A 56566-nucleotide genomic window follows, 5' to 3' on the forward strand; every position below is an offset into this window, starting at 1 on the left:
TCGCCGCCTTGGGCACCTCGGCCTTGAGCAGCCGGGAGGCCGCGGGCCCCGGCGTGGCCACGATCACCGCGTCCGCCTCGATGACCTCGGGCCTCGGGACCGGGCCGGTGACGAGTTGCCAGCCGTCGCCGGTCCTGCGCAGCTCGCGTACGGTGACGCCGGTCCTGATGTCCGCGCCCGACGCCTTGGCGACCGTCTCCGCCAGGCTGCCGACGCCGTTCTTGAGCGTCGTGAAGACCGGCCCCGCGTCCTTCGGCGCCTCCTCGACGAGCTGCCTGGCCCCCGTCAGCAGCGAGCGCTCGGACCGTGCCACCGCCGCCACGCGCGGCATCGTGGCCTCCAGCGACAGCATGTCGGAACGGCCCGCGTAGACGCCGCCGAGCAGCGGCTCGACCAGCCGTTCCACGACCTCGGCGCCCATCCTGGCCCGGATGTACGCGGCCACGGACACGTCGGTGCGGACGAGCGTCGCCGGCAGGATCTGGTCGAGCGGCACGCGCAGCAGGCCGCCGGGCGAGACGATGCCGGACTTGGCCAGCTCGGTCAGGTCGGCGGGCACCCCCATGACCTGGCCCTTCGGCATCGGCCGCAGCGTGCCCCTGCTGTAGATGGCCGAGCCGGCACTGCCGGGGAAGACCAGGTCGTCGCCGAGCCCCACCGCCCCGGCCAGCTCCTTGCCCTCGGGCCGCCTGGCCAGCATGGCCTCCGCGCCCGCGTCCACGCTCACCCCGGCGACCTCCGAGGCGTACAGCTTGCCGCCGATGCGCGAGGCGCCCTCCAGCACGGTCACCTTGACCCGCTCGCCCGCGCTCTGGCGGAGATACCACGCGGCGGCGAGACCGGAGATCCCTCCGCCGATGACGACCACGTGGGCCCGATTCCCTTCCACGCCTCCTGACGCTACCGCCTCAACGCCCTGCCCACCCCCCCGGGTGCGAGGGAGCGCCGTTGCCTGGACTGAGGAGCGTAGGGAGCGCAGCGACCGGAGCGACGAGGGAAGGCGACGGCTTGAAGCGACCGAGCCGCCTTCGCGGAGCGGAGGCCATAAACACGCAACGGCTTGAAGCGACCCAGCCGTCTACACGGAGTGGAGACCGTGAGCGCAGTGACCTTAACGTGATTCATCGCGTCAAACCGGGGCTATCCAGCGCCCGTCTTATGGGCATGAGGAGAATCCGGTACGGAATCGCACTCGCGACCGCCTGCTCGGCCCTGCTTTTAGCCGGCTGCGGCGGCGGCAGCAGCACGAACGCCCTCACCAGCGACTCGGGCAGCGGGGCGGCCGCACCGGCCGTTGCCCCAGCGTCACCGGCCCAGGAGCAGGCCGTCGGCAAGCAGCCGAGGCCCCAGCGCCAGGACAACGGCGGGCCGGTCTCGAACGTCAAGCTCATCCAGCAGGACCGCCAGGTCATCTACACCGGCAGCATGACCGTGCGGGCCAAGCAGGTCACCACCGCCGTGCAGCAGGCCAAGCAGATCGTGACGTCGGCGGGCGGCTACCTGTCCAAGGAGGAGACCAGCTCGGCCAGCGACACCGAGGACTCGGCCATGCTGGAGTTCAAGGTCCCGCCCGACAAGTACGCCGAGGTGCTCGCCCGGCTCGGCAAGGACCTGGGCAAGCAGCTGTCCATGAACCAGGGCACCCAGGACGTCACCATGCAGATGGCCGACGTCAACAGCCGGCTCAAGTCGGCGCAGCAGTCGCTGGACTCGCTGCGCACGCTGCTGAAGAAGGCCGACACGATCGGGCAGGTGCTGCAGGTGGAGCGGGAGATCTCCACGCGCGAGGCGGACCTGGAGTCACTGCAGGCGCAGCAGAAGGAGCTGGCCACGCAGGTCGCCATGGCCACGCTGACGCTCCGGCTGGTCGGGCCGGTCACCGAGGTCAAGGATCCCGAGGAGGAGCCCGCGGGCTTCCTGGGCGGGCTCAAGGCGGGCTGGGCGGCGCTGGTGTCGTTCACGAAGGTCGCGCTGACGGTGCTCGGCGCGCTGCTGCCGTGGCTGATCGCCTCGCTGCCGCTGATCGTGCTGGTGATCTACCTGGCGCGGCGCAATCGCGTCAGGCGCCCGCCCGTCACCACGCCCCCGCCGGGCCCCGGCCCCGACCCCGAGGCGGCCTGACCGCCCCGAGACCGGGTACGCCGTCCGGGCCGGCCCGGCGTGGGCCGACCCGGACGTCGATCATCAGACCAGGTCGAACCGGTCGAGGTTCATGACCTTGTCCCACGCCGCGACGAAGTCCTTCACGAACTTCTCCTTCGCGTCGTCGCTCGCGTAGACCTCCGCGACCGCGCGCAGCTCGGAGTTGGACCCGAAGACGAGGTCGGCCCGGCTGCCGGTCCACTTGACCTCGCCGGTGACGTCGTCCTTGGCTTCGAACGTGTTCGCGTCCTCGGACGTCGCCGTCCACGTCGTGCCCAGGTCGAGCAGGTTGACGAAGAAGTCGTTGGTCAGCACCCCCGGGGTGTCGGTGAGGACGCCGAGCTGCGACTGCTGGTAGTTCGCGCCCAGGACGCGCAGGCCACCGACGAGGACCGTCATCTCGGGAGCGCTCAGGGTCAGCAGGTTGGCCCGGTCGATGAGCAGGTACTCGGCCGGCAGCCGGTTGCCCTTCCCGAGGTAGTTGCGGAACCCGTCGGCGACCGGCTCGAGCGCGGCGAACGACTCGACGTCGGTCTGCTCCTGCGCGGCGTCCACGCGGCCCGGCGTGAAGGGCACCTGGACGTCGAAGCCGGCGTCCTTGGCGGCCTTCTCGACGCCCGCGGCGCCGGCCAGCACGATCACGTCGGCGAGCGAGATCTGCTTGCCGCCGGTCTGGGCTCCGTTGAACGCCTTCTGGATCCCCTCAAGGGTGCCCAGCACCGTCGCCAGCCGGTCGGGGTCGTTGACCTCCCACCCGCTCTGCGGCTGCAGTCGGATGCGCGCGCCGTTGGCGCCGCCGCGCTTGTCGCTGCCGCGGAAGGACGAGGCCGACGCCCACGCGGTGGAGACGAGCTGCGACACCGTCAGGCCCGAGGCCAGGATCTGGCCCTTGAGGGCGGCGATGTCGTCGGCGTCGACGAGCTCGTGCGTCACCGCGGGCAGCGGGTCCTGCCACAGCAGCGTCTCGGAGGGGACCTCCGGGCCGAGGTAGCGCGCGACCGGGCCCATGTCGCGGTGGGTCAGCTTGAACCACGCGCGGGCGAAGGCGTCCGCGAACTCGGCGGGGTTCTCCAGGAAGCGCCGCGAGATCTGCTCGTAGACCGGGTCGAACCGGAGCGAGAGGTCGGTGGTCAGCATCGTCGGAGCGTGGCTCTTCGACGCGTCGTGAGCGTCGGGGACGGTGCCCGCGCCCGCGCCGTCCTTCGGCCGCCACTGGTTGGCGCCGGCGGGGCTCTGGAACAGCTCCCACTCGTAGCCGAACAGGATCTCGAAGAAGCTGTTGTCCCAGGTGATCGGGGTGTTGGTCCAGATGCCCTCGAGACCGCTGGTGATCGTGTCGCCACCCTTGCCGGTGCCGAAGCTGTTCTTCCAGCCGAAGCCCTGCGCCTCGATCGGGGCGGCCTCGGGGTCGGCGCCGACGTTGTCGGCCGGGCCGGCGCCGTGGGTCTTGCCGAAGGTGTGACCGCCGGCGATCAGGGCGACCGTCTCCTCGTCGTTCATCGCCATCCGGCGGAACGTCTCACGGATGTCGCGGGCCGCGGCCAGCGGGTCGGGGTTACCGTTCGGGCCCTCGGGGTTGACGTAGATGAGGCCCATCTGGACCGCGCCCAGCGGGCTCTCCAGCTCGCGGTCGCCGGTGTAGCGCTCGTCGCCGAGCCAGGTGGTCTCGGGGCCCCAGTAGACGTCCTCGTCGGGCTCCCAGACGTCCGCGCGGCCGCCGGCGAAGCCGAAGGTCTCGAAGCCCATCGACTCCAGGGCGACGTTGCCGGCGAGGATCATGAGGTCGGCCCACGAGAGCTTCTGGCCGTACTTCTTCTTGACCGGCCAGAGCAGGCGGCGGGCCTTGTCGAGGTTTCCGTTGTCGGGCCAGCTGTTGAGCGGGGCGAAGCGCTGCTGCCCGGCCCCGGCGCCGCCGCGGCCGTCACTGATCCGGTACGTGCCCGCGCTGTGCCAGGCCATCCGGATGATGAACGGGCCATAGTGGCCGAAGTCGGCCGGCCACCAGTCCTGCGAGGTCGTCAGCACCTCCGCGATGTCCCGCTTGACGGCCGGCAGGTCCAGGCTCTTGAACGCCTCGGCGTAGTCGAACTCCTGGCCGAGGGGGTTGGTCTCGGCGGGGTTCTTGGCGAGGATCCTCAGGTTGAGCCGCTCCGGCCACCACTGGCGGTTTCCGCCGCCCTGAGTCGGATGTGGGGCGCGCTGGTGCGCGACCGGGCAACCGCCACCTTCCGCCTTCGCGTCTGTGACGATTGCATCATGGTTCTCGGACATGGGAATCCTTCCGGACTAGATCAGGATGCTCAGGAACCGCTGGCGGTGGAACAGTCGGGGCACAGGCCCCAGTAGATGACCTCGGCCTCGTCGATCGTGAAGCCATGGGCGTCGGACGCGGTCAGGCAGGGCACCTCGCCCACCGCGCAGTCGACGTCGGCGACGACACCGCACGAGCGGCACACGACGTGGTGGTGGTTGTCGCCGATGCGTCCCTCGAACCGGGCCGGGCTGCCGGCCGGTTCGAGACGACGTACGAGCCCCGCTGCGGTGAGCGCGTGCAGGGCCTCGTACACGGCTTGGAGAGAGACGTGGCCGACACGGTCGCGCACCCCGGAGGCGATCGCCTCGACATCGAGGTGATCGCCCTCCCGGACGGTCTCGAGCAGCGCGACGCGGGCGGCCGTCACCCTCAGGCCTACACCGCGCAGCTCCTCGGCGGTGGTCTTCATAAACACGAATCATACAAGATAATGAATGATCCAAGTCTAGTGACGCGCGGGGAAACCTTCCATGGACATGCGAAAAGGCCTGCCCCACACGGTTGCGGGACAGGCCTCGGGTCTGCGGCCGGGCGTCAGCCGGTGACGCTCGCCTCGTGCACCAGGTCGGTGAGGCGCTTGAGCTGGTCGGGGTCGGTCGAGGGCAGCACGCCGTGCCCCAGGTTGAACACGTGGCCCTCCGCCGCCCGGCCCTGGCGCAGCACCTCGCGGGCCTTGCGCTCGACGACCTCCCACGGCGCCAGGAGCACGGCCGGGTCGAGGTTGCCCTGGAGCGCCCGGCCGGGGCCGACCCGGCGGGCCGCCTCGTCGAGCGGCACCCGCCAGTCCACGCCCACCACGTCGGCCCCCGCCTCGCCGAGCACGCCGAGCAGCTCGCCCGTGCCGACGCCGAAGTGGATGCGCGGCACGCCCGCCACGCCCTCGAAGATCCGCCGGGTGTGCGGCAGGATGAACTCGCGGTAGTCGGCCGGCGCCACCGCCCCCACCCAGGAGTCGAAGAGCTGCACCGCCGAGGCCCCGGCCGCGATCTGGATGCGCAGGTGCTCCAGGACGATCGTGGACAGCCGCTCCATGAGCGCGTGCCACAGCTGCGGCTCGCCGTACATCATGGCCTTGGTGCGGTCGTGGTTCTTGGACGGGCCGCCCTCGATGAGGTAGGAGCCGAGCGTGAACGGCGCCCCGGCGAAGCCGATCAGTGGCGTGCCGCCCAGCTCGCCGGTCAGCGCGCGGATGGCCTCGGTGACGTACGGCACGTCGTCCGGCTCCAGCGGGCGCAGCGCCTCGACGCCCTCGGCGTCGCGGATCGGGTCGGCCACGACGGGGCCGACGCCCGGCTTGATGTCGAGATCGACGCCGATGGCCTTGAGCGGGACGACGATGTCGCTGAAGAAGATGGCCGCGTCCACGCCGTAGCGGCGGACGGGCTGCATGGTGATCTCGACGATCAGGTCGGGCGTCGCGCAGGCGGTGAGCATCGGCACGCCCTCGCGGACCTTCAGGTATTCCGGCAGCGACCGCCCTGCCTGGCGCATGTACCAGACCGGGGTGTGCGGGACGGGCTGGCGGTGGCAGGCACGCAGGAACGCTGAGTCGGCGAGATTCACCCCACAAGGGTGCCACGTCCGGGCGACGGTCCCGACACTGGTGCGAGGTGTCGGAAAAACATCGATCGAACACCCCAAGTCATGATCAGATAGCCAGATGAAGGTTTACCGGTCTGCTCGGCATCGGCATCGCACGAGGGTCGAACACACCCCATGCCCGGCCAGAGTGCCGGTCTCGACTGGGCCAAATGTTCGCCAACCCCCCGCGCGGCATCGATTCAGAGACCACTTTCGGGACACGCCGAGCGCGTTGCGGGGAAATGTCAGCGGCTCGTGCCAACGTCGGAGCCACGACCCGAAGAAAGGCCCCGGTTCGATGACTCGTGCGACTACCGCGTTGTGGACTTCCCCAGAGCGCCGCAATGAGCGCTGCCTGTCCTGTGCCGGTGAGCGGCTGTTCGAGCAACCGCCGTGCCTCGACGGGCACGAGCCCGGCCACTGCCCGGAGTGGGCCTGCATCGAGTGCGGTCACGCGATCATCATCGGCACCGCCGAGTCCGTCCGACAGGTTCGCCAGCTGGTTACGGCAGCGGCTTGATCACGAAGGATGAGCACCCCAGTGGTCCCCTTCCGTCCGACTTCGACCTACGCTTCCGCTATGACACTCAGTGACCAGCCTCCTCCCCCCGCGGCGTTCACGCGCGCGGCGGAGAGCATGCGGTTGACCGAGGTCAGGCCGGAGATCGAGCTGGAGGAGCTGCCCGCGCCGCAGCGGCTGGCCCCCTACTCGTCGGCCATCGGCGCGTCGGTCTACCGCGACGACGAAGAGCTCGCGGTGGGCAGGCTGATCCTGCTCTACGACCCTGACGGCCAGCGCGGGTGGGAAGGCCCGTTCCGGCTGGTGGCCTACGTCAGGGCCGACATGGAGCCGGAGATCACCTCCGACCCGCTGCTCGGGCCGGTCGTCTGGAGCTGGCTGACCGAGGCTCTGGAGGCCCACCAAGCCGACTACTCCGCCGCTGGCGGTACCGTGACAAGAGCCGTGTCAGAGGGGTTCGGCAACAAAGCCGAAGACCCGGTCACGACCGAGCTCGAGCTGCGGGCGTCCTGGTCACCCGCGCAGGAGGATCTCTCCGGCCACGTCGCCGCCTGGTGCGACCTGATGTGCCTGGCGGCGGGGATCCCGCCGCTCCCGCCCGACGTGGCCGCCCTTCCCCGCCGCCGTGATGATCCGGAGAGTGACCGTACGAAGTGAGGGCACCAGTCAAGACAGCACCAGCGTCATGAGGTCGGTGAACTCGTGACAGAAGAACGTACCGTCGTGCCGCTCCTGGAGCCGCGCGAGGGCATTCCAGCGGTCATCGCGGACGCCGACGCGCTGACTGAAATCGTTTCGCGTTTCGCGGCCGGCAAAGGTCCCGTGGCGGTCGACGCCGAACGCGCCTCGGGCTATCGCTACGGCAACCGCGCCTACCTCGTACAGCTGCGCCGGGCCGGGGCGGGCACCGCGTTGATCGACCCGATCGCCTGCCCCGACCTGTCCGCGCTCGACGCGGCCGTGGCCGACGCGGAAATCGTGCTGCACGCCGCCTCCCAGGACCTGCCGTGCCTCCTGGAGGTGGGGTTCAGGCCGCGGGAGATGTTCGACACCGAGCTGGCGGGGCGGCTGCTCGGCTACGAGCGGGTGGGGCTCGGCACGATGGTCGAGACCGTGCTCGGGCTGCGGCTGGAGAAGGGACACTCGGCCGCCGACTGGTCCACCAGGCCGCTGCCGGAAGACTGGCTGCGGTACGCGGCCCTCGACGTGGAAGTGCTGGTCGAGCTCCGTGACGTGCTCTACCAGGAGCTGGTGGACAGCGGGAAGCTGGAGTGGGCGCGCGAGGAGTTCGCCGCCGTGCTCAACACGCCGCCGCCCGTGCCGCGCTCCGATCCCTGGCGGCGTACGTCGGGCATCCACAAGGTCCGGAACGTACGCGCGCTGGCGATCGTGCGGGAGTTGTGGACCATGCGCGACAGGATCGCCCGGGAGGCCGACCTGGCGCCCGGGCGGGTGTTGCCCGACGCGGCCATCGTCACCGCCGCGCTGGAGGGACCCCGCACCAAGAAGGCCTTGACCGAAATATCAGCATTCACCGGGCGTAGCGCACGCCGCCACATGAGCGACTGGCTCGCCGCCGTCACCCGGGCCCGCGGACTGCCGGACAACCAGCTCCCGCAGCCGAGCACCCCGGGCGACGGACCGCCACCGCCCAACCGCTGGGCCGACCGCGACCCGGCCGCCGCCAAACGCCTCGCCGCCGCGCGAGCGGTGGTGGCGGGACTGGCCGAGCAGCACCACATGCCGACCGAGAACCTGCTGCAACCGGACGCGGTGCGGCGGCTCACCTGGGAGCCGCCGGAGGAGATCACCGAGGAGACGGTGACAGGGCGGCTGCGCGAGCTCGGAGCCCGCGAGTGGCAGCTCTCCCTGACGGTCCACCCCATCACCAAGGCCCTGGCCCGCCTGGAAACCCGCGGCGACCTCTAGCACCCCGCCCTTCACTCCCAACGCGCCCTCACCCACCCAAACCCGGGAGGGTGGGGGCGCGTTGCGCATCCCGCGGGACGGTGCCGCGCAGGTCCCCGCCAACGGCCCACGACGCCGGCACACGCGCCACACCCGGACGCCGACCCGGGCACGGCGTCCGAACGCCAACCCAAGGGTCGCCCTCGAACGCCGAGCCGGACACCGCACCCGACCGACGGGCCGGGCACCGGGCGCGTCCCCTGTGCGCCGATGGGCCCCGACGGGTGGGTTTTCGGGTGTGTGGGGGTTGGGGCTACTTGACGGGGTTGGTGGGGCGGCCGTACCGTTCGGGAAAGCGCTTTCCCCATGTTTGTCCTGAAGGGATCCTCAATGAGCGTGCGCACCATCGGCGTCGTGATGAACGGCGTCACCGGGCGGATGGGCTACCGTCAGCACCTGGTCCGTTCCGTCCTGGCCATCAACGAGCAGGGCGGGGTCACGCTCTCGGACGGCGGCAGGGTGAAGATCAAGCCAGTACTTGTCGGCCGAAACGCCGATAAATTGGCAGATATCGCGGCAAAGCATGGGATTTCGGATTTCACTACGGAGCTCGACTCCGCCCTCGCCGACGACGACAACCTGATCTACTTCGACGCCCAGGTCACCAGCGCCCGCGTCAAGGCCGTCTTGAAGGCCATCGAGGCAGGTAAGCACATCTACGCCGAGAAGCCCACCGCCGAGTCGACGCAGGAGGCCGTGGCGCTCGCCGAGGCCGCCGCGGCCAAGGGGATCAAGAACGGCGTCGTGCAGGACAAGCTCTTCCTGCCCGGCCTGCTCAAGCTGAAGCGGCTGATCGACGGCGGCTTCTTCGGCCGGATCCTGTCGGTGCGCGGGGAGTTCGGCTACTGGGTGTTCGAGGGCGACTGGCAGGAGGCGCAGCGCCCGTCGTGGAACTACCGGGCCGAGGACGGCGGCGGCATCGTGCTCGACATGTTCCCGCACTGGCACTACGTGATGGAGAACCTGTTCGGCCGCGTCCAGTCCGTCTACGCCCGCGCCGTGACGCACGTCCCCGCCCGGGTGGACGAGCAGGGCAACACCTACCAGGCCACCGCGGACGACGCCGCGTACGGCATCTTCGAGCTCGAAGGCGGCATCGTCGCGCAGATCAACTCGTCCTGGACCGTTCGCGTGAACCGCGACGAGCTGGTCGAGTTCCAGGTGGACGGCACGCACGGCAGCGCCGTGGCCGGCCTGCGCAACTGCCGCGTGCAGCACCGCTCCGCCACCCCCAAGCCCGTCTGGAACCCCGACCTGCCCGCCACCGCCCGTTTCCGCGACGGCTGGCAGGAGGTGCCGGACAACGCCGAGTTCGACAACGGGTTCAAGGTGCAGTGGGAGGCGTTCATCAAGCACGTGCTGGAGGACGCGCCCTTCCCGAACGACTTCGCCTCCGGCGCCCGCGGCGTGCAGCTCGCCGAGCTGGGCCTGCGTTCGTCCGCCGAGGGCCGCAGGATCGAGGTGCCGCAGCTGTGACGACGATCGACCTGCCCGGGATCGGCGCCTACACCCTGCGCGAGCCCGTCACGTGGGAGGTGCCCGGCGGGCCGCCCGCCGGCCGCGTCGTGTACGCGGCGGCGCACGTGGTGGCCGACCCGCTCGGCGACAACACGCCCGGCTCCCCCGCCGCCGTGGACTGGGACGCGACCCTGCGCTTCCGCCGCCACCTGTGGTCGCACGGCCTGCGCGTCGCGGACGCCATGGACACCGCCCAGCGCAACATGGGCCTGGACTGGGCGGCCACCAAGGAGCTCATCCGGCGCAGCGCCGCCGAGGCCCGCTCGTACGGCGACCCGGCGACGCTGGTCGCCTGCGGCGCGGGCACCGACCACGCGCCCCAAGCCGCCGACCTCAACACGATCACCGCCGCGTACGCCGAGCAGATCGAGACCGTCCAGTCGGCCGGCGCCGGGGTGATCGTCATGGCCTCCCGCCAGCTCGCCAGGGTGGCGTCGGGTCCGCAGGACTACCACCAGGTGTACGGCAAGCTGTTCGGCCTGGCGGACCGGCCGGTGATCCTGCACTGGCTGGGCGAGATGTTCGACCCGCAGCTGGCCGGCTACTGGGGTTCGGGCGACGTGGCGGCGGCCACCGAGTCGTTCCTGGAGCTGATCCACGCGCACGCCGCGATGGTCGACGGCGTCAAGGTGTCGCTGCTGGACGAGGAGCACGAGGTGGGGCTGCGCGCCGCGCTCCCCGAGGGCGTCCGGCTGTACACGGGGGACGACTTCAACTATCCCTCGCTGATCAAGTCGGGCTCGCACGCGCTGCTGGGCATCTTCGACGCCATCGCCCCGGCGGCGACGGCGGCGCTCCAGGCCCTGGACGCGGCCGGGGCGGCGCAGGACGCGGACGAGGCAGCCCGGCAGCTCGCCCGCTACGACGAGATCTTCGCCCCGACCGTCCCCCTGTCCAGGAAGATCTTCGAGACGCCGACGTACAACTACAAAACCGGCATCGTCTTCCTGGCCTGGCTGAACGGCCACCAGGACGCGTTCGCCATGGTGAACGGCGCCCAGTCGGCCCGCTCGCTGCGGCACCTGGCGGAGGTGTTCCGCCTCGCCGACCAGGCCGGGCTCCTGTCCGACCAGGAGCTGGCCGTGGGCCGGATGAAGGCGCTGCTGGCGGTGAACGGGCTATGAGCTTGGCGCTGAACCAGTGGACGACCAGGCGGTGGTCCGTGGCCGAGGCCGTGGACGGGTGCGTGCGGCACGGCCTGGAGGCGGTCGGGCTGTGGCGTGAGAAAGTCGCCGAGCAGGGCCTCGCGGAGAGCGTGAAGCTGGTGCGCGAGGCCGGCCTGCGGGTGTCGTCCCTGTGCCGGGGCGGCTTCCTCACGGCGGGCGGGCTGCCCGGCGAGGAGGGCCGGCGGGCCTTCGCGCAGGCGCTGGACGACAACCGGCGGGCCATCGACGAGGCGGCCGAGCTGTCGGCGGCCTGCCTGGTGATGGTGGTCGGCGGCCTGCCCGGGGTGAAGCCGGGCGAGGCCCTGCCGCCGAGCGGGTTCTCGCGGGACGTGGCCGGGGCGCGCGAGCGCGTGGCGGAGGCGCTGGCGGAGCTGGCGCCGTACGCCGGGGAGCGCGGGGTCAAGCTGGCCCTGGAGCCGCTGCACCCGATCTACTGCCCCGACCGCGCCGTCCTGTCGACCCTGGGCCAGGCGCTGGACCTGAGCCTGGCCCACCCGGAGGAGCAGGTCGGCGTGGTGGTCGACACGTTCCACGTGTGGTGGGACCCGAGGGTGTTCGAGGACATCGCGCGGGCCGGCCGCAGGATCGCCTCCTATCAGGTGTGCGACTACCTGCACCCGCTGCCGCAGGACATCCTGCTCGGGCGGGGCATGATGGGCGACGGCGTGATCGACTTCCGGCCGATCACGCAGGCCGTCCTGGACGCCGGTTACGCGGGTGACGTCGAGGTGGAGATCTTCAACGCCGACGTCTGGGCCGCCGACCCTGACGAGGTGGTGGCCACGATGAAGGCCCGCTACGAGGACGTGGTGCTCCCCGTACGGTGACGCCCGGCGCTACCTCGGTCCTCCCTGACCGGCAGGTGGCGCCGCAGCCGGTCACAATGGCGTCACGGTCCCCGCGGCGCCGTTCACCTCTATCTCCTGCCCCGTGGTGATGCGGTGGGTGGCGTCGGGCACGCCGACGACGGCCGGGATGCCGTACTCCCTGGCCACCACGGCGCCGTGCGACATCGCGCCGCCCATCTCCATCACCAGCCCGCCCGCCGTCAGGAACAGCGGCGTCCAGCCGGGATCGGTCGAGGGGCAGACCAGGATCTCGCCCGGCTCCAGGTGCGCGCCGACGGGGTCGAGCACCACTCTGGCCACGCCCGTGACGGTGCCGGCCGAGGCGGCGGTGCCCGTCAGCGCGCCGTCCGCAGCACCGTCCGCAGCACCCATCGCGAGCGCCTCGGGCTCGGTCCCGTCGGACAGCAGGATCCTCGGGACGTGCCTGCGGCGCGACTCCCGCTCGTACGTCTCCCGCCGCTCCGCCACGACCGCGCGCAGGTCGCCCCCGTCCAGGGCGGCCCTGGCCTCGTCGAAGCCGAGGAAGTACACGTCCTGCGCCGAGTCCAGGACACCGAGGCCCACGAGGTGCTCCCCGACCGCGAGCATGCTCTGCCGCACCCCGGCCAGGGTCTTGACCAGATAGAACTTGGGCAGCTCGCGCAGTCCCGCGAACTCCCTGGTCCGCCGGAGCCCGAAACGCACGACCGCGGCCCGCCAGCGGCCCTTGCGGCCGGCCTCGGAGGCCACGTGGGCGATGGCGGAGCGCGCCGCCTCGGCCCCCTTGGCGAACAGCGCGGAGGGCGCGAGGTCGGCGACGCCGTCCATGCGCAGGTAGTTGGCCAGCACGCCGAGGATGTGCGCGGGCTCCTCCGACCAGCGGGGCACGCCCAGGTCGATCTCGGCGACGCCGCGGTGACCGTACTTGTCCAGGAACGCGGTGATCTCGCGCTGGGCGACCGGCGGGAGCTTCCCGGCCTCGAAGAGGCGGACCAGCTCGGCCACCGGCTCCTTCCTGAACGGCTCCGGCTCGATGCGGGTGGCCAGGTGCCACAGCTCCAGGTCCATCTCCGTGGTCGGGTTGTGCGGGACGCTGCGCAGGACGTCCTGCATGTCGGCGATGGGCACGCCGGACAGCTTGGAGGCCAGTGCGAACAGGCCGTAGCCGGTGAGCACCATGGGCATGATCGACAGGATCGCCGGGAAGGCGGCGGCGAGCAGGCCTTCGGCGTGGTCCAGGCGCTGGGCGGGAGTGGCCGGCTCGGGGAGCCGCAGGCGCCGGTCCAGCTGCTCGCCGAGGCGGGCGGCGTACGCGAGGCCCTCCTTCGGCCGCGTGAGGGCGAGGAGGATCCGGGAGGGGGCGTGGATGCGGCGGGCGAACCTGCGCAGGCCGCGCAGGACCGGGCGGGGGGACGTGTGCACCACCGAGAGACTCGGGTCCTGCGCCAGCCGCTCGAAGACGGGGACGGTGCGCGCCTCGCCCAGCGCGAGCATGCGCGGCAGGACCGCGCGGCCGAAGCGGCTGCGTACGGCCGTGGTCAGGTCCAGCCACATGCGCTGGCCCGACACGGACATGAACGGCGCGCCGTCGAGCGGGTCGGCCGGCCCGTAGCCGGGCAGCCCCGCCGCTCCGGCGGAGATCAGCCGGAACGCCGACAGCCCCATCGGGGTGAGCGGCCCCATGACCCCCTGTGCGACGTTGACCGAGAAGTACACCCGCAGGCCCGGCCTGGTCTGCTCGGGCAGCGGGTAGAGGGTGGTGATCGGTCTGGCCTGGGTGAGCCAGAGCCGGCCGTCCTCGTCGATGGCCCACTCGGTGTCCTGGGGCGCGCCGTAGTGGTCCTCGACGCGGGCGCCCAGCTCGGCCAGCGCGCGCACCTGGCCGTCGGTCAGGCAGAGACCGTCGTGCGCGGTCTCGACGCGTTCCGTGCCGCCGCCGGGCACGGAGCGGATGGTCAGGCGCTTGTCGCCGGCGTGGCGTTCGAGGATCTCGCCGTCGTGCACGATGAACCGGTCGGGGTTGACGGCGCCGGAGACGACGGCCTCGCCGAGCCCGGGGTTGGCGTCGATGACGGCCTCGCGCCGCCGCCCGGTCACCGGGTTGGCGGTGAACATCACGCCCGCCACCCGCGCGTCCACCATCTCCTGCACGACCACCGCGAGCCGGACGGCGGCGTGGTCGATGCCGTTGGACTCGCGGTAGTGGACCGCGCGGTCGGTCCAGAGCGAGGCCCAGCAGCGGCGTACGGCCTCCACCACCGCCTCGGCGCCGACGACGTTGAGGTAGGTGTCCTGCTGCCCGGCGAAGCTGGCGAACGGCAGGTCCTCGGCCGTGGCGGACGAGCGCACCGCCACGGGCACGTCGTCGCCGAGAGCGGCGTAGGAGGTCACGATCGTCTCGCGCACGTCATCCGGCACCGGCGCCTCCAGCAGGTGCCGCCTGGCCCGCTCGGCGAGCCCGTCGCCGCTCGTCTCCAGGCCCTCCGCCACCCGCCGGTACGCCTCCGTGGTCAGCACCCATCCCGGCGGGACGGGCAGGCCGGCCCGGGCCAGCTCGCCGAGGTTCGCGGCCTTGCCACCCACCTCGGCGAGCATCCCGGCGTCGATCTCGGAGAAGGCCAGTGCCGTCTTCATCGTCTGCTCCCCTGACGTTCGGCGTCCTGTCACTCAGTCTGGCTCGTCCGGGGCAGAAATTCAACAGTTGATGAAAAGATCCGCACCGTCCAGATCCCAGGCGGGATCGAGCCTGACGCCCAGGACGGCCAGCGCCGTCGGCCCCACGTCGACCAGCCGCGGCTCGCCGAGCGAGCGGCCGCCCAGGTCCTCCTCCAGCCGGTTCGCGATCACGAACACCGTGCGCTCCTCGTCCGACGTCCCGCCGTGGCCGCCCTCGTCCACGTGCCCGTGGTCGGTCGTGATCAGCACCGTCCATCGCTCGTCGCGGTACGAGGAGCGCCCCCGGACCGTGTCGAGCAGCCGCCCCAGGTAGGCGTCCTGAGCCTGGAGCGCGTCGAAGTACTCGGGGCAATGGGGGCCGAGGTCGTGGGCCACCTCGTCGGTGTCGCCCAGGTAGACGAAGACGGCGTCGGGGTCGGTCGCCGCCAGGTGCCGCTCGGCGGCCTCGGCGATCCGCCTGTCGGCCTCGGCCCAGGAGCCGAACCCGTAGCCGTCCAGCACGAACCGGTGATCGATGGCCGGGCTGAACGCGCCGTGCTCATCCAGCGCCGCCCAGGAGAAGAACGCGGCGGTGCTCAGCTCCGGCCGGGCATGCTTCGCCCGAGTCAAGAAGTCCGGATATTTCATGAAACGGGGGCTGGCGAAGCCGTTGTCCACCACGCCGTGCTTGTCCGGCCAGACGCCGGTGGCGATCGACGACCAGCCGGGGCCCGAGTCGGTCCGCGACGCGATGACGCGCCCGCCCGGCTCGGGGGACTTGGGGACGACCTGGCCGGGCGACTCCGTACGCGGCGTCCCCGCCTCGCCGTAGGGGAGCTTGCTGGTGCCGTACGCGCCGGAGGACATGAGCGAGCCCAGCACGGGCGCGCCCAGAGCCTGGAGGCGGTCGAACCGCAGGCCGTCCATCCCGACGACCAGCACCTTGTTCCGCTTAGATAGGGGCATCCCCCTATCTAAGCGGCGAAAGGTATCTAAAGGGCGAAACGCCGCACCCAGTCAGCCGCGCCCGGGAGGATCTCCTCGACCGGGGCGACCTGCGGATACCAGGTGCGCTCCCACTCCAGCGACACCCATCCGTCATAACCGGCCGCGCGCAGCAGCTCGCCCGACTCCTCCAGCGGCACCGATCCGGTCCACATGGGCACCGGCGTGGTGTCCTCGGCCGAGACCGCGTCCTTGACCTGGACGTAGGACAGGTACGGGCCCAGCGCGGCCAGCGTTTCGGCCGGGGGCTCGCCGTGGCGCCACGGGTGCAGCAGGTCCCAGATCGCGCCGCTGCTCTCGGGACAGCCCGCCTCGGCCAGCAGCCCGGCCACGGCGGCACCGGTGGCCATGTGGTCGTGCGTCTCGACGAGAACGCGGACACCGAGCGCGGCGGCCGTACCGGAGACCGCCTTGAGCCGGCGGGCGCCGACGGCGGGATCGTCGCCGCCCGGGAACACCCGCACCGCGGGAGCGCCCAGGTCGGCGGCGAGCCGGAGGTCGGCGAGGAGCGGCTCGATGACCGGTTCGTCCGGCCCAGGCCCACAAACCTTGACATATCCGGCGAGTGCCGCGATCTCCAGGCCCGCCCGCTCGACCCGTTCCCGCACCGAGCGCCGCTCCGCGGCGTCGAGGCCCTTGTGGACCCCGGTGTCCGGGTGCAGGCGCAGCTCGAGGCCCTGGCAGCCACCGCCGGCCGCGATCCCGATCGCCCTGTCCAGCCCTTCACCGGGCATGCCCAGGGTGCTCACGGCCAGTCTCACGCCATCCTCCGTACGCTCTCTCGCAGCACGACCTCGCCCGCGACCTGCTCGACCACGACCGCCTCCGTCTCGCCCAGCGCGAGCTCCAGCGCCCGCGCGCCCATGTCCGTCAGGGGCAGCCGCACGGTCGTCAGCGCGGGCACGTGGTCCCGCAAGGTCACGATGTCGTCGAACCCGGCGACCGAGACGTCCTCCGGCACCCGGACCCCGCGCTCCCTGTAGGCCGCGAGCGCTCCGACCGCCATCACGTCGTTGACCGCGAACACGCAGGTCGCGTCCTTGACCTGCTGGGCGGCCGCGTAGCCGCCGTCGCGGTCGAACGGCCCGTGGATGACGTGCGGCGCGGGCAGCCCGAGCTCCTCCAGCGCCCCGGCGAACCCGGCGCACCGGTCGGCCGCCGTCACCAGGTGCGGCGGCCCGGCCAGCACCGCGAACCGCGTGTGCCCGAGCCCGGCCAGCGCGCGGGCCAGCTCGGCCGCGCCCTGCCTGTTGGCGGGCGCGACGGTGTCGACGCCGAGGAGGTCCTGGCCCACGCAGGCGGCGCGGCCGCCGCCCGACTGGTAGCGGGCGAGCTCGTCACGCAGGCGCCCCGTGACGGCGGGGTCGGCGACGCGCGAGCCGACCAGCAACACCGCCCGCACGCGCTGGGCGTGCAGCGTCGCCACGTAGGCGATCTCCTGCTCGGGGTCGCGATGCGTGGTGCCGACCATGACCAGCAGGCCCTCGGTGGCGGCGGCCCGCATCGCCCCGTCGGCCAGGGCCGCGAAGTAGGGGTCGGTCAGGTCGTGGACGACGATGCCGATGACGTTGCTGGCCCCGCGGGCGAGCGTCTGGGCGGCGATGTTGGCGCGGTAGCCCAGCTCGTCCGCGGCCTGCTCGACGCGCGCCCGCAAAGTGGCGCCCACCTGGCGGGTGCTGCCGTTGAGCACCCGCGAGGCTGTCGCGAGCGAGACGCCCGCCTGCTTGGCGACGTCTTCAAGCGTGACCACGAGACCTCCCCGGAAAGCGGTTTCCAAGTCTGCCAGATCAGCACCTGGATCCGCATCCTCGCACGTCTCAGGCCCAGGGGAACAGGATGTCCAGAATTCCCTTGCTCTCCTTGGTGGGCGTGGGCACCGGCGCCTGGGTCGGCGGCGCCTGCGTGGACGGAGCCTGGGTGGACTTCGACTCCGGCGCCTTGGTCGACACCGTGTTGTCCGTGTCGTTCGACGTCTTCGGGCTGTCGTCGGTGTCGTTCGTCTGGTTCTGCGGGGCGCGGGTGGGCCTGGTGCTCGCCTTCGCCGTCGGCTGGCCGATGCGCGTGTTCGTCGGACGGGCCGAAGGCTCGCGCGTGGGCCGGGCCGCCCGAGTGGGCGCGGTCGTCGTCGGGGTATCGGTCTCGGTGTCGGTCGGCTCCGGGGTGTCCGTATCCTCGGTCTCGGGAGCCTCCTCCTCCGAGGTCGTGTCCTCGGGGGCCGCGGTCTCCGAGGGGCGCGTCACCTCGCCCGCGCTGGCGCACTGGCCGCCCTTGCAGGGGTCGTCGGAGGAGTTGCCCGTGAGCATGAAGCCGGCGCCCACGCCGACCAGCACCACCGCGGCCGCGACCACCAGCAGCTTCCTGGTACGCCGGCGCACCTCGCCGTCCTCGCCGCTGCCGCCGCCGGAACGGCCGCCCGAGCGCCTGTCCTCCGGGCGCTTGTCGTCCGAGTCCTCCGTCCAGCCCGAGCCGAGGAAGCCGCGCTTGGGCTTGTCGTCGTCGTGGTCGTCGTCGAGCCCGGCGTCGTAGCTGCGGTCGAGCGGGAGGTACGGGTTGTCATCGTCGACGCGGTGGGGGCCGCTGGGCCCGCCCAGGTCGTTGGCGTCCAGGACGGTATGGGGACCGCTGGCGCCGCCGTACACGTCGCGGTGGCTCCCGTCGAGCGGGTCGCCCGCCACATACACGTCACGCTGGCTCCCGTCGAGCGGGTCGCCCGCCACATACGCGTCACGCTGGCCCCCCACGTCGAGCGGGTCGCCGTACACGTCGCGCTGACCCGCGTCGAGCGGGTCGTTCTGACCGCCGAGGACATCGTGCGGGCCGTCGTCGAGCAGGTCACGGCCCCCGATGAGCTGGGGCTCGCTCTTGTCGAGGGGGAGGATGTAGGTCTCGTTGCCGACGACCTGGATGGCGGGCTGCTCGTCGGTGTCATCGGTGCTCCACCGTGGGGAAAGCACGTCGCCCGTCAGCTCCGGGTTTAACGACCTCCCCTGCCCATCCTCATAAGGCCTGTCGTTCTCGTCGCGCGCCACGATGAACCTCTCTAGTACGAATTCGGACCGCGCCCTTCTTAACAGACCCGACCATCACTTGTCCGGAAATTTCACATGTTTCCCTAAAAACACTCTCTGTAACTTTCGTCACTCTAGGAGATCGGGAGCACGCTGTTGGTGAGCCGATCGGCCCTCCGACACCCCCTTTGACCACGGAATTCACCCGCGCGGGCACGCTCCGGGGTCGCGCGCCACGAGACGCCACCGGCCGCCCGAAAACCAGGTCCGGGCGGCCGGTCAAGGGGCACAGTCAGGGATCACAGGCAGGGGTTGGTGGTGGAGTCGACGACCTTGTCCTTGAGCGAGTCGGGGATCGCCGACACGACGCGCACGCCGGGCCAGTCCGCCCCGATGACGAGCTGGACGATCGGCCCGCCGGGGACCTCGACGCCGGCCTTGGACTTGTACGGCTGCGTGGTGACCGGCCTGACCTTGCCGGCCACGGGCGTCCTCTTCTCCTTCGACAGCCGCACCGCCACCGCGTCCCCGTAGGCGGGCCCGTCGGCGGCGTCCTTCTTGGCATACCGGAGGGCGGTCTTCGGGGTCGTGGCGACGTTGCCGACCTCCGTGATCACGAACCCCTGGGCGGCCAGCTCGTCGGCCACCCTGAGCGCCTTGCCCTGCTCCCCCGTGCCGTTGAGCACCTGGACGCGCACCTGCTTGTTCTCGATCTTGGGCCCGGCGGACTTGCCGGGCGTGGGGGCGGCGGTGACCTCGACGTCGTTGCGCACGCTCTCGAAGAAGTCGCGCGCGGCCGGCTGGCTGAACTGGACCCGGTTCTTGTCGGCCGGGTAGGGCTCGGTGGGCACCGTGATGCCCTTGAGCTCCTTGGTCGTCAGGCCCTTGACGCTGAAGGCGATCTCCACCATGCGGTCGAGCGTGAGCTGGTCGTCCAGGGTGACGGCCTTGGTGGCGGCCAGCAGGAAGGAGTTCAGCTTGCCCGGGTCGGTGAGCAGGCCGCCGTCGGTGACCGCCTGCAGCACCTTGGTGAGGAAGACCTGCTGGCGCTGGATCCTGCTCAGGTCGCTGCCGTCGCCCAGCGCGTAGCGGGTGCGCACGTACCCCAGCGCCTGCTCGCCGTTGACGACGTGCCGGCCCGCGCTGAGCACCAGCTTCGCCTTGGGGTCGTTGACGGCCTTGGGCAGGCAGATCTCGATGCCGCCGATGGCGTCGATGATGCCCTTGAAGCCGGTGAAGTCCACCTTCACGAAGTGGTCGATCCTGATGTTCGTGAGCGACTCGAGGGTCTTGATCGTGCAGTTGATGCCGCCCTCGTTGAAGGCGGCGTTGATCTGGCGCAGCCCGCCGGGGATCACGGCGCCGGTACGGCTCTTGCACTCCGGGATCGCGACCATGGAGTCGCGCGGAAAGCTGATCATGGTGGCCTTGTCCCGGTTGGGGGAGATGTGCAGCAGCATGATCGTGTCGGTGCGCTCGCCGATCTCCTTGAGATTGGGGCCGTACTTCTTGTTGTCGCCCTGACGGGAGTCGGAGCCGACGAGCAGGACGTTGAGCGCGCCGGTGTCCGGCGGGCGGCTCCCGACGTTGATGGGCTCGCGGGGGATCTCGCTCTCGATGCGCCGGTAGTAGGCGTACGCCCCGACCGAGACGACCACCAGCACCAGCGTCATCCCGATGCCGACCCACCCCAGCATGGAGACCCGCTTTCGCGGGCCACGCTCACGCCGCCTCCTGCGCCGCGGCGAAGCACCCACCACGTGTTCCGGACTCTGACTCACGCGCCCCCCTTCACCCACCCCACAAGAGAAACGCGTTCCGCCAGGTGGCGGCGCGTAGCTCACCGAGTTACCGATGATTCCAGGACTGTCGCGCCTTGCAGATAAAAGTGGCAATCCTCGGTGCTGCCACTGTTGTGTGCCGGGCGAGGAGCTCCATCCAAAGCGCGCGAATCCAGGGCGTCGCCACGCAGAGTGACGCCATGATGACATTCATGCTGTTGACCGAGATGGCGCCCCCTCCAGGCGCCCAGGAACTGGCCGGGCTGCGGGCCACGGCCAGGACCGCCCGCCGCCGCGCCTTCGTCGCGCTCTCCGCCTCGATCGCGCTGCTGGCCACCGCCCAGCTGCTCGCCGACCGGGCGCAGACGAGGGAGCAGACGCTGCCGCTGGCCGTGCTGTCGCTCGTGGTCTTCGCGGCCGCGGTGCCCGCGCTGGCGATCACCCAGTACGTCTGGGGCACCCACGCCCGGTGCGTCCGCCGCAAAGAGCGCGAGCTGTACGCCGCGCCCCGCACGGGCCGCGTGCGCCCCCTCAGCAGGCTGGCCGTGGCCTGCTGCTGGGCGGTGACGCTGCTGCTCGGCTGGACGGCGCCGCGCCTGTTCCGGGAGGCCGCCCTGTACGGCTTCGCCGACTCCCTGGGCTGGGCCATCGAGGCGCTGGCGCTGATGAGTCTCGCGGCCGGGGTGTTGTTCGCCCTCTGGTGGGCACGTGACGCATTGGGGACACTGGCGTGCGTCCTGCGGTCGGGCGGGTCACCTGGCGATCCGTGGGACCCCGGCCGAGGCGCGCGCCGGAGAGAGGGCGCGGCGCTCTGGACGGGCGCGGCCGTGGCGGTCGCGGCCCTGGTCGGGGCCCGCGCCCATCTCTGGGAGCCGGCCACGGTGGTCGTTTACACATTGCTGACCGCCGCCCTCGTCTGCGGAGTAGTTACTGACGAGTAGCATAGGCACGGAACCCTATCAACGAGGAGCGAATCCGTGCCTTCCTCTCGTGACGTCGTGTTCGTCGACGGCGTGCGCACGCCTTTCGGCAAATCAGGACCGAAAGGGCTGTACGCGGAGACCCGCGCCGACGACCTGGTCGTCCGCGTCATCCGCGAGCTCGTCCGGCGCAATCCCAACCTGCCCCCCGAGCGAGTGGACGAGGTCGCCATCGCCGCGACCACGCAGATCGGCGACCAGGGCCTGACCATCGGCCGGGCGGCGGCGGTGCTGGCGGGGCTGCCCAAGAGCGTGCCCGGCTACGCGATCGACCGCATGTGCGCGGGCGCGATGACCGCGGTCACCACGGTCGCGGGCGGCATCGCGTTCGGCGCGTACGACGTGGCCATCGCCGGCGGCGTCGAGCACATGGGCCGCCACCCGATGGGCGAGGGCGTCGACCCCAACCCGCGCTTCCTGTCGGAGAAGCTGGTCGATCCGAGCGCGCTGGTCATGGGCATGACGGCGGAGAACCTGCACGACCGCTACCCGCACATCACCAAGGGCCGCGCGGACGCGTACGCGGTGCTGTCGCAGGAGCGGGCGGCCAAGGCGTACGCCGACGGCAAGATCCAGCCCGACCTGGTGCCGACCGCGATCAGGACGGCCGAGAAGGGCTGGGGCCTGGCGGTCGAGGACGAGGCGCCGCGGCCCGGCACCACGACGGAGGGGCTGAGCGCGCTCAAGACGCCGTTCCGGCCGCACGGCAACGTCACGGCGGGCAACTCCTCCGGCATCAACGACGGCGCCACCGGGTGCGTCGTGGCAGCCAAGGAGGTCGCGGACGAGCTGGGGCTGGGCGCGCGGATGCGCCTCGTCTCCTACGCGTTCGCGGGCGTGGATCCCGAGGTCATGGGCGTCGGGCCGATCCCGTCCACGGAGCGGGCGCTCCGGCTGGCCGGCCTGGACATCTCCGACATCGGGCTGTTCGAGATCAACGAGGCGTTCGCCGTCCAGGTGCTGGCGTTCCTCGACCACTTCGGGATCGCCGACGACGATCCCCGCGTGAACCAGTACGGCGGCGCGATCGCCTACGGGCACCCGCTCGCCTCCTCTGGCGTGCGGCTGATGACGCAGCTCGCGCGGCAGTTCGGCGAGCGTCCCGACGTGCGGTACGGCATCACCACCATGTGCGTCGGCATGGGCATGGGCGGCACTGTGATCTGGGAGAACCTCGCATGACCAGTCTTGAGACCTGGCGCACGCTGCTGAGCCGGCGCAGCACCGACGAAGTCGTCACCAAGGCGCTCGTGCGCGACGTCCAGCTCCCCTACGGCGCCGGCACGATGGCGCTGATCACGCTGGACAACGGCTTCGACCACACCAAGCCCAACACGTTCGGCCCGAACGGCCTGTTCGCGCTCAACGGCGCGCTGTCGGAGATCGCCGAGCGCAACGACCTGGCCGCGGTGGGCGTGACGGGCAAGCCGTTCATCTTCGCCGTCGGCGCCGACCTCAAGGGCGCGGCCGCACTGTCGACGCGCGAGGAGGCCCTGGCCATCGGCGCGCTGGGGCACCACGTCTTCCGCAGGCTGGGCGAGCTGGCGATCCCGTCGTTCGCGTTCGTGAACGGCGCCGCGATGGGCGGCGGGCTCGAGGTGGCGCTGCACTGCACGTACCGGACCATCTCCTCGGGCGTGCCCGCGGTGGCACTGCCGGAGTGCTTCCTCGGCCTGGTGCCGGGCTGGGGCGGCACGCAGCTCCTGCCCCACCTGATCGGCCCGGCGAACGCGATCAAGCTCGTCATCGAGAACCCGCTCTCGCAGAACCGCATGGTCAAGGGCAAGGAGGCGTACGAGCTGGGCGTCGCGGACGCGATGTTCGAGCCCGCCGACTTCCTGGAGGAGTCGCTGCGCTGGGCCGCCCGCGTGGTCAAGGGCGAGCTGGCCGTGGAGCGGCCCTCCCACGAGGAGGACTGGGACAAGACGGTCGCCGACGCGCGCTTCCTGGTGGACATGAAGCTGCGCGGCGCCTCACCCGCCCCCTACCGCGCGCTCGACCTGATCGCCCAGGCCCGCACGGCCTCGCGCGATGAGGGCTTCGCGGCCGAGGACGAGGCGCTGGCCGACCTGCTGATGGGCGACGAGCTGCGGGCCGGGCTCTACTCGTTCGACCTGGTGCAGCGCCGCGCCAAGCGGCCCGCGGGCGCGCCCGACCGGTCGCTGGCCCGCAAGGTCACCAAGGTCGGCGTGGTGGGTGCGGGGCTGATGGCCTCGCAGATGGCGCTGCTGTTCGCGCGCCGCCTGGAGGTGCCGGTCGTGCTGACCGACCTCGACCAGGCCCGGCTCGACAAGGGCGTCGGATACGTGCACGCCGAGGTCGACAAGCTCCTCGGCAAGGGCCGCGTCTCGGCCGACCAGGCCAACCGGCTCAAGGCCCTGGTGACCGGGTCGCTGACGAAGGACGCCTTCGCCGACGCCGACTTCGTGATCGAGGCCGTGTTCGAGGACATGGCGGTCAAGAAGCAGGTGTTCGCCGAGGTGGAGGCCGTGGTCTCGGCCGAGTGCGTGCTGGCCACGAACACCTCCTCGCTCTCCCTGACCGAGATGGGCGCCGGGCTGGCGCACCCCGAGCGGCTGGTCGGGTTCCACTTCTTCAACCCGGTCGCCGTCATGCCGCTGCTGGAGATCATCCGCGGCGCCGCGACGGACGATGCCACGCTGGCCACGGCGTTCGCTGTGGGCAAGTCGCTGAAGAAGTCGTCGGTGCTGGTCAAGGACGCCCCGGCGTTCGTGGTCAACCGGCTGCTGACCTGCTTCATGGGCGAGGTCGTGACGGCCGTGGACGAGGGCACGCCCCTGGAGGTGGCCGAGCACGCGCTGGACGGGCTCGGGCTGCCGATGTCGCCGTTCGCGCTGCTGCAACTCGTCGGCCCGGCCGTCGGCCTGCACGTCGCCGAGACGCTGCACGAGGCCTTCCCCGACCGCTTCGGCGTCTCGGAGAACATGGCCAAGCTGGTCGCCGCGGGCAAGCCGGGCGTCTACGGGCCCGACTTCACGCTCGACCCGGAGGCGGTGGCCCTCTTCTCCGGCGGCGCGTCACCGTCCACCGCCGAGCAGGTGCGCGAGCGCGTCCTCGCGGCGCTGGCCAGGGAGATCCGCATCATGCTGGACGAGGGCGTGGTCGCCGCGCCGCAGGACATCGACCTGTGCATGATCCTCGGGGCCGGCTGGCCGTTCCATCTGGGTGGGATCACCCCGTACCTGGACAGGGCCGGCATCGCCCAGCCGCGGTTCCTGCCGCCCGGCGTGGCCTCGCTGCCTGCCTGAGTCCTTTGAAGGGGGCCCGCCCGGCGGGCCTCCTTAGCCCTCGCCGATCTCCGTCGTAGCGTTGAGTACCGTTCTACGAACGGAGAGTATTCATGATGAGAGCACTCGGCGCCCTCGCGCTCTGCGGAGCCTTCCTGCTGGGCGCGTCGGCGCCCGCCCTGGCCACGCCACACCCGAAGGCGGAGCTCAAGATCGTCGACGCCGCCAAGGGCGGCGAGACGAGGACGGTCTGGCTCTACTGCGGGCCCGCGGGAGGCACCCACCCGAACGCGCGCGCGGCCTGCCAGCTGCTGGAGAAGGTCGACGGGCACCCCGAGCGGCTCAACGTCACACCGAACGCCATCTGCACGAAGGAGCTGCAGCCGCACGCCGTCGTGGTGGCCGGCCAGTGGCACGGCAGGGCGGTGCAGTGGGCCAAGGTCTTCGGCAACGGCTGCACGATGAAGGCCGCGGTGGGAGCCGTCGTCTCGCTCTGAGCGGCCGCAGGGGGCGGGCGCGCGCCCGCCCCCTCAGGCGCCGCCCCTGGCGCGGACCTTCACCGTCCTGCTGTGGCGGTAGCCGTAGACGAAGTAGATGACGACGCCGATGATCATCCAGACCAGGAACCTCAGCCACGTCTGCACCGGCAGGTTGAGCATGAGGTAGAGGCAGGCCAGCACCGACAGGACCGGCAGCACCGGCACGAACGGCGCGCGGAACGCCCTCGGCAGGTCGGGCCGGGTGCGCCGCAGGATGATCACCCCGATCGAGACCACCACGAACGCGAAGAGCGTGCCGATGTTCACCAGCTCGGCCAGCTCACCGAACGACACGAACCCGGCCAGCGCCATCGTCACCACGCCGATGATGATCGTGAGCCGGGCCGGCGTGCCGAAGCGGGGGTGGACCTTGGCCAGCGGGCGCGGCAGCAGCCCGTCGCGGCACATCGCGAAGAGCACCCGGGTCTGGCCGAGCAGCAGCACGAGCACCACGGTCGTCAGGCCGGCGATGGCGCCGACGCTGATGATCGTGGCCAGCCAGCCGTAGCCGACCGAGGTGAACGCGTCGGACAGCGGCGCGGAGGTGCTGAGCTGGTCATAGCGCTGCATGCCGACCACGACGAGCGAGACGGCCACGTACAGGGCCGTGCAGATGGCCAGCGAGCCGAGGATGCCGCGCGGCACGTCGCGCTGCGGGTGGATGGTCTCCTCCGCGGCGGTGGCCACGATGTCGAAGCCGATGAAGGCGAAGAACACGATCGCCGCGGCGGCGAAGATGCCCGTCACGCCGAACGCGACCGGCGTGACGCCGAACAGCACCTGGATCAGCGGCGCCTTCAGCCCTTCCACCCGCGGCGTGGACACGGCCTCGGGGATGAACGGCGTGTAGTTGGCCCCCTTGACGAAGAAGAGCCCGGCCACGATGACCAGCAGCACGACCGTGATCTTCGTGATCACCAGGATGAGGTTGACCCGCGAGGAGACCTTGATGCCGATCACCAGGATCACGGTGAGCAGGAGGACGATGAGGATGGCGGGCACGTTGACCACGGGGTTCTCCCCCGCGATCGAGGCGGGCAGATGGATGCCGACGGACGCCAGCATCGAGGCGAAGTAGCCCGACCAGCCGACCGCCACCACGGCAGCGGCCAGTGCCAGCTCCAGGGTCAGGTCCCAGCCGATCACCCAGGCCGGGAACTCGCCCAGGGTGGCGAAGGAGAAGGTGTAGGCCGAGCCGGCGACCGGGATGGTGGAGGCGAACTCGGCGTAGCACAGGGCCGCCAGCCCGCAGACGATGCCCGCGACGACGAACGAGAGCGCCACCGCCGGACCCGCCACCTCCTTGGCGACCTGTCCCGTGAGCACGAAGATCCCGGTGCCGACGATCACCCCGATGCCGAAGACCGTCAGGTCGGTGGCCGTCAGGCGCTTGCGCAGCTGGTGCTCCGGATCCTCGGTGTCACGGATCGACTGCTCGACGCTCTTCGTGCGAAAGATGTCCACGCCCAGTGATCCTTCCCACACCCGGGGTGATCATGCGTGGCCAGGATCCAGTCTCACCGTGGAGACAGAAGTCCGGGACGCGGCGGTGATCGCCGTACTCGGGGATCACCGCCGCCGTGTGCCGGGCGCTCAGTGGCGGGCGGGCATCTCGTGGGAGGTCCGCTTCGCGACCGCCTCGGTGATCTGCCGGGCGAGGTCCTGCCCGGTCAGGCCGACCCTGGCGAGGATGGCGGCCCGCTTGGCGTGGTCGAGGAACTCCTGCGGGATGCCGTACGTGCGCACGGGCACGTCGACGTCGGCGTCGCGCAGCAGGCGGGCCACGGCGTCGCCCACGGCGCCCACGCGGCCGTTGTCCTCGACGACGGCCACCAGCTTGTGGGCGCTCGCGGCCAGCACGAGCGCCTCGTCGAGCGGCTTGACCCACCGGGGGTCGACCACGGTGGCCCCGATGCCCTGGGCGTCGAGCAGGACCGCGGCGTCCATGCAGAGCTGCGCCATCGGGCCGACGCCGACCAGCAGCACGTCGGGGTCGCCCTTGGGGGTGCGCAGCAGGTCCATCTCGCCCAGCTTGCCCACCGGCTCGACCGGCTCGGCGACCGGGCCCTTGGGGAAGCGCAGCACGGTCGGGCCGTCGGTGACCTGGACGGCCTCGCGCAGCAGCTCGGTCAGCCGGTCGCCGTCGCGCGGCACCGCGACCCGCAGCCCGGGGACGACCTGGAGGATCGACAGGTCCCACATGCCGTTGTGGCTGGCGCCGTCGTCGCCCGTGACGCCCGCCCGGTCGAGCACCACCGTGACGGGCAGCCGGTGCAGCGCGACGTCCATGAGCAGCTGGTCGAAGGCCCGGTTGAGGAACGTGGCGTAGACGGCCACCACCGGGTGCATGCCGCCGAGGGCGAGGCCGGCGGCGCTGGTCAGCGCGTGCTGCTCGGCGATGCCGACGTCGTAGATGCGCTCGGGGAAGGCGTCGGCGAAGGCGTTGAGGCCCGTCGGGTGGAGCATGGCCGCGGTGATCGCGACGAGGTCCTCGCGCTCCTTGCCGAGCCGGACGAGCTCCTCGCTGAAGACGTTGGTCCAGATGCGCGGCTTGGGCTTCTCCGCGCCGGTGGCCCGGTCGAAGGCGCCGGGCGAGTGGAACTGGTCCTCGTCGTGATTCTCCGCGGGCGTGTAGCCGCGGCCCTTCTGGGTGAGGGCGTGGACGATGACCGGGCCGCGGAAGTCGCGGGCCTTGCGCAGCGCCGCCTCCATGGCCTGCTCGTCGTGGCCGTCGATGGGGCCGACGTATTTGAGCCCGAGGTCCTCGAACATGACCTGCGGGGCCAGGACGTCCTTGACGCCCTTCTTGAAGCCGTGCAGGGCGTCGTAGAGCACGGGAACGTTCCCCAACTTGTCCTTGACGTAGTCGAGGAAGTCCTCATACCTGCGGTTGACCCGCAGGGAGGACAGGTGGGAGGCCAGGCCGCCGATCGTGGGCGAGTAGGAGCGGCCGTTGTCGTTGACCACGATCACGAGCCGCAGGTCCTTGCCGGCGGCGATGTTGTTGAGCGCCTCCCAGGCCATGCCGCCGGTCAGCGCGCCGTCGCCGATCACCGCCACGACCGTGCGGTCCTGCTCGCCGCGCAGCTTGAACGCCTTGGCCAGGCCGTCGGCGTAGGACAGCGCGGTCGAGGCGTGGGAGTTTTCCACGAAGTCGTGCTCCGACTCGGCCTGGCTCGGGTAGCCCGACAGGCCGCCCTCCTGCTTGAGCGCCTCGAAGCCGGCGGCCCGTCCGGTGAGGACCTTGTGCACGTACGACTGGTGGCCGGTGTCCCAGACGACGGGGTCGTCAGGGGAGTCGAAGACCCGGTGGATGGCGATGGTGAGCTCGACCACACCCAGGTTGGGGCCCAGATGGCCGCCGAACCTGGCGCACGAGTCGACCAGCAGGTCGCGGATCTCCCCCGCCAGCCGCGGCAGCTCCTCGACAGTGAGCCGTTTGACGTCGTGCGGTCCCTCTATCGAGCCCAGCAACCCGCTCACGGATCCGACTCCCCTCTGCTCTTGTGCGCCGATGACCCGAGTCTAGTTCGCTCGCGCCTCACTGACTCCATCGAGTCAAATCCACCCACATATGTCTGATCTTGGGATAGTTTTTCGGAACATATGAACTCCGCCCCCAAAAGCAAAGTCGCGGCACTGGCGGTCGCCATGCTGGCACTTGCCCTGGCAGCGGCCGGTTTGGTGCTCGTGCTCGCCGACGTGGCCACCACCTCGACGGAGCCGCGGAACGGGGCGGCCCAGCAGCCCTCCTCCCCGGCGGCCAAGGGCTCCAGCGAGTCGAAGAAGGGGCCCTCGATCGGCAGGGCGCTGGCGACGGCGAACCCGCTCTACCGGACCGGACGCCTGACCGACGTCAACTGCGCCCCCGGCGACCTGCCGGCCGGGAGCATGACCGCGTACCGGCGCTTCCTGACCCGCGTGACCAACTGCCTCAACAAGGCGTGGGGCGCCCAGTTCCGCAAGGCCGGCCTGCCCTTCACCAAGCCGCGGCTGCGCATCATCACCACCAAGGTCAGGACGCCCTGCGGCACGTGGAACACCGGCGCCGACGGCGTCTACTGCTCCACCGACCGCACGATGTACCTGATGATCAGCAGGGACCAGCTGCGCAACCCGTTCCCGCTGGGCATCACCCGCCTGATCGCCCACGAGTACGGGCACCACGTCCAGCAGATCTCCGGCATCTGGAACTACTACTGGACCGCCAGGAATGTCGCGGGCAAGGCGAAGCGGCTGCAACTGTCGCGCAATTCAGAACTGCAGGCCGAGTGCTTCTCGTCGGTGTTCATGAGCACGATGAAGGGAACGGCGCTGGTCACCGACGCCGACTGGGCGTACACGGTCGACTGGTTCAGGAAGAACGGCGCCAAGGGCTGGCCCCAGAACGATCACGGCAGGGGCCCCACACAGGCAGCCTGGATGACGCGGGGCTTCAACCGCGGCGGTCCGGGCGCGTGCAACACCTGGTCCGCCGCGTCCCGCAACACGCTTTAATCTTCCTTTACCTGGAACTCCCTATTCAATAGGGTGCCTTCTCATGCGTATCACCCGATTGGCGCTTATGGCAGGCACCCTGGCGAGCCTGCTCTTCGCCGGAACGGCCCACGCGGCCACCGCCGCGCCGGCGTACAAGCCCGTACTGGCGAAAAGCCCGATCTACAAGACGGGCAAGCTCGGCTTCGACTCGTGCCCGGAGCCGAAGGTGCAGTCCGGCAGCCTGGACGAGGTCAAGGGCTACCTGGACGTCGTGCTCGACTGCCTCAACGCCGCCTGGGAGCCCAAGGTGAAGAAGGCGGGCTTCAAGTTCACCAAGCCCGCCATGCAGGTGATCACCAAGCCCGGCGCACCGACCGGGTGCGGCAAGTTCCCCGAGGGCGGCGTGCAGGCCCTGTACTGCTCGACCAACAAGAAGATCACCTTTTTCGCCAGCGCCAACCTCGTCGAGGAGCCGACCGACATCATGCTGATGCTGGTCCTGGCCCACGAGTACGGCCACCACATCCAGAACATGACGGGCATGTTCAAGGCCATGACGCCGTACAGCCGCAAGAACGAGGCCCGCGTGCTCGACGAGTCCCGTCGCCTGGAGCTGCAGGCCGAGTGCCTGGCTGGGGTCTTCACCGGCAGCGTCTGGCACTCGCTGGGCCGCCAGGAGTCCGAGTTCACCTACTGGGTCAAGAACGGCGGCACCGGCCTCGACCTGTCCGCCATCGGGGTGAAGGTCGACAACTGGGGCGAGAAGACGCACGGCAACGCCAAGAACACCGGCGCCTGGCTCAAGCGCGGCTTCGACACCGAGTCGGCCGGCGGCTGCAACACCTGGAAGGCTCCGAAGTCCCAAGTGTCGTAGAAGTCCTCTAAGATCCGCGATCGTGCGCATTTCCCTCTTAGCGGGCATGGTCGCGGGTCTGCTGCTGTTCTCAGCGCTTTTTTCTGGGCCGGCCTGGGCGGCGTCGCGTATCGCGCAGGCCGGCCTTCTGGGGGCGATGGGCGGGGACGTGGTCGCCCAGACCTGCGAGGTCCCCGAGATCCGCGTGGGGAGCGTCGCCTCGCTCAAGGCGTTCTACCGGGCGATGGCCGGATGCGCCGACCGCTTCTGGGCCGGGCGGTTCGCGGCGGCCCGGCTGCCGTACGCGCCGCCCGAGGTCACGATCACGACGGGAAGCGACTCCGTCTGCGGGGAGATCACCAGCAACGGCGCGCAGTACTGCCCCGAGCAGCGCACGATCGCCATCCGGATCATGAAGCACGACCTGCGCGACCCCTTCAGGATGAACATCGCGCACTCCGTCGCCCACGAGTGGGGACACCACGTGCAGCAGCTCATCGGGGTGCTGGACGCGCAGAACGCGCTGTACTGGCAGGCGTCCGGCAACGCGAAGGCCCTGCTGAGCCACCGGCTGGAGATGCAGGCCGAGTGCTTCGCCGGCGTCTTGTACAGCGCCACGCTGGAGTCGATCAAGCCGGGGATCGAGTGGGAGGACTGGATCGACGCGGTGCGCAGGGCCGACGAGAGCGAGATCCACGGCAAACCCCGCAACCTCGCCTTCTGGCAGGAGCGCGGCTACCGCGGCGGGGCCACCGGCTTCTGCAACACCTGGACGGCCGCCAAGTCGAAGGTCGGCTGACGGGTCAGGTGTTGGCGCGGGCGAGGACCTCCAGGGGGTCGGCGAGGACGTTGGCGAAGGCCAGCTCGGCCGCGCCCACCAGCGGGGCGGCGTCCCCGAGCGAGGCCGTACGCAGCCGCAGCCGCTCCCGCTGCGGCGCCATCGCGTGCAGGGCGAGCTGGCTACGCACCCGCGCGGCGGACCCCAGGTAGATCTCCCGGAGGATGCCCCCGAAGATGACCATCTCGGGGTTGAAGATGTTGACCAGGTTCGCGACGCCGAGGCCGAGCCAGTCGCCGACCTTCTTGAGCGCGTCCTGCGCCTCGATGTCGCCCCGGTCGGCGGCCTCCACCACGGCGCGCACCGCGTCGCGCCCGTGCTGCCCGGGGCCGATGCGGCCCGCGGCCTCCAGCAGCGCCCGCTCCCCCACCTCCGCTTCCAGGCATCCGTGGGACCCGCAGCCGCAGGCGCGCCCGCCGGGGTTGACGACCATGTGGCCGACCTCGCCGCCGTAGCCGTCGTGGCCGCCGAGCAGGTGGCCGCCCGCGATGATGCCGCCGCCGATGCCCACGTCGCCGTGCAGGCAGATGAGGTCCCTGACGACGGCGCCGACGCCCCGGCTGTGCTCGGCGAGGGCGGCCAGGTTGGCGTCGTTGCCCACGCTGACCGGCAGCCCGAGGCCGAGGCGGCGGCCCAGCTCCTCGCCGAACGGGATCTCCTCGGCCAGCAGGTTGGGCGAGAACCGCACCACGCCGTCGGCCTTGCGCACGCCGCCGGACACGGCCGCCGCCGCGCCCACGCAGACGGTGTCGTCCCTGGTCTTGCGCCGCATCTGCCGGGCGAAGCCGGACAGCACCCCGGTCAGCTCGTCCAGCTCGAACTTCCCGCGCTCGCGGGTCGTCTCACGCCGGTCGAGGATCACCCCGCCCAGCCCCACGCGGGCCACCGCGAGCCGGTCGGGGCCAACGTCGAAGGCGAAGACGTAGACCCGCGCCGACTCGGGCCGCACCACGAGCGAGGGCCGCCCCGCGCGGCCCGTCTCGCGGGGCAGCTCCTCCCGCACCAGCCCTGCCGCGGTGAGGTCCGAGGTCAGCGCCATGATCGTGCTGCGGTTGAGCCCCATCCTCGAGGTCAGCTCGGCACGCGAGATCGGCCCGCCCAGATGGACATGGCGAAGCAGCGCGCCGAGATTGTGGCGCCTGATGTCCTCTTGGGAGGGGCCGGCACGCATCGTCTGGTATTCCTTCGGGGGCTGTGAGTCGCTGATCACCTTAGACCAGCGGCCGACGCCCGTTTGCGGGCCAGGGCGTCGACGCCCGCGGCGAGCAGCAGGACGGACCCCGTGACCAGGTACTTCACGCTGGCCCCATACCCCATCAGCCCCATGCCGTTCTCGATGACCGCCACCACGGCGCCGCCGAGCACGGCGTCCAGCACCCTGCCCTTGCCACCGAACAGGCTGGTGCCGCCGATGACCGCCGCGCCGACCGCGTACAGCAGGACGGAGCTGCCGCCCGTGTTCGGGTCGACCGAGCTGGCCCTGGACGCGGCCACGATCCCGCCGACCGCGGCCATCGAGGAGCAGATCACGAACGCGCTGATCCTGATCCGGTCGACCGGGATGCCGGCCCGGCGCGCGGCCTCGGTGTTGCCGCCGACCGCGTAGATGTGGCGGCCGAACGCGGTACGGCGCAGCACCATCGTCCACGCGATCAGCAGCACCAGGATGATCGGCACCACGATCGGCACGCCGGTGAGGGAGACCAGCGCCGGGTTGCGGCTGCGCTCCAGGTTGAGCACGTAGACCGCGAGCCCGGCCAGCACCGCCAGCGCGCCCACGCGGGCGGCGATCAGCGACATCGGGTCGGCCGTCAGCCCGCGCTTGGTGCGCTTCCTGGCCCGCAGGAGCTGGACGGCGGCGAAGACCGCCACGCAGGCCGCGTAGAGCAGCCAGCCCAGCCAGGGCGGCAGGTTCTTGTTGGCGATGGCGACGATCACGCTGTCCCTGATGGAGATGTTCGTGCCCTCCTGGACCAGCACCAGGACCAGGCCCTGGAAGGCCAGGAAGGCGGCCAGCGTGACCACGAACGACGGGATCCCGACCTTGGCGACGAGCGTGCCGAGCACCGTGCCGATGATCACGCCGGTGACGATGGCGGCCAGCACGCACACGTACCAGGGCAGGCCCAGGCTGCTGAGCGTGACGGCGAGCACCGCCGCGCACACGCCGCTGGCGAAGCCGGCGGACAGGTCGATCTCGCCGAGCAGCAGCACGAACACCAGGCCCATCGCGATCAGGGTGATCGCGGCGCCCTGGGTGAAGAGGTTGGCGAAGTTGATCGAGGTGACGAAGGCGGGGCGGGCGACGGCGAAGACCGTACAGAGCACGACCAGCCCCAGTACGGCGGGCAGCGCGCCCATGTCCCCGCCGCGCACGCGCTCGACGTAGGCGAGGAAGCTGTTGCCGATCGACGGCGACTGCGTCGCGGCGGCGATGGCCTCGCCGGGGAGTTCTTTGACCTTGCTCATGGGGTGACCCCGTTCTTGAGGCCGAGTTCCCCGCTGCGGCCTGAGGTGATCAGTTCGACGACCTGGGCGTGAGTCACGTCGGCGGTCCTGACCTGGGCGGCCATCCTGCCGAGGTAGAGCGCCGCGATCCGGTCGGAGACGGCGAAGACGTCGTTCATGTTGTGCGAGATGAGCACGACGGCCAGGCCGGTGTCGGCCAGCCTGCGCACCAGCTCCAGCACCTGTGCGGTCTGGGCCACGCCCAGCGCCGCGGTCGGCTCGTCGAGGATGACGACCTTGCTGTTCCACAGCACGGCCTTGGCGATGGCCACGGTCTGCCGCTGCCCGCCGGACAGGCTGGAGACCTGCTGCCTGATGGACTTCACCGTGCGCACGGACAGGCCGCTGAGGGTCTTCTCGGCCAGTTCCTCCATGCTGTCCTCGTCGAGCAGGAGCCCGTTCTTGCGCTCCCTGCCGAGGAACATGTTCTGGACGATGTCGAGGTTGTCGCACAGGGCCAGGTCCTGGTACACGATCTCGATCCCCAGCTCGCCCGCGTCGCGGGGGCTGTGGACGTGCACCTGCCGGCCGTCGAACAGGATCTCGCCGTCGTCGATCGGATAGATGCCGCCGATGCACTTGACCAGGGTCGACTTGCCCGCGCCGTTGTCTCCGACCAGGGCCGTCACCTCGCCGGCGTATGCCTCGAGCTCGACCTTGTGCAGGACCTTCACCGGACCGAAGCTCTTGTCGATCCCGCGCACTTCAAGGAGGGGGGTCATGGGGCTCCCTAAAAGGGGGCACGACCGGTCGGGCCGCGCCCCCTTTGGTCTTATTGAATACCTGCCTCGGTGCACTTCTTGGCGAAGTCACCCGTGCACAGTTCCTCCTTGGTCACGTAACCGTCGGCCACCACGTCCTTGACGTTGTCGAGGTAGATGGCCTGCGGCTCGAGCAGCTCGGAGGGGACGTCCTGACCACTCTCGGGGTCCTTGACGCTGCCGCTCGCCGTGGGCTTCTCGCCCTTGGCCAGCGCCACCGCGAGCTTGGCCGCGGCGTCGGCCTCCTTCTTGACGGCCTTGTAGACGGTCATGCACTGGTCGCCGGACAGGATGTTCTGCAGGCCCTGGACGGTGGCGTCCTGGCCGGTGACCGGCACCTTGCCGTTGAGGTTCTGCTTCTTCAGCACCGTGATGGCGGCGTTGCCGAGGCCGTCGTTGGCGGCCAGCACGCCGGCGATCTTCGGCTGCTGGGTGAGCATCTGCTCGAAGATCGTGCCGGCCTGGGTGTTGTCCCAGTCGGGCACGGCCTGGTCGGGGCCCTTGACGTACTCGCCGGAGTCGAACTTGGGCTTGAGCACGCCGTCGTAGCCCTGCTTGAACAGCGTGGCGTTGTTGTCCGTCGGCGAGCCGTTCAGGTACGCCACGATGGGCTTGCTGGCCTTCTTGTCGGTCAGGCACTTGCTCAGGCCCTCGCCCTGCAGGGTGCCGACCTTGGTGTTGTCGAAGCTGACGTAGTAGGCGGCGCCGCCGCCGAGCGTCAGCCGGTCGTAGTCGATCGTGGCCACGCCCTGGGACTTGGCCTTGTCGATGACCGCCTTGCCGCTGCCGCTGTCCAGGTTCACGATCATCAGGACGGTGGCGCCGTTGGTGATCATCTGGTCGGCGATGGTCTGGAACGCCGTCTTGTCGTTCTGGGCGTTCTGGATGTCGTACTGGACACCGGCGGCCTTGAACGCCTCTTCGAGGTATTTACGGTCCGCCGTCTCCCACCGGGCCGAGGACTTGCTGTCCGGCAGGATGACGCCGATCTTCCCGGCCTTCGCAGCCGGGGCTGAGGCTGAGGCCGACGAGGTCGACGCGTTGGTCTGACCGCTGTTCCCCCCGCAGGCGGTGAGACCGAGGGCGAGCACGGCTGCCGCGGCGGTCAGGCTGAGGATCCCCTTGCGCATGGTGCAGGGTCCTTTCTTCCGGAGGGGCCCGGATGAATGTTGTTTGCGGCAACGTATTCCGGGATGGCCTGCTGTTGGAAGACCCTGCGGGCCGGGAGTTTGTTGTTTCGGGTAACAATCCAGAAACGTCACCTCAATCTTCCTGGCTCCGGTCTCAGGTGAGCTGTGCGATCACGTTCTGCACGAGCAGCGCCACGGCGGAGGCCGCGGCCACCACGAGCACGGCCTTGCGCACCTTGCCGCCGTCCAGATATCGCCGCAGCGGCCCCGAGACCAGGAACCCGAGCACCATGGGCACGATCAGCACCGCCCCCGTCGTCAGCGCCCGGGCCGGCAGCTCGTCCACGACCGCGAGGATGACCAGCGACTGGGCGGCGCTCAGGAAGAAGAACATCGCCAGCGTCGCCCTGATCTGCGGCCCCTTGGCGTGCTGGTACACCAGCCCCATGGGCGGTCCGCCGATGCCCGTCGCCGTCCCGGTGATCCCGGAGACGAACCCGGCGGAGGAGAGCGTCAGCCCGTTGCGCGGCACGCTCAGCGCCCGGGCCGTCAGGGCCACCGCGACGAGCACCATGACAGCCACGAAGACGCCTCTGGTGTACGCGGAGACGTAGACGACGATGACCGCGCCGATGACGCTCCCGGGCAGCCTTCCCAGCACCGCGAACCCGAGCCCGCGCCAGTCCACCATCCGCCACTCGGCGGCCAGCGTGAACAGCGGGAGCGTCACGTTGACGACCTGGATGGCGCCCGGCATGAGGTCGGGGCCGAGCATGGTGAGCACGGGAGCGGCGACCAGCCCGAGACCGAAACCCACCCCGCCCTGAACAATCGCCCCAACGAAAACCGCCAAACCGCCAACAATCAGAACCAATGCCGCATCAGTCATGGGCGAGAGTCAATCACCTTTACCTTCTGTCGCCATTCCTCCTGCGAGAGTGACCGAGCGCGGGACGCCCCCGCCGATCGTTAAGCTGCCCTCCGTGCAGTTCCTCCCGATCAGGCGCGCTCTCGCCCTCGTCTCGGTCCTCGCGACCATCTGCGTACCCGCCCAGGTCGCGCACGCCACCCCCGTCAAGAGCCCGTTCTCCAAGAAGGCCGGGAAGCTGCGCGACACCTCCTGCCCCGAGACGGCGATCACGTACGGGGGGATCCCGCGGGCCCGGCAGTACCTCGAAGCGGTCATGAAATGTCTGGACAAGTCGTGGGCCGCCTACTTCGGGCGGGCGGGACGGACGTTCAGCAAGCCCGTCGTGCGGTACTACGACGAGCCCGAGAGCACCGTGTGCGGGGTGCCGTGGCCCGAGCAGGCCGCGGCCTTCTACTGCATGGAGCGCGGCACCCTGGTGTTCCCCCTCACCGGCCGGTGGATCGAGGACAGGACCGATCTGTACCCGTTCAAGGTCGCCGCCCACGAGTACGGGCACCACGTGCAGAGCCTGTTCGGCGTCTGGCGGTCGTACCAGGCGAAGATCCGGACCGATCGCCAGGGTGAGCTGAAGCGGCGCTTCGAGCTGCAGGCCGACTGCCTGTCCGGAGTGTTCCTCGGCAGCGTGTGGGGCTCGCTGCGGCGCGGCCCGGACGACTGGGCGGCGCTGCTCGACGCCACCCGGGCCGGCGGCGACGAGGACGGCTACCGCAGCCACGGCAAGGGAGCCACCCGCGTCTACTGGCTCCAGCGCGGCTACCGCGCCGCCTCGCCCTCCGCCTGCGACACCTGGTCCGCGCCCGCCGCCAAGGTGTCCTGAGCCCTCAGGCGGAGCTCCATGCCGTCGAGGATCAGCTGCAGCCCGCCCTCGAACGACAGGTCGCCCTGCGGGTCGCCCACCTCCGCCAGGCCCGCCATGAGCCGCGGATAGGCCGCCTGGAACTCCTCCATGTCCGGCATGCCGAGCTCCCCGTCCGGACGCGTCCGATCGGCCTGCTCCTCCAGCGCGAAGCCGGCCACGTACCCGCTCACCGTGAACAGCCCCCGTGCCGCGTCCCCGGCGCTGAAGCCCGCCGCCTCCAGCCCCGCCATCGCCCGCTCCACCGCGGCGAACAGCTCGGACGACGGCCGCGTGCCGGCCACCAGCTTGGCCCCGTCGCGATAGGAGTTGAGCATCGCGCGGTCGGCGTGCGCGTAGCCGGCGACCCACTCCCGCCATCTGCCCGGATCCGTCAGCGTGGGGCGGGACGTGTGCGCGGACATCATCGCCGCCGCCATCGCGTCCAGGAGCTCCTGCTTGCTCTTGAAGTGCCAGTAGAGGGCCGGGGCCTGCACGCCCAGCTCGCCCGCGAGCCGGCGCAGCGTCAGCCCGTCGAGCCCGACCTCGTTGAGGAGCCGGAGCGCGGTCGCGACGATGGTGCCTTTTTCGAGTGCCACGGTTGACAGCTTAACAACGTTCAATGCACCCTTAACGCTGTTAGATTTAACACCGTTAAAGGGGGTCGTCATGATCCACGCGGAGGGATTACGGAAGCGGTACGCGGCCACCGAGGCGCTCAAGGGCATCGACCTGGACGTCCCGGCGGGCACCGTCTGCGGGCTGCTGGGGCCGAACGGGGCGGGCAAGACCACCGCCGTACGCATCCTCGCCACGCTCCTGCGCCCCGACGCGGGCCACGCCGAGGTCGCCGGGCTGGACGTGGTGCGCGACGCGGCCCGGCTGCGCTTCCGCATCGGCCTGGCCGGGCAGCACGCGGCCGTCGACGAGCTGCTGACCGGTCGGCGCAACCTGGAGCTGTTCGGGCGGCTCTACCACCTGAGCAGGGCCGAGGCGCGGCGCAGGGCGGCCGAGCTGCTGGAGCGGTTCGAGCTGGCCGAGGCGGGACAGCGGCCGGTCAGGGAGTACTCGGGGGGCATGCGGCGCCGGCTCGACCTGGCGGCCAGCCTGCTCGTGTCGCCGCCGGTGCTGTTCATGGACGAGCCGACCACCGGGCTCGACCCGCGCAGCCGGATGCAGCTCTGGGAGCTGCTGCTCGACCTGGTCAGGGAGGGCACGACGCTGCTGCTGACCACGCAGTACCTGGACGAGGCCGACCGGCTCGCGGACCAGATCGTGGTGCTGCGGGAAGGCACGGTGGCCGCGGCGGGGTCACCGGCCGAGCTGAAGAGGCAGGTCGGCGGCGATCGGGTCCAGGTCGTCTTCCGGGAGCCGGGCGACGTGGACGCGGGGCTGCGGCTGCTGCGCAGTGCGGGATCCCCGGAGATCGAGAGCGCCGAGGGGCGCCAGGTGACCGTGCCCGCGGCCGACGGCGCGCAGTCGCTCGTCCGCATCGCCGGCGCGCTGGACGCGGCCGGCATCCCCGTGGAGGACCTGGCGCTGCGGCGGCCCACCCTCGACGAGGTCTTCCTCCACCTGACGGCCTGACAGGGAGCCGGAGAGATGTACGAGACGCTGCGCTGGACCCTGCATGACTCCCTCGCCATCGCCGGCCGCACCTATTCGCGGCTGAAGGCCCAGCCGGGCGAGATCGCGGGATTTCTGGTGTTCCCCGTGATCATGACCGTGCTGTTCGGCTACGTCTTCGGCAGCGCGATCACCCTGCCGGGCGGCGGCGACTACCGCGACTACCTCATGCCCGGCATCTTCATGCAGGTCATGGCCATGACGGCGACCTCGGCCGCCACGACCGTGGGCGAGGACATGGCCCGCGGGATCATCGACAGGTTCCGCGCCCAGCCCATCGCCCGCAGCGCCGTGCTGGTCGGGCGGAGCGTGGCCGACCTGTCGATGCACCTGCTGTCGCTGTCGGCCATGGTGCTGACCGGAGTGCTGCTGGCCGGGTGGCGGGCGCACGGGAGCCTCGGGGCGACGGCGGCGGCGTTCGGGCTGCTGGCGCTCTTCGGGTTCGCGATGATCTGGGTGGGCACGTACATCGGGCTGTGGATCCGCAGCGGCGCGCAGGCCGACGCCGCCACGTTCGGCTGGCTGTTCCCGATGACGTTCCTGGCCAACACGTTCGTCCCCACCGAGGGGCTGCCGGCCTGGCTCAAGCCCGTCGCCGACTGGAACCCCATGAGCGCCGTCGTGGCCGCCACCCGCGGCCTGTTCGGCAATCCCACCTCGGTCTCCTCGGCCTGGCCGCTCCAGCACCCGGTGGCCGCGAGCCTGATCTGGTCGGCGGCGATCCTGGCGGTGTTCCTGCCGCTGGCCGTCCACCGCTACCGGACGATGTCCCGATGACGAAGAGCCGCCCGGCGGGGGTTGTCCCGCCGGGCGGCTCTTCTTTGTGTCGGGTGGTTCCCCCGATACGGGCGCGTGAGGATCGCGCCCCACCCCCGGCTTCAACGAGCGGCCAAGGGATCCCGGCCCCCGCGCGGCTCATGACCGCGCGCGAGCCCGGGAAGTCACTTCGCGAGCAACGAGCGAAGAACGTACTGCATGATCCCGCCGTGCCGGTAGTAGTCGGCCTCGCCCGGCGTGTCGATGCGCACGATCGCGTCGAACTCGACCTCGCCGGCCTTGACGTGCACGGTGCTCGGGATGCCGCCGGAGTTGAGCTCCTCGACACCCGTGATGTCGAAGGTCTCCTCGCCGGTCAGCCCGAGCGACTGCGCCGAGGCGCCCTCGGGGAACTGCAGCGGGAGCACGCCCATGCCGATCAGGTTGGAGCGGTGGATGCGCTCGTAGGACTCGGCGATGACCGCGCGCACGCCCAGCAGCGCCGTGCCCTTGGCCGCCCAGTCACGCGAGGAGCCGGAGCCGTACTCCTTGCCCGCCAGCACCACCAGCGGCGTCTCGGCCGCGGCGTAGTTGACCGAGGCGTCGTAGATGAACGACACCGGGCCGTCGGGCTGGGTGAAGTCGCGGGTGTAGCCGCCCTCGGTGCCCGGCGCGATCTGGTTGCGCAGGCGGATGTTGGCGAACGTGCCCCGGATCATCACCTCGTGGTTGCCGCGCCGCGAGCCGTAGGAGTTGAAGTCCTTCACCTCGACCCCGTTGGCCTGCAGGTACTGCGCGGCCGGGGTGCCGGCCTTGATGGAGCCGGCCGGCGAGATGTGGTCGGTGGTGACCGAGTCGCCGACCTTGACCAGCACGCGGGCGCCGGCGATGTCGGTGACGGGCTCCGGCTTGGACGGCATGCCGTCGAAGTAGGGGGCCTTGCGGACGTAGGTCGAGGACGGGTCCCACTCGAACGTGTCGCCGGTCGGGATCGGCAGCGAGCGCCAGTGGTCGTCGCCCTTGAACACGTCGGCGTAGTCGCGCTCGAACATGTCACGGCCGATGGAGGAGTTGACCACCGCGGAGATCTCCTCCGGCGACGGCCAGATGTCCCGCAGGTAGACCGGCTTGCCGTCGTTGCCGAGGCCCAGCGGCTCGGTGTCGAGGTCGACGTCCATGGTCCCGGCCAGCGCGTACGCCACCACGAGCGGCGGCGAGGCCAGGTAGTTCATCTTGACGTCGGGGTTGATGCGGCCCTCGAAGTTGCGGTTGCCCGACAGCACGGCCGTGACCGCGAGGTCGTTGGCCTGGACGGCCTCGGAGATCTCGGGCGGCAGCGGACCCGAGTTGCCGATGCAGGTGGTGCAGCCGTAGCCGACGAGGTTGAAGCCGATCTTGTCGAGGTACGGCTGGAGCCCCGAGCGCTCGAAGTAGCCGGTGACGACCTGCGAGCCGGGGGCCAGCGAGGTCTTGACCCACGGCTTGCGGGTCAGGCCCTTCTCGACGGCGTTGCGGGCCAGCAGCGCCGCGCCGAGCATGACGTACGGGTTGGAGGTGTTGGTGCACGAGGTGATCGCGGCGATCGAGACGATGCCGTGGTCGATCTCGAACGAGGTGCCGTCGGCCAGCGTGACCGCCACCGGCTTGTGCGGCCGGCCGCCGTTGGCGCGGGCGTTGGAGGCGGGCGCGTCGGAGGCCGGGAAGCTCTCCTCGACCGCCTCATCGACACCGTCTTCGACGTAGTTCTGCACGTCGTGGCGCCAGGTCGCCTTGGCGGCCGACAGCGCGATGCGGTCCTGCGGGCGCTTGGGGCCGGCGATGGACGGCACGACGGTGCCGAGGTCGAGCTCGATGTACTCGGAGAAGACCGGCTCGGGCGCGGACGGGTCGAGCCAGAGGCCCTGGGTCTTGGCGTACGCCTCGACGAGCGCGACCTGCTCCTCGGAGCGGCCGGTCAGGCGCAGGTAGTCGACGGTCTGGCCGTCGATCGGGAAGATCGCGCAGGTGGAGCCGAACTCGGGGCTCATGTTGCCGATCGTGGCCCGGTCGGCCAGCGGCACGGACGCGACGCCCTCGCCGTAGAACTCCACGAACTTGCCGACGACGCCGTGCTTGCGCAGGATCTCGGTGATCGTCAGCACCAGGTCGGTGGCGGTGGCCCCGGCGGGCAGCTTGCCGTTGAGCTTGAAGCCGACCACGCGCGGGATGAGCATGGAGATCGGCTGGCCGAGCATCGCGGCCTCGGCCTCGATGCCGCCGACGCCCCAGCCCAGGACGCCGATGCCGTTCTCCATCGTGGTGTGGGAGTCGGTGCCGACGCAGGTGTCGGGGTAGGCCTTGCCGTCGCGGGTCATCACCACGCGGGCCAGGTGCTCGATGTTGACCTGGTGGACGATGCCGGTGCCGGGCGGGACGACCTTGAACTCGTCGAAGGCCGTCTGGCCCCAGCGCAGGAACTGGTAGCGCTCGCGGTTGCGCTCGTACTCGCGCTCGACGTTGCGCTGGAAGGCGTCGGGGTGCCCGAAGTAGTCGACGATGACCGAGTGGTCGATGACCATCTCGGCCGGCGCCAGCGGGTTGATGCGGGCCGGGTCGCCACCGAGGTCACGCACGGCCTCGCGCATGGTGGCCAGGTCGACCACACAGGGGACGCCGGTGAAGTCCTGCATGATGACGCGCGCGGGCGTGAACTGGATCTCCACGCTCGGCGCCGCCTTCGGATCCCAGCCACCCAGCGCCCGGATGTGGTCGGCGGTGATGTTCGCGCCGTCCTCGGTGCGGAGGAGGTTTTCCAGCAGGATCTTCAGGCTGTACGGGAGGCGTGCGGCGCCCTCGACGGCATCCAGCCGGAAAATCTCGTATGACGCGTCGCCGACGCGTAGCGTGTCACGGCTGCCGAAGCTGTTCGCGGACACGGTGATTCGCCTCCTCCATCAGACATTTTCTCAGACCAAATCCTGCCGCACTCTTCGCACGACCAGCACGTTAGGTGACCCTAACCAGCAAGCCCGGCGGCGGATGTCTCGACGTCAAGATATCTCTAGAATATCTCGACATCAAGTTAAATGGGTGCCAGCCGCCAGAACAGCAGGCCGACGATGGCCACCGACAGGATCGGCGCGAGGATCTTCTGCTCGAACTTCTTGCCGGTCTTGATGCCGATCTTCCACGGCAGCAGGAACTTGGCCCCCAGCGGCCACAGCACCGGACAGCCGCGTTCGGTCATGCAGTCGCCGACGACATGGATGAGACATCCGATCGCCACCGCGAGGCCCAGCCAGGCGTAGCCCACGCCGAGCGAGAGGAAGACGGCGTACAGCCCGGCGGTCAGCCCGATGTTGATCATCGCGGAGCCCGCCTTGTTGCCGGGGATCCCGACGCCGATCGCCCGCAGGGCCAGGCCGATGAGCAGCACGACCATGATGTCGCGCCCGATGGGATAGGTGTTGGCCAGCCAGTGGGTCCCGAATCCGAGCGCCACCGCGAACGCCAGCGAGTGGGTCGCCCCTCGGTGCCCGCCGCTGACCCAGCACACGGCCTTGCTGAGCGCCCACGTGATCGGCCCGAACGTCTGCGCGATCGTCGCGCTCGGGTGGTCGAGGTCCGGCAGCATCGCGGCGCCCGCGCAGATGAGGGCGCCGGCGATCAGCTCCGCCGGGCTGAGCGCGGTGGCCATGATGCCCGTCTCGACGAACCGGGACGACTCGTTCAGCAACGGAAGTGCGGCGAGGGGCGGCGCCAGCCCCAGCCAGGCGATGGCCCCTGTCATCGCATGCGTGTGCCCCATCATGATCCGGACTGTACGGCAAAGAAGTCCTTTACGCGCCAAGACCCGCCTGGCGGGCCTTCACGACGGCCTGAGCCCGATCCGCGACGTGTAACTTGGCGAAAATATTGGATACGTGGTTTCGAACGGTCTCCTCCGACAGCACCAGCCGCCGGGCGATGCCGGCGTCCGACAGGCCGCCGGCGATCAGCTCCAGCACCTCGTGCTCGCGGCCGGTCAGCTCGCTGAACGGGCCGCCGCGGGCGCCGGCCCGCATGGCGGCCAGCAGCGACTCGTCGTCGTCGAACATGGTCAGGACCAGCACCTTCACCCGCGGCAGGGCGGCCACGATGCGCCGGGTGGCCTCGACGCCGCCGAGGCCGGGCATGTGCAGGTCCATCAGCACGCCGACCGGCTCGGCGCCCTCCAGGGATCTGACCGCGCCCTGCGGGTCGCCGCCGACGGCGATCCAGAAGGACTGGGCCTCGACCCCGTGCACGAAGGCGAGCCCGGTCATGGGCAGCGGCAGGAGCACGCCGGTCGTCCAGGCCAGGATCGGCGAACTCCGTCTGGACAGCAGGACGAAGACGACGGCGGTGCCGGCGAGGAACACAGGCATGCCGGGAGTGTGCGGTGGGACCTGTCCTGGGCACCTGGGTGCGCGGTCCCGAATCGTCCGGGCAAAAGCCCCGCAAACGCAGACGAGGCCGTCTCCGCGGCGACAGCACCCCCCAGCCCTGCCGACGCGGAACGACCTCGTCTGCTCTAGATAACGAGCCTTTCCTCAATCCTGTTCCCGGATTCCGCGACTTTTTCGTGATCTGGCTCACTCCCATCCCAGCCTTGCGAACGACACACTACCGATATATCGTTGACGCATCGAGAACAGATCACGATATAGGGGGAGAAATGGATTCCGCACAGGCAGCAGGCGGGCACTGGCCCGGCGCGCACGAGTACCGGCAGGCGGCCCGTGAGGCCAAGCAGGCCGCCCGCGAGGCGTTCAGGGCCGTTTCCGAGGCCATCGACGACATGGGTGGCCGCCGCCACCATCACGATCACCGCCAGCGCGGCAGGCGCGGCGGTCCCGGACCGTTCCCGTTCGACTGGGGGCGCGGCGGTCCCTGGGGCGGCCCCGGCGGGCCGTGGGGCGGCCCCCGGGGCTGGGGCGGCCGGGGCCGCAAGGCCAAGCGGGGCGACGTACGCGCCGCGATCCTGGCCCTGCTCTCGGAGGAGCCGCGCAACGGCTACCAGATCATCCAGGAGATCGCCGAGCGCAGCGAGGGCGGCTGGAAGCCCAGCCCCGGTGCCGTCTACCCGGCGTTGCAGCAGCTCACCGACGAGGGTCTGGTGATCTCGGAGGAGAGCGAGGGCCGCAAGACCTTCCGCCTCACCGAGGCGGGGCGCAACTACATCGAGTCGCACGCGGACGAGGTCCGGGCCCCGTGGGACGAGATGCGCCCTGACATCGACGACAACACCGCCGATCTCTGGCACATCGCCCGGCAGTCGGCCTTCGCCATGATGCAGGTTTTGCAGACCGGGAACGACGCACAAATCCGTGAAGCGCGTAAGACTCTTATAGAGACCCGGCGCAAGCTCTACCAGATCCTGGCGGACGACGAACCGGGCGAGGAGTGAGCGCGAGCTTCCGAAAGGATTCGGGATCAGGTATGGACTCGCACGACCTTCGTATCGGCGACGCCGAGCGTGAGCAGACGATGGCCGTCCTGCGCGAGCACTTCGCGCAGGGCCGCCTGACCCACGAGGAACTCGACGAGCGACTCGACCAGACGCTGGCCTCGAAGACGGCACGTGACCTGGCGAAGGTGACGGCCGACCTGCCGGGGCCGCAGCCCGCGCCCGGCTACCGCGAGCCGGCTCCCCACCACCCCCGCTACGACATGGACGGCTGGCGGGAGGCGATGTCGGCGCACCGCCGGCAGATGCAGTCCATGCACCAGGCCCACCATGACATGCGGCACTCCATGCACCAGGCCCACCGGGAGATGCGCCGTCAGTGGCGCGAGCAGCGCGGCAACCAGCCGTGGCGGCATCACCATCGCGGGCCGCACCCGTTCGTGGGCGTGCTGTTCGTGTTCATGGTGCTGGGCCTGATCTTCGGCGGGTTCGGGATCTTCAAGGCGCTGCTCGTGGTGTGGCTGGGAGCCATGCTGTTCAGCCTGATCCACCGGCGCTTCCACTACCGGCGCTGACGGTCCGCCCAGATCGTTTTGGGCCTTGACCCTGTCTGAGGCTCATTTCATGATCGGGGCGGATCTTCAGAGTCGAAGGGACGCCGCATGACCCAGCAGGGCGCTCCGGCCCGCCGCACGAACCCGTTCGCCGCCGTCGGCCGAGCCGACGGCCTCGCCCTGGACGTGCCGGAGTACCAAGCCGGTTTCGACCGCGACCACGCGATCTGCCCCGAGCCGATGTGGAAGCTGGAGCGGGCCCAGCACTTCTACGAGCCCGACGTGGCGAGCTGGCGGGCCATGATGGACGGCGACTGGGAGCGTTCGCTGGCCCTGACCGCGCGCATGGCGGCGACCGTGGCCGACTATTTCCGGCACCGCGTCCCGGTCAGGCGGGTACGGGTCGTCGAGTTCCCGATCACCTCGTACCTGCAGTGGGAGATGCACATCCTGGCCCTGCGCGCCAGGGCCGGCTCCCCGTGCCGGGTGGTGCCGGCCGAGCGGGTGACGGGCCTCGACCCGATGCCGGAGCTGGTGATCTTCTCTCCGTCCCTGATGTACGAAGTGCTGTACGACCGGTACGGCGGGGGCATGGGCGGGCGGCGGATCACCGATCCCGCGATCGTGGGGCCGTGCCTGCGGACGGTCCAGGAGCTGTTCGCCGAGGGGGAGAACGTGCTCGACTTCCACGAGCGGGAGATCGCGCCGCTGCCGCCGCCGGTGGTGACCGACGAGATGCGGGCCGCGCTGCCCGCCTACGCGCACCGTACCGAGGAGTTCCGGGTCTGACCGGCCTCAGCAGGCCGGGAGCCGGGCGCAGGCCACGAGATGGCCGGGCTCGGCCTCCAGCAGCGCCCCGGTGCCGCCGCGCTCGTGGTAGAGGCAGGTGTCCACGGGCGTGGCGTCGTCCCAGGCCTGGTGCAGGCGCGGCACGGCCGACAGCAGCTCGCGGGTGTACGGGTGCAGCGGATCCCCGAAGACCTTGTCCGTCAGCCCCATCTCGACCACGCTCCCCTGGCGCAGCACCACCGTGCGCTCGGCGAGGTAGTTGCCGAGCGAGAGGTCGTGCGTGATGTAGAGCACGCCGAGACCCCTGGTCTTCAGCTCGGCCAGCAGGTTGAGCACGTCGATGCGGGTGGAGGCGTCCAGCATGCTGGTGATCTCGTCGGCCACCAGCAGCTTGATGTCCAGCAGCAGCGCCCGGGCGATGAGCAGGCGCTGGAGCTGGCCGCCGCTGAGCTGGTGCGGATACTTGCCGAGCACCTGGTCGGGGTTGAGCCGCACGTCGCGCAGGCACGCCGAGACCCGTGCGCCCCACTCGGCCGCCGGGACGGACGGGTAGTACGCCTCCTTGACCAGGTCGAACACCCGGTCGGCCTTGAACACCGGGTTGAAAGAGCTGAACGGGTCCTGGAAGATGCCCTGGATGTGGCGGTAGTACTCCTTGCCGCCGCGCACGGGCCGCCCGTCGAAGGTGATCGTGCCGCTGGTGACCGGGTTCAGGCCGAGGATCATCCGGCCGATCGTGCTCTTGCCGCTGCCGCTCTCCCCGATCAGGGAGACGACCTCGCCGGGCACGACCTCGAAGCTCACGTTCCGTACGGCCGCGACGCTCTTGCCGCCGAACGCGCCGATCCTGAATTCCTTGGTGACCTCGTCGAGTTTCAGCATCAGGCCTTCCAGCAGGCGACGTGATGGTCGGGGGCGAGCTCGACCACGGGCGGCTCCTCGGCGCACTCCTCGCCCGCGATCGGGCAGCGGTCGCGGAAGCGGCAGCCGGCGGGCGGGTCCAGCAGCGACGGCGGGCTGCCGGCGATGCCTTCCAGCCTGCGGTCGGCGTAGCGGACGCCGACCTCGGGCAGGGAGTCGAGGAGCAGTTTCGTGTACGGGTGGCGGGGGGCCTTGACGATCACGTCGGCGGGCGCCTTCTCGGCGAGCCTGCCCGCGTACATGACCATGATCGTGTCGGCGATGTGGTGGGTGAGCGCGATGTCGTGGGTGACGAAGATCATGCTCTTGACGTAGCCGCTCTCGCGGAAGCCGAGCAGCGCGCGGGCGACGGCCTTCTGGGTGGAGACGTCGAGCGCGGAGGTGACCTCGTCGGCGATCAGCAGGGACGGGTCGAGCAGCGTGGAGATGACCATCACCATGCGCTGCTTCATGCCGCCGGACAGCTCGATCGGGTAGCGGTCGAGCACCTCGCGGGGCAGGCCGACCTGGTCCATCCGGCGTTCCAGCTCGGCGGCGTCCAGCTCCGCGCCCCTCGACCTGAGCAGCTCGCCGACCATCTTGCGGATCTTGCGGGTGGGGTTGAGCGCGCTCATGGCGTACTGCGGGATGAGGGAGACCTCCTTGAAGCGGAAGTCGTTCATCCTGCGGTCGTCGGCGATGGGCAGCTCCCGGCCGTCGAGCACGACCCGGCCGCCGACGTGGCGCATGCGGCCGTCCATGCGGATGAGGCTCTTGCCCAGCGTGCTCTTGCCGCAGCCGGACTCGCCGACCAGGCCGAGGATCTCGCCGTCCGACAGCTCGAAGGACATGCCGTCGAGGGCGCGGACCTCGCCCCTGAGCGTGCGGTAGTACACCCTGAGCTCGCTGACCTGCAGGCTCATGTCTCCCTCAGTTTCGGGTTGAAGACCTCGTCGAGGCCGACGTTGGCCACGTACAGGGCGCCCACGATGGCGGTGATGGCCGCGCCCGGCGGCACGAACCACCACCACATGCCGAGCTGGAGCGCGCTCCACTGGTTGGCGTTCTGCAGCATCAGGCCGAGCGAGACCCCCTCGGTCGGGCCGAGGCCGATGAAGTCGAGCGAGGAGGCGATGAGGATCGAGCCGCCGAACAGCAGGATGAACGTCATGAACAGGTAGGAGCTCATGTTCGGCGCGATCTCCCTGGTGATGATCTTCCAGGTGCTCGCGCCGCTCATCCTGGCCAGGTCCACGAACTCCCTCGTACGCAGCGAGAACGTCTGCGCCCTGATCGCCCGCGCCGCCCACGGCCACTGCGTCAGGCCGATGAACAGGCCCTGCACGGCCACGCTCCTGATCCCCAGGTACGCGTTGATGATCAGCAGGACGGCCAGGGTCGGGATGACGAGGATGACGTTGGTCAGCATGTTGAGCACCTCGTCGACGATGCCGCCGCGGTAGCCGGCCACGAAGCCGACGAGCATGCCGATGGCCGCCGCGATGCCGCCCCCGACCACGCCCACGGCGAAGGTGCTGCGCAGGCCGTGCACGAACTGGAGGAAGATGTCCTGGCCGAACGTGGTGGTGCCGAACCAGTGCCCGGCCGAGGGCGGGCTCATGGGCTGGGGGCCGTACTCGTTGGGCGTGCCGCCGGTCAGCACCGGCCCGATCAGGCCGAGCAGGAGCAGCACTAGCACGAGGCCGAAGCCGAACATCAGCTTGCCGTTGCGCACCGCGAAGTAGAGCGCCTCGCGCCGGACCCCGGCCCGCTCGCGGGGGGCGACTTCCTGGAGTGCCGTCATGCCTGCGCACCCGCCATTCCCGCCCTGGTACGCGGATCGACCACGACGTAGACGATGTCGATGATGAAGTTGGCGATCAGCACGCCGAGCACGATGAACAGGAATGTGCCCTGGAGCAGGAAGAAGTCCTTGTTCTTGATGGCGTTGAGGATCAGGCTGCCCAGGCCCGGATAGGCGAAGACGATCTCGGTGACCAGGGCTCCGGCCACGATCACGCCGAGTTGCAGGGCCAGGCCGGTGATCTGGGGCAGGACGGCGTTGCGGAAGGCGTACCTGCGGATGAGCCTGGCCGGCGCGCCCAGCGCGGCCAGGTAGTTGGAGTAGTCGGACTCCAGCTCATAGATGATCATGTTGCGCATGCCGATGGCCCAGCCGCCCAGCGCCACCAGGAACAGCGACAGGAACGGCAGCGTCCAGTGGTGCACCAGATCGAGCAGGAACGTCCACGACCAGTTGGGCCGCATCGAGAAGCTGTAGCCGCCGGCCACCGGGAAGAGGCCGGCGATCACGCCGAGCGCCCAGGCCAGGAGCACGGCCAGCCACATGTACGGCATCGCGGTCAGGACGTACCCGACCGGGAGCACGGTGTTGTCGAGCAGCTTGCGCCGGGCCGCGTACGCGCCGAACCGGTTGCCCACCACCCAGCTCAGCAGCACCGACGGGATGATCAGGGCCAGCGTGTACGGCACCGCGCTCATGATCACCGAGCTGACGGGCGACGGGAACAGCCAGATGCTGATCCCGAAGTCGCCCTTGAACAGCGCGGCCCAGAAGTTGACGTACTGCGTGATCAACGGCTGGTCGAAGCCGAAGAGGTTGCTGTAGTAGACCCGCATCGCCTCCGCGGCGGCCGGCTGGGTGACGTTGGCCCTGGCCACCATGCTCGCCACCGGGTCGCCGGGCATGAAACGCGGGATCATCCAGTTGACCGTGACAGCGACGAAGAAGGTCAGCCCGTATATGAGCAGTTTTCTGCCGAAATATCGACGCACGTGATGCTTTCTCCGTGAGAGCCGTGAAAGTCCCCCGCTCCGGCGGGAGCGGGGGACGATGGGGTCAGGAGCCGGAGGGCTGGAGCTGCGTGAGGGTCTCGAAGCCACCCAGTTCGAGCCAGTTGTGCCACATCACGGCCGGGGTCTTGGGCGTGCTGCCCGCCGCGGCCGGCCAGTTCTTCCAGACCTGGTTGCTCGACTGCGCCCAGAGGCCGTTGTACCAGAGCGGGATCACCGGCAGGTCGTCCAGGTGGATCTGCTGGAGCTGGGAGATGATCTTCTTCATGCCCTCGGCGTCGTCGGTCTTGACCTGGTCGAGCTGCTTGGTCAGGCCCCAGGCCCGCTTGTTCTCGTAGCGGGCGAAGTTGACGGTGTTCTGCTGCTTCTGGATCGGGAGCTGGAAGACGTACTCGTAGTAGGTGTACGGCGAGTTCGACAGCTGCCGCTCGTTGTTGATCAGCAGGTCGAAGTCGCCCTTGGCGCGCTTCTCCACCAGGGCGTTGAAGTCGGGGAAGTCGGGGGTGATCTGGATCCCGGCGGTCTTGGCGCTGGCGGCGATGGACCTGGCCGACTCCATCCAGTCCGTCCAGCCGGACGGCACGATGATGGTCAGGCTGATCTTGGAGCCGTCCTTGTTCTCGACGTACCCGTCGCCGTCGGTGTCCTTGTAGCCGGCGTCGGCCAGCAGCTTCTTCGCCTTGGCCGCGTCGAAGGCGAACCCCGACTTGGCCACCACGCCCTGGTCGACGTACTGCTCCCACTGCGGCAGCAGGCCGGTGGGGCTGGCGGCCTTGACGAGGTTGCCGTACACGCCTTCGACGATCTTCTTGACGTCGACCGAGGAGGCGAGCGCCTTGCGGAAGGCGGGATCGTCCATCGGCTTCTTGGTGGTGTTGGGCACCAGCCACGCGGTGTTGGCCGACAACATGTACGGCGGCTCGCTGTAGTAGGTCGTCAGGCCGAAGTTGCCCTTCACCAGGTTGGCCACGCCGGGCAGGAAGTTGTTGCTCAGGTCCATGCCCTTCTGCAGCAGCAGGCCCATCGCGACCTCGTTGCTCGGGGTGGCGATGTCGACGATGTAGCGCGGCTTGGGCTCCATGTTCAGCGCTGCCTTGCCCCACCAGTCGTCGCGCCGCTGCAGCACGACGCGGTCCTGGTCCTTGGCCATGAACTTGTACGCGCCCGTGCCCACCGGGTTCTCGTTGATCCCGTCGAGCACCTCCTTCTCCGAGCGGCCCTTCCAGATGTGCTCGGGGACGATCGACCGGCTGTACAGGTTGAAGTCCCACTGCTGGTAGTTGGCCGTGGAGAAGGTGAACTTCACCGTCTGGTCGTCGGCGGCCTCGACGCTCTTCAGCCAGGTCCACAGGTTGTGGTACGGGATCGTCTCCATCTTGCCGAGCTCGAAGGAGTACACCACGTCCTTGGCCGTCAGAGGCTGGCCGTCGGCCCACTTGACGCCCTGGCGGATCTTGACCTGGTACGTCTTGTCGTCGGCCCACGAGCCGCTCTCGGCCAGCCAGGGGGTCAGCTTGCCGGCGGTCGCGTCATAGTGGAACAGCGTCTCGTACACCAGGCCCTTGGTGCCCGTGGCGTGGTCCCATTCCCTGATGGGGTTGAAGTTGACGGGCGGTCCCCACTGGGTGCCGGTCGTGTAGAGCGTCTCGTTGCGCGGCAGCGAGTCGGGGTTGGCATTGGCCACCGCGCCCTGGCTCTGCGGCTGGGAGGCCGGTGGGGTCGGCGTGGCTCCGCCGCCGGTGCAGGCCGCGGCGAGCAGGCCCGCCGCCACGAGCGGAATCATGATCCGAGCCCGGTTTCGCATCGCTTCTCTCCTTCCTCCGCGCGGGGCGCGAAGGTTCGCACGTCTTCCATCGACCCCCGATGGGCCGGCTTGCTCTCGAGCGGGCGGCTGGGGCTCCCACCTGGGAGCGCTCCCAGGAAGGACGCAGAACGCGCTCCCGCCCTGGAGACCGGTGAGCGATCACTTTGGAGTAGTCACAGGCCGCGAGGGCCTGCTGAACCGGATAAGTACCGCGAACGTAAGTTCACGATGTCCGTGCCGTCAATACCCGTGACATTTTCGAGACGCGCCCCGCAAACGCTCTCACCGGTTCAATCTCCAGTTGACCTCGACCGCGATTGAGGTTGCAGGGTGGAGCGCATGGAGAGCTTCACGATCGGCGTCATCCTGCCGGGGGTCGCCGTGCAGCGGCGCGACGACCTAGACCTGCCGGCCGCCGCGCGGCACGCCGAGGACGCCGGGCTGGACGGCGTCTGGCACGGCGACCACCTGGCCATCGGCGGGCCGACACTGGACGGGCCCATCGCCCTGGCCGCCGCGGCGGCGGGCACCCGGCGGATCAAGGTCGGCATGAGCGTGTTCGTCCCCGCCATCCGGCCCCTCGCGTGGGCCGCCAAGCAGATCGCGACCCTGCAGCACGTCACCCGCGACCGCCTCGTCCTGGGAGTGGGCTCGGGCGGCGGAGCCGGGCAGTGGGCCGCCGCGGGGGCGCCCTACCGCTCGCGCGGCCGGCGTACCGACACGGCACTGGAGCTGCTGCCCCGGTTGCTGGCGGGTGAGGAGACGCGGCTGCGGGACGAGCCCGGCGAGCCGCTCGTGCGGCTGGCGCCCGCCACCCCGATGCCGCCGGTGTGGGTCGGCAACGCTTCCGACGCGGCCATCCGGCGGGCGGCGCTGCTCGGCGACGGCTGGTTCCCGTCCCTGATCCCGCCCAAGGAGGTGGCCGAAGGACGGGCCCGGCTCGCGGAGCTGGCCGCGGGCCGGGACCGTCCCGTGCCGGTCATCGCGATCGGCGGCACGGCGGCCCTGGGGAGCGGCGACGGCGTCCCGTCACGAGAGGAGATCGCGTCGGGCGTCGCCGCCGCCTACGGCCGTCCCTTGGAGGAGGTCCTGCCGATCCCGCTCACCGGCCCGCCGGAGCAGGCCGCCGAGGTGCTCGCCGCCTACCGCGACGCCGGGGCGAGCCACGCGGTCATCGGCGTGGCAGGCGGCGACTGGCGCACCCAGGTGAACCTGCTCGCGAAGGTAGGCGAACTGCTGCGGTGACGTCCCCGGCCGGGGACGTCACCGACATCCGCCGCTAGCTCTCGCAGAACAGCTCGGTCTCGGCGTCGCACCTGTCGGTGCCGGCGCCGCCGTCCGCCGTGTCCACGCCCGCGCCTCCCACGAGGACGTCGTTCCCGGCGAGCCCGCCGAGCTTGTCGTCGCCCTCGTCGCCGGAGGCGAGGTCCCTGCCGAGGCCCCCGACGAACCTGTCGGCCCCGGTCCCCAGGGCCACCTTGCTCGGCAGCGACGTCCGGTTCCTGAACGAGTCGTCCCCGGCGCCGGTGGCGGCCACGACCGCGGTGACGCCGGCGCTGGAGCAGTCGACCTCGTTGGCGGTCACGGCCACGCAGGCCGCGCCCGGGACGACCGTGTCGCCCGTGTTCCTGACGATCAGCGAGCCGTCGGTGTCGACGAACACCACGATGTCGTCGGCCACGTGGTCCCCGGTGATCTCCAGCGCCGAGCCGGTGACGCTCACGCCGGTGGCGGCGTGCGCGGGCCCGGCGATCGCGATCAGCGCGGCCGCCAGCGCGGCGCCCGCCGTCAGGGCGCGCACCCCGTGCCGGCGCAGAACGGTGCCCGTGTTCCCCCGTGTACTCATCAATCCCCCTCGGAGTAGGTCCCTCCGCCGATCGGAGGGCCGAGAACGAGTACAGCGCGGACGCCGCCGGCGGCTCAGTGCCCGAGCCCACAGGCGTTGTGTGCCTTATTGCGCGGTGCTCAGAGCCAGCCCATGCGCTGGGCCGTGCGGATGGCCTCCAGCCGGTTCTGGGCGTTGAGCTTGGTCATCGCGCTCGACAGGTAGTTGCGCACCGTGCCCTCGGTCAGGTGCAGCTCGGCCGCGATCCGCGAGATCGTGGCCCCGTCGCCGGCCAGCCGCAGCGCGTCACGCTCGCGCTCGGTCAGCGGGCTGTCTCCGGCGGCCATCGCGGCGGCGGCCAGCTCGGCGTCCAGGTAGCGGCCGCCCGCCTGGACCTTCCGGATCGCCATGGCCAGCTCCTCCGCCGAGGCGTCCTTGCCGAGGAAGCCGCTCACCCCCGCCGCCATGGCCCTGCGCAGGTAGCCGGGACGGCCCAGGCTCGTCAGGATGACGATCTTGCACTGCGCGCTGATCTGCTCGGCCGCGCTGAGGCCGTCCATGCCGGGCATCTCGATGTCGAGCACGGCCACGTCGGGCCGGTGCTCGGCCACGGCGGCCACGACCTCGTCGCCCCTGCCCACCTGGGCGACGACCTCGATGCCCTCCTCCAGGTCCAGCAGGGCCGCGATGGCACCCCTGATCAGGTGCTCGTCGTCCGCGAGTAACACTCTGGTCGTCATGCCGGCACCGCCGCCCGCAGCAGGTAGCCGCCCTCGTGCGTCGGCGCGGCCTCCAGGGTGCCGCCGGCCGCGCGTACGCGCTGGGCCAGCCCCGCCAGGCCGTTGGGCGCGTGCTCGCCCGGCGGCCCGCTCACCCCGTCGTTGGACATCTCCAGCACCCCATCCTCGATCGTGATCGTGCAGCGTCCGGCCGTGCTGTGCTTGAGCACGTTGGTGGCGCCCTCGCGCACGACCGTGGCCAGCAGCGTGCGGGTCTCCGGCGCCAGCGAGCCCGTCTCGGCGCGCACGGTGCATCGTACGTCCGCCGCCTCCAGCACGGCCCGCACGCTGGCGAGCATCTCGTCCAGATCGACCGCCCGGTAGCTCTGCACGACGGAGCGCACCTCGCGCAGCGACCGCCGGGCCAGGTCGCGTACCGCGAACATCTCCCCCGCCGCCGCCGCCGGGTCGGAGGGCAGCGTGCGCGAGGCGTCCTCGGTGCGGGCGGCGATGTCGGTGAGGCTCTGCCCGAGCAGGGCGGTCAGGTCGCGGGCGAAGCGCAGCCGCTCCTCCGAGACCGCCAGCCTGGCCTGCGCCTCCTGCCCCTCGTAGGCCTCCTTGGCCACCCGCCAGAGCCACAGGTTCGTCAGCACGCCGCCCACGCCCATGCCGGTGAACACCGACTGCACCAGGAGCGTGGCCCAGATGGGCACGCCCAGCAGTGCCACATAGAGGTTGAACAGCACGATCGACCCGACCGACAGGATCACGATGGTGCGCCTGCGGACGAAGGGCCCCAGCATGCCCAGCCACGCCGGGATGGCCCACAGGAACGTGGTGGCGAACATGACCAGGATGATCGCGCCGGTCACCGCCAGGATCGCGGTGGGCCGCCTGCCGCCCCGCATGGCCACCCGGTGCGGCCGCGTCGCCAGCACGTTGAAGACCAGCATCAGGGCGACGCCGGTCAGGACCACCGGCCACGGCATTCCGTTCTGCCACCGGACATAGAGGTCGTAGTAGCCGAAGAGGGTGAACATGTTGACGAGGTCGGTCGAGTAGACGATCACCCAGCGGATCTTGTCCAGCTTCGTCGCACGGCGTCTCACGCGGGCACCGCCGCTCGCAGCAGGAACTCGCCCGCCGGGGTCGGCTGGGCGGAGAAGGAGCCACCCGCCGTGACCAGCCGCTCCGACAGGCCCCGCAGGCCGCTGCCGGGTGCGGAGGGAGGCTCGGCCACGCCGTCGTTGAGCATCTCGAGCACGCCGCCGTCGATCGTGATCGCGCAGCGGGTGGCCGCGCTGTGCTTGAGCACGTTGGTGGTGCCCTCGCGGACCACCCAGGCCAGCAGCGTCCTGGCGGCCGGCGACAGCCCGTCGGCCCTGGCGTCGATCAGGCAGCGCGCGCCGGCCGCCTCCAACGCCACGCGCGCGCCGGCCAGCTCCTCGTCGAGGTCGAGCGTCTGGTATCCGTGCACCGCCTGCTGCACCTCGGCCAGCGACTCGCCGGCGAGCCGGTGCACCTGGACCATCTCGGCGGCCGCCCGCCCGGCGTCCTTGGTCGCCAGCTTGGCGGCCAGCTCGCTCTTCAGCGTGATCACCGACAGGCTGTGCCCGAGCAGGTCGTGCAGGTCGCGGGCGAAGCGCAGCCGCTCCTCCGACACCGCCAGCCTGGCCTTGGCCTCCTTGCCGTCGTGGGCGTCGCGGATCGTCCACCAGATCCAGCGCCAGACGAGCATGGCCGCCGTCAGCAGGACGGCACTGAACGTCTCGGCGACGAGCACCC

The 56566-nt window shown here is 70.5% G+C and carries 50 protein-coding genes (2 of these 50 only partly in view); 20 read left to right on the top strand and 30 right to left on the bottom strand.

Translation table 11 applies throughout. The features are described 5' to 3' along the window. Window positions 1–889: the 5' portion of a protoporphyrinogen oxidase gene (hemG, locus tag ACFKCF_RS02720; RefSeq protein WP_394490225.1), read on the bottom strand. The gene continues 524 nt to the left of window position 1, outside the view; 889 of the gene's 1413 nt are visible here — the first part of the coding sequence; it begins with the start codon at window positions 887–889; its stop codon lies off the left edge, out of view. A gap of 275 nt (window positions 890–1164) precedes the next feature. Between hemG and ACFKCF_RS02725 the strand changes: the two genes are divergently transcribed. Continuing rightward, the gene (locus ACFKCF_RS02725) at window positions 1165–2121 is read left to right on the top strand and encodes a DUF4349 domain-containing protein (RefSeq protein WP_394490227.1); all 957 of its coding nucleotides are present in this window, start codon (window positions 1165–1167) and stop codon (window positions 2119–2121) included. Between the two features lie 63 nt (window positions 2122–2184). On the opposite strand, the gene katG is transcribed toward ACFKCF_RS02725, so the two are convergent. From katG to hemE, 3 genes are all read right to left on the bottom strand, one after another. Continuing rightward, window positions 2185–4413 (bottom strand): catalase/peroxidase HPI, encoded by a 2229-nt coding sequence (gene katG / locus ACFKCF_RS02730; protein ID WP_394490229.1) that lies wholly within the window; start codon window positions 4411–4413, stop codon window positions 2185–2187. Window positions 4414–4442: 29 nt separating this feature from the next. Then, entirely contained in the window at window positions 4443–4865 is a 423-nt protein-coding gene (locus ACFKCF_RS02735) for a Fur family transcriptional regulator (RefSeq protein ID WP_192786500.1), read from the bottom strand. A 125-nt stretch (window positions 4866–4990) separates the two neighbouring features. Continuing rightward, a complete protein-coding gene (gene hemE, locus ACFKCF_RS02740; protein ID WP_394490745.1) occupies window positions 4991–5995 on the bottom strand; it encodes a uroporphyrinogen decarboxylase in 1005 nt (334 codons plus the stop codon). Window positions 5996–6617: 622 nt separating this feature from the next. Between hemE and ACFKCF_RS02745 the strand changes: the two genes are divergently transcribed. The 5 genes from ACFKCF_RS02745 to ACFKCF_RS02765 all read left to right on the top strand — a co-directional run bounded on the left by ACFKCF_RS02745 (window position 6618) and on the right by ACFKCF_RS02765 (window position 12036). Beyond that, window positions 6618–7214, top strand: coding sequence for a DUF3000 domain-containing protein (locus ACFKCF_RS02745; RefSeq protein WP_350722757.1), 597 nt, complete (start codon window positions 6618–6620; stop codon window positions 7212–7214). Between the two features lie 45 nt (window positions 7215–7259). Next, window positions 7260–8486 (top strand): HRDC domain-containing protein, encoded by a 1227-nt coding sequence (locus ACFKCF_RS02750; protein ID WP_394490231.1) that lies wholly within the window; start codon window positions 7260–7262, stop codon window positions 8484–8486. A 369-nt stretch (window positions 8487–8855) separates the two neighbouring features. Then, window positions 8856–10001 (top strand): Gfo/Idh/MocA family protein, encoded by a 1146-nt coding sequence (locus tag ACFKCF_RS02755; protein WP_394490233.1) that lies wholly within the window; start codon window positions 8856–8858, stop codon window positions 9999–10001. After that, window positions 9998–11167 carry a dihydrodipicolinate synthase family protein gene (locus ACFKCF_RS02760; RefSeq protein WP_394490235.1) on the top strand — a complete coding sequence of 390 codons (1170 nt, stop codon included), beginning with the start codon at window positions 9998–10000 and terminating at the stop codon, window positions 11165–11167. Before ACFKCF_RS02755 ends, ACFKCF_RS02760 begins: the two co-directional genes overlap by 4 nt. Continuing rightward, the gene (locus tag ACFKCF_RS02765; protein ID WP_350722761.1) at window positions 11164–12036 is read left to right on the top strand and encodes a sugar phosphate isomerase/epimerase; all 873 of its coding nucleotides are present in this window, start codon (window positions 11164–11166) and stop codon (window positions 12034–12036) included. Before ACFKCF_RS02760 ends, ACFKCF_RS02765 begins: the two co-directional genes overlap by 4 nt. Window positions 12037–12087: 51 nt before the next feature. On the opposite strand, the gene ACFKCF_RS02770 is transcribed toward ACFKCF_RS02765, so the two are convergent. From ACFKCF_RS02770 to ACFKCF_RS02795, 6 genes are all read right to left on the bottom strand, one after another. Beyond that, on the bottom strand, window positions 12088–14670 hold the full coding sequence (locus ACFKCF_RS02770) for a PEP/pyruvate-binding domain-containing protein (protein ID WP_394490237.1): 2583 nt from the start codon (window positions 14668–14670) through the stop codon (window positions 12088–12090). 60 nt (window positions 14671–14730) lie between these two features. Then, on the bottom strand, window positions 14731–15657 hold the full coding sequence (locus tag ACFKCF_RS02775) for an alkaline phosphatase family protein (protein ID WP_394490239.1): 927 nt from the start codon (window positions 15655–15657) through the stop codon (window positions 14731–14733). A gap of 26 nt (window positions 15658–15683) precedes the next feature. Continuing rightward, the gene (locus ACFKCF_RS02780; protein WP_394490241.1) at window positions 15684–16457 is read right to left on the bottom strand and encodes a sugar phosphate isomerase/epimerase family protein; all 774 of its coding nucleotides are present in this window, start codon (window positions 16455–16457) and stop codon (window positions 15684–15686) included. Next, a complete protein-coding gene (locus ACFKCF_RS02785) occupies window positions 16454–17446 on the bottom strand; it encodes a LacI family DNA-binding transcriptional regulator (protein WP_394490243.1) in 993 nt (330 codons plus the stop codon). The genes ACFKCF_RS02780 and ACFKCF_RS02785 overlap by 4 nt, the downstream gene beginning before the upstream one ends. 67 nt (window positions 17447–17513) lie before the next feature. After that, window positions 17514–18650, bottom strand: a complete 1137-nt coding sequence (locus tag ACFKCF_RS02790; protein WP_394490245.1) for a hypothetical protein — start codon at window positions 18648–18650, stop codon at window positions 17514–17516. A gap of 353 nt (window positions 18651–19003) precedes the next feature. After that, window positions 19004–20401 carry an LCP family protein gene (locus ACFKCF_RS02795; RefSeq protein WP_394490247.1) on the bottom strand — a complete coding sequence of 466 codons (1398 nt, stop codon included), beginning with the start codon at window positions 20399–20401 and terminating at the stop codon, window positions 19004–19006. A 296-nt stretch (window positions 20402–20697) separates the two neighbouring features. Here ACFKCF_RS02795 and ACFKCF_RS02800 point away from each other — a divergent pair, with 296 nt between their 5' ends. The 4 genes from ACFKCF_RS02800 to ACFKCF_RS02815 all read left to right on the top strand — a co-directional run bounded on the left by ACFKCF_RS02800 (window position 20698) and on the right by ACFKCF_RS02815 (window position 25210). After that, on the top strand, window positions 20698–21426 hold the full coding sequence (locus tag ACFKCF_RS02800; protein ID WP_394490249.1) for a hypothetical protein: 729 nt from the start codon (window positions 20698–20700) through the stop codon (window positions 21424–21426). A gap of 57 nt (window positions 21427–21483) precedes the next feature. Beyond that, window positions 21484–22647 carry a thiolase family protein gene (locus ACFKCF_RS02805; RefSeq protein ID WP_394490747.1) on the top strand — a complete coding sequence of 388 codons (1164 nt, stop codon included), beginning with the start codon at window positions 21484–21486 and terminating at the stop codon, window positions 22645–22647. Beyond that, window positions 22644–24734 (top strand): 3-hydroxyacyl-CoA dehydrogenase NAD-binding domain-containing protein, encoded by a 2091-nt coding sequence (locus tag ACFKCF_RS02810; RefSeq protein ID WP_394490251.1) that lies wholly within the window; start codon window positions 22644–22646, stop codon window positions 24732–24734. The genes ACFKCF_RS02805 and ACFKCF_RS02810 overlap by 4 nt, the downstream gene beginning before the upstream one ends. A 92-nt stretch (window positions 24735–24826) precedes the next feature. Next, window positions 24827–25210: an SSI family serine proteinase inhibitor gene (locus ACFKCF_RS02815; protein ID WP_394490253.1), complete on the top strand. Its 384-nt coding sequence runs from the start codon at window positions 24827–24829 to the stop codon at window positions 25208–25210. A 33-nt stretch (window positions 25211–25243) separates the two neighbouring features. Here ACFKCF_RS02815 and ACFKCF_RS02820 read toward each other — a convergent pair whose 3' ends face one another. Both ACFKCF_RS02820 and dxs read right to left on the bottom strand, forming a co-directional pair. Continuing rightward, entirely contained in the window at window positions 25244–26716 is a 1473-nt protein-coding gene (locus ACFKCF_RS02820) for an amino acid permease (RefSeq protein ID WP_394490255.1), read from the bottom strand. A 129-nt stretch (window positions 26717–26845) separates the two neighbouring features. Beyond that, complete coding sequence (dxs, locus tag ACFKCF_RS02825; protein WP_394490749.1) at window positions 26846–28726, bottom strand: 1-deoxy-D-xylulose-5-phosphate synthase; 1881 nt, start codon at window positions 28724–28726, stop codon at window positions 26846–26848. Between the two features lie 177 nt (window positions 28727–28903). Between dxs and ACFKCF_RS02830 the strand changes: the two genes are divergently transcribed. Genes ACFKCF_RS02830 through ACFKCF_RS02840 form a run of 3 tightly spaced genes read left to right on the top strand, consistent with a single transcriptional unit; the run spans window position 28904 to window position 31383 of the window. Further along, entirely contained in the window at window positions 28904–29749 is an 846-nt protein-coding gene (locus tag ACFKCF_RS02830) for a neutral zinc metallopeptidase (RefSeq protein WP_394490257.1), read from the top strand. Between the two features lie 43 nt (window positions 29750–29792). Continuing rightward, window positions 29793–30605, top strand: coding sequence for a neutral zinc metallopeptidase (locus ACFKCF_RS02835; protein WP_394490259.1), 813 nt, complete (start codon window positions 29793–29795; stop codon window positions 30603–30605). A 22-nt stretch (window positions 30606–30627) separates the two neighbouring features. After that, window positions 30628–31383, top strand: coding sequence for a neutral zinc metallopeptidase (locus tag ACFKCF_RS02840; RefSeq protein ID WP_394490261.1), 756 nt, complete (start codon window positions 30628–30630; stop codon window positions 31381–31383). A gap of 4 nt (window positions 31384–31387) precedes the next feature. Here the strand turns inward: ACFKCF_RS02840 and ACFKCF_RS02845 are convergent, their stop codons facing one another. The 5 genes from ACFKCF_RS02845 to ACFKCF_RS02865 all read right to left on the bottom strand — a co-directional run bounded on the left by ACFKCF_RS02845 (window position 31388) and on the right by ACFKCF_RS02865 (window position 36674). Next, window positions 31388–32593, bottom strand: coding sequence for an ROK family protein (locus ACFKCF_RS02845; protein ID WP_394490263.1), 1206 nt, complete (start codon window positions 32591–32593; stop codon window positions 31388–31390). A 35-nt stretch (window positions 32594–32628) separates the two neighbouring features. Next, the gene (locus ACFKCF_RS02850; RefSeq protein WP_394490265.1) at window positions 32629–33891 is read right to left on the bottom strand and encodes a sugar ABC transporter permease; all 1263 of its coding nucleotides are present in this window, start codon (window positions 33889–33891) and stop codon (window positions 32629–32631) included. Continuing rightward, window positions 33888–34652 (bottom strand): ATP-binding cassette domain-containing protein, encoded by a 765-nt coding sequence (locus tag ACFKCF_RS02855; RefSeq protein ID WP_394490267.1) that lies wholly within the window; start codon window positions 34650–34652, stop codon window positions 33888–33890. The genes ACFKCF_RS02850 and ACFKCF_RS02855 overlap by 4 nt, the downstream gene beginning before the upstream one ends. A 50-nt stretch (window positions 34653–34702) precedes the next feature. Then, window positions 34703–35821, bottom strand: a complete 1119-nt coding sequence (locus ACFKCF_RS02860; protein ID WP_394490269.1) for a sugar ABC transporter substrate-binding protein — start codon at window positions 35819–35821, stop codon at window positions 34703–34705. Between the two features lie 154 nt (window positions 35822–35975). After that, the gene (locus ACFKCF_RS02865; protein WP_394490271.1) at window positions 35976–36674 is read right to left on the bottom strand and encodes a sulfite exporter TauE/SafE family protein; all 699 of its coding nucleotides are present in this window, start codon (window positions 36672–36674) and stop codon (window positions 35976–35978) included. A gap of 130 nt (window positions 36675–36804) precedes the next feature. Between ACFKCF_RS02865 and ACFKCF_RS02870 the strand changes: the two genes are divergently transcribed. Further along, entirely contained in the window at window positions 36805–37569 is a 765-nt protein-coding gene (locus ACFKCF_RS02870; RefSeq protein WP_394490273.1) for a neutral zinc metallopeptidase, read from the top strand. Here ACFKCF_RS02870 and ACFKCF_RS02875 read toward each other — a convergent pair. Beyond that, window positions 37506–38186, bottom strand: a complete 681-nt coding sequence (locus ACFKCF_RS02875; RefSeq protein ID WP_394490275.1) for a TetR/AcrR family transcriptional regulator C-terminal domain-containing protein — start codon at window positions 38184–38186, stop codon at window positions 37506–37508. The genes ACFKCF_RS02870 and ACFKCF_RS02875 overlap by 64 nt on opposite strands. 70 nt (window positions 38187–38256) lie before the next feature. Here ACFKCF_RS02875 and ACFKCF_RS02880 point away from each other — a divergent pair, with 70 nt between their 5' ends. Then, entirely contained in the window at window positions 38257–39174 is a 918-nt protein-coding gene (locus ACFKCF_RS02880) for an ATP-binding cassette domain-containing protein (RefSeq protein ID WP_394490277.1), read from the top strand. A gap of 15 nt (window positions 39175–39189) precedes the next feature. After that, window positions 39190–39990 (top strand): ABC transporter permease, encoded by an 801-nt coding sequence (locus ACFKCF_RS02885; protein ID WP_394490279.1) that lies wholly within the window; start codon window positions 39190–39192, stop codon window positions 39988–39990. A 164-nt stretch (window positions 39991–40154) separates the two neighbouring features. Here the strand turns inward: ACFKCF_RS02885 and acnA are convergent, their stop codons facing one another. From acnA to ACFKCF_RS02900, 3 genes are all read right to left on the bottom strand, one after another. After that, window positions 40155–42884 (bottom strand): aconitate hydratase AcnA, encoded by a 2730-nt coding sequence (acnA, locus tag ACFKCF_RS02890; protein WP_394490281.1) that lies wholly within the window; start codon window positions 42882–42884, stop codon window positions 40155–40157. Between the two features lie 146 nt (window positions 42885–43030). Beyond that, entirely contained in the window at window positions 43031–43759 is a 729-nt protein-coding gene (locus ACFKCF_RS02895; RefSeq protein ID WP_394490283.1) for a metal-dependent hydrolase, read from the bottom strand. Window positions 43760–43787: 28 nt separating this feature from the next. After that, window positions 43788–44354: a LuxR C-terminal-related transcriptional regulator gene (locus ACFKCF_RS02900; protein ID WP_394490285.1), complete on the bottom strand. Its 567-nt coding sequence runs from the start codon at window positions 44352–44354 to the stop codon at window positions 43788–43790. Window positions 44355–44644: 290 nt separating this feature from the next. Between ACFKCF_RS02900 and ACFKCF_RS02905 the strand changes: the two genes are divergently transcribed. From ACFKCF_RS02905 to ACFKCF_RS02915, 3 genes are all read left to right on the top strand, one after another. Continuing rightward, on the top strand, window positions 44645–45376 hold the full coding sequence (locus ACFKCF_RS02905) for a PadR family transcriptional regulator (RefSeq protein ID WP_394490287.1): 732 nt from the start codon (window positions 44645–44647) through the stop codon (window positions 45374–45376). Window positions 45377–45408: 32 nt separating this feature from the next. Next, window positions 45409–45951 carry a DUF1707 domain-containing protein gene (locus tag ACFKCF_RS02910; RefSeq protein ID WP_394490289.1) on the top strand — a complete coding sequence of 181 codons (543 nt, stop codon included), beginning with the start codon at window positions 45409–45411 and terminating at the stop codon, window positions 45949–45951. Window positions 45952–46038: 87 nt separating this feature from the next. After that, window positions 46039–46719 carry a DUF6879 family protein gene (locus ACFKCF_RS02915; protein ID WP_394490291.1) on the top strand — a complete coding sequence of 227 codons (681 nt, stop codon included), beginning with the start codon at window positions 46039–46041 and terminating at the stop codon, window positions 46717–46719. Window positions 46720–46725: 6 nt separating this feature from the next. On the opposite strand, the gene ACFKCF_RS02920 is transcribed toward ACFKCF_RS02915, so the two are convergent. The 5 genes from ACFKCF_RS02920 to ACFKCF_RS02940 all read right to left on the bottom strand — a co-directional run bounded on the left by ACFKCF_RS02920 (window position 46726) and on the right by ACFKCF_RS02940 (window position 52237). Beyond that, window positions 46726–47601: an ABC transporter ATP-binding protein gene (locus tag ACFKCF_RS02920; protein ID WP_394490293.1), complete on the bottom strand. Its 876-nt coding sequence runs from the start codon at window positions 47599–47601 to the stop codon at window positions 46726–46728. Next, window positions 47601–48542, bottom strand: a complete 942-nt coding sequence (locus ACFKCF_RS02925) for an ABC transporter ATP-binding protein (protein WP_394490295.1) — start codon at window positions 48540–48542, stop codon at window positions 47601–47603. The genes ACFKCF_RS02920 and ACFKCF_RS02925 overlap by 1 nt, the downstream gene beginning before the upstream one ends. Beyond that, window positions 48539–49423 carry an ABC transporter permease gene (locus tag ACFKCF_RS02930; RefSeq protein ID WP_394490297.1) on the bottom strand — a complete coding sequence of 295 codons (885 nt, stop codon included), beginning with the start codon at window positions 49421–49423 and terminating at the stop codon, window positions 48539–48541. Before ACFKCF_RS02930 ends, ACFKCF_RS02925 begins: the two co-directional genes overlap by 4 nt. Further along, window positions 49420–50415 carry an ABC transporter permease gene (locus ACFKCF_RS02935; RefSeq protein WP_394490299.1) on the bottom strand — a complete coding sequence of 332 codons (996 nt, stop codon included), beginning with the start codon at window positions 50413–50415 and terminating at the stop codon, window positions 49420–49422. The genes ACFKCF_RS02930 and ACFKCF_RS02935 overlap by 4 nt, the downstream gene beginning before the upstream one ends. Before the next feature lie 64 nt (window positions 50416–50479). Further along, the gene (locus ACFKCF_RS02940) at window positions 50480–52237 is read right to left on the bottom strand and encodes an ABC transporter substrate-binding protein (protein ID WP_394490301.1); all 1758 of its coding nucleotides are present in this window, start codon (window positions 52235–52237) and stop codon (window positions 50480–50482) included. A 339-nt stretch (window positions 52238–52576) separates the two neighbouring features. On the opposite strand from ACFKCF_RS02940, the gene ACFKCF_RS02945 reads away from it, so the two are divergent. Further along, window positions 52577–53482, top strand: coding sequence for an LLM class flavin-dependent oxidoreductase (locus ACFKCF_RS02945; protein ID WP_394490303.1), 906 nt, complete (start codon window positions 52577–52579; stop codon window positions 53480–53482). 34 nt (window positions 53483–53516) lie between these two features. On the opposite strand, the gene ACFKCF_RS02950 is transcribed toward ACFKCF_RS02945, so the two are convergent. From ACFKCF_RS02950 to ACFKCF_RS02965, 4 genes are all read right to left on the bottom strand, one after another. Then, the gene (locus ACFKCF_RS02950; RefSeq protein ID WP_394490305.1) at window positions 53517–54083 is read right to left on the bottom strand and encodes a calcium-binding protein; all 567 of its coding nucleotides are present in this window, start codon (window positions 54081–54083) and stop codon (window positions 53517–53519) included. A 119-nt stretch (window positions 54084–54202) separates the two neighbouring features. Continuing rightward, window positions 54203–54802, bottom strand: a complete 600-nt coding sequence (locus tag ACFKCF_RS02955; protein WP_192786541.1) for a DNA-binding response regulator — start codon at window positions 54800–54802, stop codon at window positions 54203–54205. Then, on the bottom strand, window positions 54799–55890 hold the full coding sequence (locus ACFKCF_RS02960; RefSeq protein ID WP_394490307.1) for a sensor histidine kinase: 1092 nt from the start codon (window positions 55888–55890) through the stop codon (window positions 54799–54801). Before ACFKCF_RS02960 ends, ACFKCF_RS02955 begins: the two co-directional genes overlap by 4 nt. Beyond that, window positions 55887–56566: the 3' portion of a sensor histidine kinase gene (locus tag ACFKCF_RS02965; RefSeq protein ID WP_394490309.1), read on the bottom strand. The gene runs 439 nt beyond the window's last position; the window shows 680 of its 1119 coding nt (coding positions 440–1119); its start codon lies off the right edge, out of view — the gene reads right to left on this strand; its stop codon occupies window positions 55887–55889. Before ACFKCF_RS02965 ends, ACFKCF_RS02960 begins: the two co-directional genes overlap by 4 nt.

The sequence above is a fragment of the Nonomuraea sp. JJY05 genome (genome assembly GCF_043496855.1).
Classification (GTDB): Bacteria; Actinomycetota; Actinomycetes; order Streptosporangiales; family Streptosporangiaceae; genus Nonomuraea.

What these genes read in the sequence shown, in the direction of transcription:
- ACFKCF_RS02955 (WP_192786541.1), bottom strand. Translation starts at nt 54,802, where the DNA reads ATGACGACCAGAGTGTTACTCGCGGACGACGAGCACCTGATCAGGGGT.
- ACFKCF_RS02815 (WP_394490253.1), top strand. Translation starts at nt 24,827, where the DNA reads ATGATGAGAGCACTCGGCGCCCTCGCGCTCTGCGGAGCCTTCCTGCTG.
- ACFKCF_RS02925 (WP_394490295.1), bottom strand. Translation starts at nt 48,542, where the DNA reads ATGAGCCTGCAGGTCAGCGAGCTCAGGGTGTACTACCGCACGCTCAGG.
- ACFKCF_RS02735 (WP_192786500.1), bottom strand. Translation starts at nt 4,865, where the DNA reads ATGAAGACCACCGCCGAGGAGCTGCGCGGTGTAGGCCTGAGGGTGACG.
- ACFKCF_RS02795 (WP_394490247.1), bottom strand. Translation starts at nt 20,401, where the DNA reads ATGCTGGGGTGGGTCGGCATCGGGATGACGCTGGTGCTGGTGGTCGTC.
- ACFKCF_RS02905 (WP_394490287.1), top strand. Translation starts at nt 44,645, where the DNA reads ATGGATTCCGCACAGGCAGCAGGCGGGCACTGGCCCGGCGCGCACGAG.
- ACFKCF_RS02930 (WP_394490297.1), bottom strand. Translation starts at nt 49,423, where the DNA reads ATGACGGCACTCCAGGAAGTCGCCCCCCGCGAGCGGGCCGGGGTCCGG.
- ACFKCF_RS02945 (WP_394490303.1), top strand. Translation starts at nt 52,577, where the DNA reads ATGGAGAGCTTCACGATCGGCGTCATCCTGCCGGGGGTCGCCGTGCAG.
- ACFKCF_RS02830 (WP_394490257.1), top strand. Translation starts at nt 28,904, where the DNA reads ATGCTGGCACTTGCCCTGGCAGCGGCCGGTTTGGTGCTCGTGCTCGCC.
- ACFKCF_RS02845 (WP_394490263.1), bottom strand. Translation starts at nt 32,593, where the DNA reads ATGCGTGCCGGCCCCTCCCAAGAGGACATCAGGCGCCACAATCTCGGC.
- ACFKCF_RS02835 (WP_394490259.1), top strand. Translation starts at nt 29,793, where the DNA reads ATGCGTATCACCCGATTGGCGCTTATGGCAGGCACCCTGGCGAGCCTG.
- ACFKCF_RS02900 (WP_394490285.1), bottom strand. Translation starts at nt 44,354, where the DNA reads ATGCCTGTGTTCCTCGCCGGCACCGCCGTCGTCTTCGTCCTGCTGTCC.
- ACFKCF_RS02895 (WP_394490283.1), bottom strand. Translation starts at nt 43,759, where the DNA reads ATGATGGGGCACACGCATGCGATGACAGGGGCCATCGCCTGGCTGGGG.
- ACFKCF_RS02745 (WP_350722757.1), top strand. Translation starts at nt 6,618, where the DNA reads ATGACACTCAGTGACCAGCCTCCTCCCCCCGCGGCGTTCACGCGCGCG.
- ACFKCF_RS02855 (WP_394490267.1), bottom strand. Translation starts at nt 34,652, where the DNA reads ATGACCCCCCTCCTTGAAGTGCGCGGGATCGACAAGAGCTTCGGTCCG.
- ACFKCF_RS02915 (WP_394490291.1), top strand. Translation starts at nt 46,039, where the DNA reads ATGACCCAGCAGGGCGCTCCGGCCCGCCGCACGAACCCGTTCGCCGCC.
- ACFKCF_RS02765 (WP_350722761.1), top strand. Translation starts at nt 11,164, where the DNA reads ATGAGCTTGGCGCTGAACCAGTGGACGACCAGGCGGTGGTCCGTGGCC.
- ACFKCF_RS02850 (WP_394490265.1), bottom strand. Translation starts at nt 33,891, where the DNA reads ATGAGCAAGGTCAAAGAACTCCCCGGCGAGGCCATCGCCGCCGCGACG.
- ACFKCF_RS02755 (WP_394490233.1), top strand. Translation starts at nt 8,856, where the DNA reads ATGAGCGTGCGCACCATCGGCGTCGTGATGAACGGCGTCACCGGGCGG.
- ACFKCF_RS02775 (WP_394490239.1), bottom strand. Translation starts at nt 15,657, where the DNA reads ATGCCCCTATCTAAGCGGAACAAGGTGCTGGTCGTCGGGATGGACGGC.
- ACFKCF_RS02770 (WP_394490237.1), bottom strand. Translation starts at nt 14,670, where the DNA reads ATGAAGACGGCACTGGCCTTCTCCGAGATCGACGCCGGGATGCTCGCC.
- ACFKCF_RS02950 (WP_394490305.1), bottom strand. Translation starts at nt 54,083, where the DNA reads ATGAGTACACGGGGGAACACGGGCACCGTTCTGCGCCGGCACGGGGTG.
- ACFKCF_RS02940 (WP_394490301.1), bottom strand. Translation starts at nt 52,237, where the DNA reads ATGCGAAACCGGGCTCGGATCATGATTCCGCTCGTGGCGGCGGGCCTG.
- ACFKCF_RS02860 (WP_394490269.1), bottom strand. Translation starts at nt 35,821, where the DNA reads ATGCGCAAGGGGATCCTCAGCCTGACCGCCGCGGCAGCCGTGCTCGCC.
- katG (WP_394490229.1), bottom strand. Translation starts at nt 4,413, where the DNA reads ATGTCCGAGAACCATGATGCAATCGTCACAGACGCGAAGGCGGAAGGT.
- ACFKCF_RS02910 (WP_394490289.1), top strand. Translation starts at nt 45,409, where the DNA reads ATGGACTCGCACGACCTTCGTATCGGCGACGCCGAGCGTGAGCAGACG.
- ACFKCF_RS02725 (WP_394490227.1), top strand. Translation starts at nt 1,165, where the DNA reads ATGAGGAGAATCCGGTACGGAATCGCACTCGCGACCGCCTGCTCGGCC.
- ACFKCF_RS02810 (WP_394490251.1), top strand. Translation starts at nt 22,644, where the DNA reads ATGACCAGTCTTGAGACCTGGCGCACGCTGCTGAGCCGGCGCAGCACC.
- ACFKCF_RS02920 (WP_394490293.1), bottom strand. Translation starts at nt 47,601, where the DNA reads ATGCTGAAACTCGACGAGGTCACCAAGGAATTCAGGATCGGCGCGTTC.
- ACFKCF_RS02880 (WP_394490277.1), top strand. Translation starts at nt 38,257, where the DNA reads ATGATCCACGCGGAGGGATTACGGAAGCGGTACGCGGCCACCGAGGCG.
- ACFKCF_RS02885 (WP_394490279.1), top strand. Translation starts at nt 39,190, where the DNA reads ATGTACGAGACGCTGCGCTGGACCCTGCATGACTCCCTCGCCATCGCC.
- ACFKCF_RS02800 (WP_394490249.1), top strand. Translation starts at nt 20,698, where the DNA reads ATGCTGTTGACCGAGATGGCGCCCCCTCCAGGCGCCCAGGAACTGGCC.